Raw genomic sequence first — 57,671 nt, 5'->3', positions numbered from 1 at the left:
TTTCCCGGCTGGACCACGCCCGGCGTCGTCTCGGCCGGGGGAGCGCAGGCCATGCTCAAGTCCGGCCTGGTGCTGCCCGGTCGGAGGGTCGTCGTGGCGGGCAGCGGCCCGCTGCTGCTGGCGGTCGCCTCGTCGCTGGCCGCGGCCGGGGCGCGGGTGCCGGCCGTCGTGGAGGCCTCCGGCTATCTGCGGTACGCCCGTCGTCCCCGGGCCCTCGCCACCAACCCGCACAAGGCCGTCGAGGCGCTGGTCCACGGCACGGCGCTGCTGCGGCACCGGGTGCCGGTGCGGGCGCGCAGCGCGGTCACCGCGGTGCACGGCACCGACCGGGTGGAGGCCGTCACCGTCACCCGCCTCGACCGCGACTGGCGCCCCGTCCGGGGGACGGGGCGGCGGATCGCGTGCGACGCGCTGGCCGTCGGGCACGGCCTCGTCCCGCAGATCGACCTCGCCACGACGCTCGGCTGCGCGACCCGCGCCCTGCCCGACGGCACCAGGGCCCTCGCTCTGGACGGCTCCCAGGAGACGTCGGTGCGCGGTCTGTGGGCCGCGGGCGAGACCGGGGGAGTGGGCGGTGCCCAACTGGCCCGCGCGGAAGGGGAGCTGGCCGGGATCGCCGCTGCCGCCCGCGTCCTCGGCCGCCCCGTGCCCGAGGCCCGGGCGCGCGAGCTGCGCCGCCGCAGGGACCGGATGCGGGCCTTCGCCGACGCGATGGCCGCCGCCCACGCGCCCGGTCCCGGCTGGGCGCGCTGGCTGACCGACGACACCGACGTGTGCCGCTGCGAGGAGGTCACCGCCGGGCGCGTCCGCGAGGCCGTCGAGGACCTCGGCGCGCGGGACGTCCGCACCGTCAAGCTGCTCACCCGGGCCGGGATGGGCTGGTGCCAGGGCCGGATGTGCGGCCCGGCGGTGGCCTGCCTGGCGTCCGGGGGCGCCCCCACCGAACTCCCAGCGGAGCGCCGCCCCTTCGCCGTCCCCGTACGCCTGTCCGCACTGGCCGCGCTCGACGGCTCCGGTGCGGGGCACCACGCGGACGCGCCGAACGGGGAGGGCACGGTTTCCGCGGCCGGGGACGACGCGGCTTCGGTGTCAGGGGACGGGACCACACCCGCTGCCGGGCGTGCCACCGCGCCTGTCGCTGGGCGTGGCGCCGCTTCTGCCGCCGGGGGTGGCGCCGCTCGCAGTGGCCGAGGCGTCATCGCCTCCGCCGCCGAGAGCGCCACCGCTCCCGCTGCCGAGGGAGAGGCCTCCGTCGCTGCCGAGGGCCCCACCGCCCCGGCCACCGAGGGCGACACCGGCCCCACCCCCACCTCCGGAACCTGACCACCAACCCGCGCGCCCGGGACCTCACCACCAACCCGTGCCCGCGCCCGGAACACGCCCCGCACCTCCTCGACTTCACCACCGACCCGCGCGCCCGGGACCTGGTCACGCCCCGTCCGGGGACCTGACCCCCAAACCCGCGCGCCCGCGACCGCATCGCCCCGTCCGACAGAAAGGCACCATCCGCATGACCACCTCCGGCCCGACCACCTCCGGTTCGACCAGCGCCTGGAACAGTGCGCACCCCTGGCGCGGCATCATGGTCGCCACCGCGCTGCCCCTGCGCGACGACCTGTCCGTGGACCACGACGCCTACGCCGAGCACGTGCGCTGGCTGATCGACAACGGCTGCGACGGCGTCGTACCGAACGGCTCGCTCGGCGAGTACCAGACCCTGACCGACGAGGAGCGCGCCCGCGTGGTGCGCACCGCCGTCGAGGCCGCGGGCGACGGGGCCCGGGTCATGCCCGGCGTGTCCGCGTACGGCAGCGCCGAGGCGCGCCGCTGGACGGAGCACGCGGCCGCGGAGGGCTGCGGCTCGGTGCTGCTGCTGCCGCCGAACGCCTACCGGGCCGACGAGGCCACCGTGCGTGCCCACTACGCCGAGGTCGCCCGCGCGGGGGTGCCGGTCGTCGCGTACAACAACCCCCTCGACACGAAGGTCGACCTCACCCCGGCCCTCCTCGCCCAGCTGCACCAGGACGGCAGCGTCGTCGCGGTGAAGGAGTTCAGCGGTGACGTCCGCAGGGCGTACGAGATCGCTGAACTCGCCCCGGAGCTCGACCTGTTGATCGGCGCCGACGACGTCCTGCTCGAACTGGCCGTCGCCGGAGCCGTCGGCTGGATCGCCGGGTACCCCAACGCCTTCCCCGCCGCCTGCGCCACGCTCTACCGCGCCGCCGTCACCGGCGACCTGGCCACGGCCGTGCCGCTCTACAAGTCCCTGCACTCGCTGCTGCGCTGGGACTCCAAGACGGAGTTCGTGCAGGCCATCAAGGTCTCCATGGACATCGTGGGACGGCGGGGCGGCCCCACCCGGCCGCCGCGCTCCCCGCTCGCCACGCAGGCCGAGGCGGCGGTCCGCGCCGCCACCGAGAAGGCCGTCGCCGACGGCCACCGCTGATCCGCCCGCCCCCATCCCTCTGACATCGCCCGACATCCCCGACTTCCGCTGACCGAAAGGAAGCCCGTGCGTACCCGCCATGTCTTCCACGCCGTCGACTCGCACACCGAGGGCATGCCCACCCGCGTGATCACCGGTGGCGTCGGCGTCATCCCCGGCGCCACCATGGCCGAGCGGCGGCTGCACTTCATCGAGCACATGGACCACCTGCGGACGCTCCTGATGTACGAGCCGCGCGGTCACGGTGCCATGAGCGGCGCCATCCTGCAGCCGCCCACCCGTCCCGACGCCGACGTCGGCGTCCTGTACATCGAGGTCTCCGGCCTGCTCCCGATGTGCGGGCACGGCACGATCGGGGTCGCCACGGTCCTGGTCGAGACGGGCATGGTGCCGGTGACCGAACCCGTCACCACCGTGCGGCTCGACACCCCGGCGGGGCTCGTGGCCGTCGACGTACAGGTGGAGGACGGCGCGGCGAAGTCGGTGACGTTCACCAACGTGCCCGCGTTCTCGGTCGCCCTGGACCGCAAGGTCCACGTGCCGGGCCACGGCCAGGTGACGTACGACCTCGCCTTCGGCGGCAACTTCTACGCCTTCGTGGAGCTCGACGCGCTCGGCCTGCCGTTCGACCGGGCCCGCAAGGAGGACATCCTCGCGGCTGGGCTCGCCGTCATGGACGCCATCAACGCCTCGCCGGAGCGGCCCGTGCACCCCGAGCGGCCGGACGTCGCCGGGCTCAAGCACGTGTATCTGGCCGCGCCCGGCTCCGACGCCCGCCACTCGCGGCACGCCATGGCCATCCACCCCGGCTGGTTCGACCGCTCCCCGTGCGGCACCGGCACCTCGGCCCGCATGGCCCAGCTGCACGCGCGCGGCCAGCTGCCACTGGGCCGCGACTTCGTCAACGAGTCCTTCATCGGCACCCGCTTCACGGGCCGCCTCACGGAGAGGACGACGGTCGGCGGCCTGCCCGCCGTCGTCCCCACCATCACCGGACGCGCCTGGCTCACCGGCACCGCCCAGTACTTCCTCGACCCCGACGACCCCTTCCCCGGAGGGTTCCTGCTGTGACCGCCCCCACGTCCCTCATCACCTCCCGCAACCCGGCCGACCCCGCCGACGTGGTCGTCGAGGCCCCGGCGCCCGGCGCCTTCGCGGTGGCCGACACCGTGGAGCGCGCCCGCGTCGCACAGGCGGGGTGGCTGCTCGCCGGGGCGGCCGCCCGCTCCGCCGCGCTCACCGCGGTCGCCGACGCGGTCGACGCCGCCGCGCCGGAGCTGGCCGCGCTCGCCGTGCGCGAGGTGGGCAAGCCCGTCGCCGAAGCCCGCGCCGAGGTCGCCCGCACCACCGCGATCTGGCGGTACTACGCCCAGGCCGCGTACGAACCCGTCGGCGCCGTCCACGAGCCCGCCACCGGCCCGGGACTGCTCCTGACCCGCCGCCGCCCGCACGGCGTCGCCGGGCTCATCACGCCCTGGAACTTCCCCTTCGCCATCCCCAGCTGGAAGGCCGCTCCGGCCCTCGCGGCGGGCAACGCGGTCGTCCTCAAGCCGGCCCCCGAGGCCACCGCCTGCGCGCAGCGGCTCGCCGAGCTCGTCCAACAGGCCCTGCCCGCCGGGGTGTTCACCGCGCTGCCCGGCGGGGCTTCGGAGGGCAACGCCCTCGTCTCCTCCGCCGACGTCGTGTCCTTCACCGGCTCGACCGTCGTGGGCCAGGCCGTCGTTGCGCGGGCCACGGCCCGCGGCGTGCCGGTGCAGGCCGAGATGGGCGGCCTGAACGCGGCGATCGTCCTGCCGGACGCCGACATCGAGCGGGCCGCGGCCCACATCGCCGCCGCCGTCGCCGGGTACGCGGGCCAGAAGTGCACCGCCACCAGCCGCGTCATCGCCGTCGGCGCGGCCCTCGACCCGCTGCGCGAGGCGCTCTCCGAGGCCCTGCGGGCGCTGCCGGTCGGCGACCCGGCCGAACCGGCCACCGTGACCGGGCCGCTCATCACCGAGCGCGCCCGCGACCGGGTCGGCGAGGCCTGGCACGGCCTGAGCGCCCTGGCCGGCGCCACCGTGCCCGACAGGACCGGCTGGTACGCGGCCCCCACCCTGGTGGAGAAGGTCCCCGCCGGGCACCGGCTGCTGCGCGAGGAGGTCTTCGGGCCCGTCGCCGCCCTGCTGCCCGCCCAGGACCTGGCCCACGCCGTGCGGATCACCAATTCCGTGCCGTACGGCCTGGTCACCTCGGTCCACACCGCCGACCTGGACACGGCCCTGTACGGGCTCGACCAGCTCGACACCGGCATGATCCGCGTCAACGCGCCGTCCACCGGGGTCGACTTCCACCTGCCGTTCGGCGGCGCGAAGGCCTCCAGCCACGGACCGCGCGAACAGGGCAGGGCCGCCCTCGACTTCTACACGTCGAGCCGGACGTACACCCTGTCACCGGCGAAAACAACGTGACATTGTACGGTGGTGGTCCGTACCAGCCGAAGGGATCACGACCGCATGGGGCATCTGAAGCACCGCGACCTCAACGCCACCCGGGAGCGGCTGCGCGACCAGGTGAGCAACGCCCTGCGGGCGGCCCTGATCTCCGGCGAGCTGCGCCCGGGCGCGGTGTACTCCGCGCCCACGCTCGCCGAGGACTTCGGCATCTCGGCGACGCCCGTGCGCGAGGCGATGCTCGACCTGGCCCGCGAAGGCCTGGTCGAGCCCGTCCGGAACAAGGGCTTCCGGGTCACCGAGTTCAGCGAGCGCGACCTCGACCAGTACACCGAGATCCGCGCCCTCATCGAGATCCCCACGGTCGGCCGCGTCACCCGCGGCGCGTCCCGTGCGGACCTGGAGGCGCTGCGCCCGGTCGCCGATGAGATCGTGCGGGCGGCCCGCGAGCACGACCTCATCGGCTACCTGGAGGCCGACCGGAAGTTCCATCTGTCGCTCCTTGCGCTCTGTGGCAACGACCGTCTCGTGGAGACCGTCGGTGACCTGCGCAAGCGCTCGCGCCTGTACGGGCTCACCGCCCTGGACGAGCGCGGCGAGCTCATCGGGTCGGCCGAGGAGCACGTGGAGCTCCTCGACCTGATGCTCGCGGGCGACGCGCAGGGCGCGGAGGACTGCATGGCCAAGCACCTCGGCCACGTCCGCTCCCTGTGGGCCAGCGACGACGCGTCGGCGGCCGGATAGCGCCCGTGCCCCGGTGAGGGCTCACTCGGCAGGGGACGGGCGCCGCGCACACGCTGACGCGCCCCTCCCCGTTCTTTTGCGTTCCCCTGCGTTCCCCTGCCGAGAAAGGGACCCATGAACCCGGCGTACGCCACCACCGACCACCACTTCACCGTCCCCCTCGACCACGCCCGGCCCGAAGGCCCCACCCTCCAGGTCTTCGCGCGCGAGGTCGTGGACCCGGCCCGCGCCGGGGACCGACTGCCCTGGCTGCTCTACCTCCAGGGCGGACCCGGCGGCAAGTCGCCGCGCCCCTCGGCCGGTTCGCCCGCCTGGCTGCCCCACGCGCTGAAGACCCACCGCGTGCTGCTCCTCGACCAGCGCGGCACCGGCCGCTCGACCCCGGTCACCGCCCGCGCCGCCGCCCGCTTCCCGTCCGCCGCCCGCCTGGCCGCGTACCTGTCCCACTTCCGCGCCGACGCCATCGTGGCCGACGCGGAGCTGATACGCCGTCAACTGTGCGGCGCGGAACCCTGGGAGACCCTCGGCCAGAGCTACGGCGGCTTCCTCACCCTCACCTATCTCTCCCGGGCCCCCGAAGGCCTGCGGTCCTGCTACGTCACCGGCGGCCTGCCCGGACTCACGGCGACCGCCGACGACGTGTACGCCCGCACCTACCCCCGCGTACGGGACCGGGTCCTCGACCTCTACGCCCGCTATCCGGAGGACGCCGCGCGCCTCCGCAAGATCGCCGACGTCCTGGACGCCGGCGACGTCCGGCTTCCCGGCGGCGACCGCCTCACCACCCGCCGCCTGCGCACACTCGGCCTCGCCCTCGGCATGGGCGACGGCTTCGAGCGCGTCCACTGGCTGCTCGACGAATCCCTCGACGCCGACGGCGCGTTGACGGACACCTTCCTGCACCAGGTGGAGACCCTGACCGGCTTCACCGACAACCCGCTGTTCGCCGTGATGCAAGAGACGCTGTACGGGCAGGGGAGCGGGCCCACGAGCTGGGCGGCCTCCCGGGCCCTCGCCGACCACCCCGAGTTCGCCGCGTCGGCGGACCCCCTCCTCCTCACCGGAGAGATGATCTACCCCTGGATGTTCCGCGACATCAAGGGCCTGCGCCCCTTCGCCGACGCCGCGGACCTCCTGGCCGAGCGCGGCGACTGGCCCCCGCTGTACGACCTCGACCGCCTGGCCGCCAACCAGGTGCCCCTCGCCGCGGTCGTGTACCACGACGACATGTACGTCGACGCGGACCTCTCCCTGCGCACGGCCCGCGCAGTCGGCGCCACACGGGTCTGGGTCACCAACGAGTGGGAGCACGACGGCGTGAGCGCGTCGGGCGAGCGCGTCCTCGGGCGCCTGATGGACCTGGCCGCGGGCCGCGCGTAACCACCCCCCCACCGCCCCTTCCCCTCCTCCGACGGGAGTGCCATGCCCGCCCTGCCACGCCGCCCGCGCGCCTGCGCCGCCCTGCTCGCCGTCGTCGCGAGCCTCACCGCTCCCACCGCGGCGAACGCGACCCCTTCCCCCGCACCCGCCGCCGCGTGCGCGCTGCCCGGCGGGACGGGCTGGACCGACGAGGGTCACGACACCGACCGCACGCAGTTCCAGCCCTCGCGGGGAACCCGCCGGGTCCTGACCCTGTTCGTCGACTTCCCCGACGCCGAGGCGACCGGCTCCACACGCGAGTACGCCGCCCAACTCGCCCCCGCCGCCCGCTGGTTGCGCACCGCCAGCTACGGCCGCACGCGCCTCGCGCTCACCTCCCTCCACCGCTGGATCCGCATGCCCGCGAAGTCGACGACGTACGGATTCGAGCGGGGCCTGACCTTCGAGGCGCACGAGAAGTACGTGCGCGACGCGATCGCGGCCGCCGACCCGCACGTCGACCTCTCCCGCTACGACATGGTCTACGCCGTCCCCACCAGGACCGCGTCCGCGATCACCTTCTCGCCGACCTACCTCTACGACCGGACCACACCCGGCGTGACCGCCGACGGCACCCGCCTCAAATGGGCCGTCACCTTCGGCCAGGACCTGTGGCGCTGGGGGCCCGGGGTCGCCGCGCACGAGACCGGCCACACCTTCGGCCTGCCCGACCTGTACTCCTTCACCGGCGCCACCCACCGCCACGTCGGCGGCTGGGACGTGATGGGCAACATCGCGGGCCCCGCACCGCAGTACCTCGGCTGGCACTCCTGGAAGCTCGGCTGGACCGGCGACTCCCAGGTCGCCTGCCTCCCCGCCCCCGGCAGCCGCACGGCACGGCTCACACCGGTGGAACGCCCCGGCGGCACCAAGATCGCCGTGCTGCGCACGGGCGGGACGACGGCGTACGTCGCCGAGTCCCGCCGCGCCCGGGGCAACGACCGCGACGCCTGCTCCACCGGCGTCCTCATCTATCAGGTCGACTCCGCGACACCGACGGGCGAGGGCCCGGTGCGGGTGCTGAACAGCAGCCCGAACGCGGAACCACGCCCGGGCTGCACCCGGCTCGACATGGCGGCGTACGCACCCGGCCAGACCTTCACGGACCCGGAGAACGGCGCCCGGATCGAGGTGCTCGCGGGCGGCGGAGCGGGGGACGTGGTGCGCCTCACCATGACGTGACGACCTCGCCGTGCGCGGAGGTGTTCGCCTGTCGTGACGAGGCGGAAGAGGACGGCGCGGACGACGTACTGGAAGAAGTCGGGGCCGCTCTCGGATGCGACCGTGCGGAGCAGGCCGGTGTCGGCGCGGTGCCACAGGAGGGCGTCGCCGACCACGATCGCGTCGGCGAAGGGTGCCGGGCGCCGGTAGGGCGAGAAGTCGATCACCGCGGGCGGCAGGCCGGGGGCGAAGGCGGCGCGGTCGCCGAGGGCCCATGCGTCGGTGCGGTGGTCCAGGAAGTCCGGACGCGGTACGTGGGCAAGGGCGCGGTGGAAGGCGCGTCCGGTCGCGATGATCTCGCGCCAGCGCGGGGCCGTGGCGTGTTCCGGCTCGGTGCCGGGGGCGAAGCGCGCTGCGCTCCAACCCGCGTGGGTCCAGGAGCCGTTGAGGGGGTGCAAGGGGCGGGCGATCCGGAAGCCGTCCTCCGGGACCGACGCCATGACGTCGGAGAGCCACGCGGTGAACGCGTCGTCAGGGCCGGTGGGCTTGAGGACCGCCGCGCCCACGCGCACGCTGTTCCCCTCCCCGCCGGGGAGGGGAACCGGGCTGCCCGTGAGGCCGAAGGCGGCGCGTATCTCGGATCCAGGGACGGTCATCGACGCCCTTGCTGCCGGGGTCGCGGATCGAGGCCACGGTAGCGAGGCGGAGCCGGTCAGCGGGTCAGTGGGTGCGACGGCATCCCTGCGGCGTCGTCGATCTCCGTGTGGGCCTTCTGCAAGAGCTGTGACGCGAGGTCCATCAGGGCCCGGGCGCCCGCGATCTCCTCGCCGACCCGCAGCTGCTCCGGGTCGGAGGGGTGGCGCATGGCGTAACCGCGCGCCTTCATCTCGCTGCCGTCACCGAGCCTGACCAGGGCTGCCGCACTGGTGCGGTCGCCATGTTCGGAGAACTCCAGCTCCACGTGCCATCCGACGAGAGTGGTCATGTCGGATCACCTCCAGCGGGCCGCTTTCTTCCAGGGTCTCTCTTCGCCGCCCCGGGTGCCACAGGAGCCGCCGTGTCACACCAGGGCCTCGCGGTCGGCGGGGTCGTCGTCGTGGTCGGCGAGGCGCCAGTGCAGGTCGCGGATGGCGGGCTCCAGGGAGAGCCGGGCCACGAGCTGTTCGAGCTGGGCGCCGGGCGCGCCGTCGAGGGTGACGGCGGCTTCCAGGATGCTGGCGTCGTCGGTGCGGCGGATGCGTACTCCGGCGAGCTGAGGGGCGGTGTCGCTGAGCATCTGGATGAGCAGGGCGCGGATGTGGGCTTCTTCGGTGCGGTCGCAGCGGACGTGCACGGTGGCCTGGGTGGTGGTGTCGGTGTTGGCCTGCGGGGCGCGGTCGATGAGGCGGCTCGCGGGGCGGAGCACGAGGTGGACGGCGACGATGGCCGCCGCGCCGAGGACGGCGAGTGCGAGGCGGCCGGAGGCGGCCAGGACTCCGGCGGCGGCCGAACACCACAGTGTGGCGGCCGTGTTGAGGCCGCGTACGGACGCGCCTTCGCGCAGGATGACGCCGCCGCCGAGGAAGCCGATGCCGGAGACGACGTACGAGGCGACCCGGGTCGGGCTCGACGGGTCGCCGACGGCCTCGCTGTAGAGGACGAAGAGCGTGGCGCCGGCGGCGACGAGCGCGTTGGTGCGCAGGCCCGCCATGCGGGCGCGCCACTGGCGTTCCATGCCGATGAGGGCGCCGCAGCCGATGCCGGTGGCCAGGCGGACGGTGAAGTCGACGGTGGTCAGGGCGCTCATGGCGGCACCTCCTCGGAGTACAGGGAACCGGGGCCGGGCACCTGGCCATATTTGCACATCGACGCAACAACGGGCAAAGAGATCCCTCGGGGGCGCGAGGCATCCCCCGAAAGCGAGGGAAAGGGTTCGGCCAAGTCGGATTCGGCCACCTGTTCGCCGCGGAGGGGGTCGGGGGCGTACGCGGTGGCGCCGGCGAAGGGCACCGGCGGGCGTTTACTCCGGGAGTCGCGGAGCGGGAGCCGATTCTGTCGGGAGCGTGCGCCCGCGCACGCTGTGTGATTGTGCGCCCCCGTGCGCCCCCCTGTGGAGTCCGGTCTGGACCATTTTCCGGGTGGGTCGCGCAGGCATGTCCAGTCGCTCTCCGTCGACCGTGTGACCGCGAGGGGTCCAAGTGTGCACGACAACTGTTCGAGTTCGATCGGCTGTCGGCGCGTGTTTGCCCGTTCGCAGCCGGGGTTCTGGTTTCGTCGCTGGTGGGAAGCGCTTCCGCCCGCCAGCCCGCAGGCGGAACGCGCCGTTTCCGGCGGCCGGGAGTTTGAGCGTGTGGCGGCGGGGCACACGCGGGGAGCGCTGATCCGGTCGGGGTTGCCGTGGTGGTCAGAAGGCCCGCCTAAGCTACTCGCCGGTTACTGCGTGCGGCACCAGAAGCACCCTCCGTTCAACTTAAGGGGGTTGCTATCGGGTGACCCACCGTGAAGACTGTGGCCGAGTTCGACCGGGACGGGGGGTGTTCTCAGTGCACATGGTGCAAAGCGTCGGACAGTGTCCGCCGGACGCGCGTACCGTCTCATTCCGTCCCTGGGCGTCCGGTCTTCGTGGGTCCACCACCTGTCCGTAAGTGCATTGAGGAAGTCACGCGCACTGGCTGCGCGGAACGTTTCACTGGGGGATGTGAGATGTCGGCTTGGTTCGCACAGCAGGTGCCACGCTTCGTTCAGGGACGGGCGAAGGACCGAAGCGCCGTGCGGCAGACGTGTTGACCCGCCCCGCGCGGCCGCGGTGACGGGCGGATGCCCGGAGACCGGCCAAGAGGCAGGTGGGAGTGTCCCCAGTCCCCGGAACCGCCACCTGCTCTGACCCCGTGACGCGCGGGTCCGACCGGCCTGCCCGCTCGCTGAGGCCGGCTCGGCGCAGGCAGGGGTGCACGTCGGCGTGCCGCCGCTCCTCGCCCGCCCGGGCGCGACCCTGCCCGGGGCCGCCCGGGGCCGATCTTCCGATGCTCCGCACACGACCGTGCGCCGACGGCCGCACACCCATGGCTCCGCCGCGCCCGCATGCCCCGTTCAAGGGAGGAACGTGACCAGCAAACCACCGACCCAGGACCACTTACTGTTCGAGACGCTCACCGACCGGTGGCGGTCCCTGCGCGAGGCCGGGCCCGTCGCGTACGACGAAACGATGGGCGTCTGGCGGGTCGTGGACCACGAGGGCGTCGCCGCGGTGCTCGCCGACCCCGCGACGTACTCCTCGGACATGACCCCGATCGCCCCCAGCCAGGAGGACTTCGAGGCCTTCCGGCAGGGCAACTTCGTCGGGATGGACCCGCCCGAGCACCGCAAGTTCCGCACGCTGGTGAGCCAGGCCTTCACGCCCCGGGTCGTGCAGGGCCTCGAACCGCGCATCGAGGCCGTCTGCGGCCGCCTCCTCGACGCCGTCGCCGAGCACGACCGCATCGACATGGTGGACGCGCTCGCCTACCCGCTGCCCATCATCGTGATCGCCGAACTGCTCGGCATCCCGGCCGAGGACCACCCGCTGTTCCAGGAGTGGGCGGCCATCCTCTTCGGCGGCGACCAGCTCGGCGAGACGGCCGACATGGCCGACCTGGAGAAGGCCCTCGAAGCCATCGCCCCCACCGTGCGCGAGATGAACGGCTACGTCCTCGACCACATCCGCGGCCGCCGCGCCGACCCCGGCGACGACCTCATCAGCAAGCTCATCGCCGCCGAGGTCGACGGCGTCCGCCTGGAGGACCAGGAGATGGTCGGGTTCGTGGCCCTCCTCCTCGTCGCCGGCCACATCACCACCACGGCGCTCCTCGGCAACGCCCTGGTGGCCTTCGACCGCAACCCGGGGACGCTCACCACGCTGCGCGCCGACCCCGGGCGCCTGCCGGACGCCATCGAGGAAGTGCTGCGCTGGCTGCCGCCGTTCCCCGAGCTGGGCCGCCGCGTCGCCAAACCCGTCGTGCTCGGCGGCCACGAACTGCCGCCCGACACCCTCGTGATGGCCCACCTGGGCGCCGCCAACCGCGACCCCGCCCGCTTCGCCGCACCCGACACCCTCGACGTGACCCGCAGCCCCAACCCCCACCTGACGTTCGGGCAGGGCATCCACTTCTGCTTCGGCGCGCCCCTGGCACGCCTGGAGGCGCGCATCGCCCTGCGCATGCTCCTCGACCGCTTCCGCGACCTCGGCGTCTCGTCGTACGAAGACGTCACCTACCAGAACCCTGCCGTCCTCGTCGGCGTGCGGCACCTGCCGGTCGACGTCGTCAGGACCTAGGACGCGCGCCACCGCGTCACGACCGTGCCCATCCCCGTGCGGCCGACGCGTCACCTTCCATGAACCACCGTTCAACAGGAGTCACCTCGTCATGCCGTACCTCACCGTCGCGCCGCTCGCCGAGCGACAGCCGTCCGCGATACGCCAGGCGTTACAGGACCGCCTGGACGCACTCGCCCGCACCCACCGGGTACCCGGCGCCCACCTCGTCGTGGACACCGGGACGGCGGTCGTCAGCGCCCACACCGGCACGGCCGACGCCGCCACCCGCGCCCCGTTCACCGCGGACACGGCCGTGCCCCTCGGCTCCGTCACCAAGGTCTACACGGCGGCCGCCGTGATGCTCCTGGCCGACGACGAGGACCTCGACCCGGACGACTCCGTCGCCTCGTTCCTGCCCGAGCTACGCGCGTTACCCGAGGTGACGATCCGTCATCTGCTCAGCCACACCGCGGGCCTCCCCACGGGCCCCGACTCGGACACCGCCGCGGGCACGCCCGTGTCCCGCTACCTCTCGGGGGTCTGCACCGCGGGGGACGCCCTGTTCCCGCCCGGAGCCGGCTTCTCGTACTCCAACGCGGGCTACGTCGCCGCCGGGCGGCTCGTCGAAGCGGTGACGGGCATGACGTGGCGCGAGGCCATCGGGGCGCTGCTCCTGGAGCCCCTCGGCACCACACCCGCGTTCCTCGACGACACCACGCCCACCCGCCCGGCCGCCGTCGGCCACGCCCTGAACACCGTGACGGGACAGCTGCGCCCGGCCCGGCAGAACCTCGCCCCCGTCGAAGCCCCGGCCGGCGCCCTGCTCGCCGGCGCCCTGGACCTGGCCGAGCTCGGCAGAGCCCTGGTCGGCCGCTCCACCGTCCTGCCGCCCTCCGCCGCCGCCCTCATGCGCAGCCCCCAACAAGGGGCCGAGTCACGGGGGTTGGCCGACGCCTGGGGCCTTGGCCTCGCGCTGTTCGAGGAGGACGGCCGGTGGTGGTGCGGCCACGACGGCAACGCCCAGGGCACCTCCTGCCACCTGCGCGCCGAGCCCGAGAGCGGCGTCGTCGTCGCCTTCACGGGCAACGCAGGCGCCGCCACCGCCCTCTGGCGGGACCTCGCCGACGACCTCGCCCGGATCACGGGCCTGCGGGTACCGACCGCTCCGGCACCCGCCCGTCACGGCGACCCCGCCGCCCTGCCCGAATGCGCGGGGACCTACCACAACGGCACGACCGAGTACCGGATCACGCTCGACGGGGACGGCTCCCCGGCGCTGTCCATCGACGGCGACCTGCCGCTGCCCCTCGTCTGCCACGCGGACCTGACCTGCGACCTCGTCGACCCCGTCACCGGCCGACGGGAGCCCGGCGGGCGCTTCCACCGCGACCCCGCCACCGGCGTCATCGACCGCGTGCAGATATCCGGACGCACCGCCCGCCGCACCGTCTGATCCCCGCCCGGTCCGCGGCGGGTGCCCCGCCCGCCGCGGCGCACCCCCACGCCCGCGCACCGTGCCCCGCCCTGAAGGACATCCCCCATGACGGACCCGCATCACCAGCCCGCCACCGCCTCCCCCCGGCCCGGGGCCGACGACCCCGCCACGGCCACCGGAAGCGAGGGAGCCCTCGCGGCGCCGCACCCGCCGCTCGGCGAGCTGTTCGCCGCATGGGTGGCCCGCACGCCCGACGCCCCCGCCCTGACCGACGGCAGGCGGACCTGGTCCTTCCGGGAACTGGCGGCGCGGGCCGAGCGGTGCGCCGCCGACCTCGTACGGCGCGGAGCGGGACCCGACCGGACGGTGGCCCTGGTCCTGCCCCGGTCGATGGAACTCGTCGCGGCGGAGCTCGCGGTGGCGTGCGCGGGCGCCGCGTTCCTGCCCGTGGACCCCGACTACCCCGCCGAGCGGCGCGCCCTGATGCTGGCCGACGCCGCACCGGCTGTCGTCCTCGACGACCTGAGCCAGGTCCGCGCCGTCCTGGACGACGACGCGTACGACACCGCCGCCGCGGCCACGCCCGGCCAGGTCGGCGCCGACCACGCCGCGTACGTCATCTACACCTCCGGATCCACCGGCACGCCCAAGGGCGTGACCGTCACCCACCGCGGCATCGGCGGATTCGCCGCGGCCGCGGCCGAGCGGTACGCGGTGGGCCCCGGCGACCGCGTGCTCCAGTACTCCTCACCGAGCTTCGACGCCTCCGTCCTCGAGCTGTGCTCCTCCCTGCTGTCCGGCGCCACCCTCGTCGTGCCGCCCGACGGGCCCTGGCTCGGCGACGAACTCGCCGCCGTCCTCGACGAGCACCGCATCAGCCACACCCTCATCCCGCCCGCCGCCCTCGCCACCCTGCCGCCGCCCGGCACCAACGGCCCCGGGCGCCATCTGCGCACCCTGATCGTGGGCGCCGAGGCCTGCCCGCCGGCCCTCGTCGACCGCTGGGCCCCCGGCCGCCGAATGATCAACTCCTACGGGCCCACCGAGGCCACCGTCGTCGCCTCCTGGACCGGACCGCTGGCCGCAGGAAGCGGCACGCCCACCATCGGCGCGCCCCTGCCCGGTACCCGGACGCACCTCCTCGACGGCGCGCTGCGGCCGGTGCCGCCCGGTGCCGCCGGTGAACTGTACGTGGGCGGCGACGGGGTGGCCCGCGGCTACCACGGGCGCCCGGGCCTGACCGCCACGCGCTTCGTCGCCGACCCCTTCGGCGCGCCCGGCGCCCGCCTCTACCGCACCGGCGACCGGGCCCGCTGGACCGCCGACGGCGAGCTGGAGTTCCTCGGCCGCGCCGACCGCCAGCTCAAGGTGCGGGGCTTCCGCATCGAACCCGGCGAGGTCGAGGCGGCGCTCCTCGCCTGCGCCGGAGTCCGCGAGGCCGTGGTCGTGGCACGCGAGGACGAGCCGGGACGTCGGCGGCTCGTCGGGTACGTCACGCCCACAGGGGAGGCCCTCGACCCCGGCGAGCTGCGCGCGAGCCTCGCCGCCGCGCTGCCCGCACACATGGTGCCCTCCGCCGTGGCCGTCCTGGCCGAACTGCCGCTCACCGCCCACCACAAGGTCGACCTCCAGGCCCTGCCCGCCCCCACGCGCACGGCCACCGCGGGCGGCACCCTGCCGAGCACCCCCGAGGAACGGGCCCTGGCCGCCATCTGGGGGGACGTGCTCGGCGTCGCCGACGTCGCGGCGGACGACGACTTCCTCGACCTGGGCGGCGACTCGATCCTCGCCGCCCGCGCCCTGTCCCGGATCCGCGACGACCTCGGCGTCCGCCTCTCCGTACGGGACCTGTTCACCGCCAGGACCGTCGCCGCGCTCGCCCCGCTGCTCGCCGACCCGGCCGCCGCCGCGCCGACGGACCCGATACCGCCCGCCCCGCGCGAGCAGTCGCTGCCGCTGTCGAGCGCGCAGCGGCGGCTGTGGTTCCTCGACGACCTCACCGACGGCGGCACCGAGTACAACACCGGCCTGGCGCTGCGGCTGCGCGGCGCACCGGACACCGCGGCGCTGCGCCGCGCCCTGGACCGGCTCGCCGCCCGCCACGACTCCCTGCGCACCACGTTCGCCACCGTCGACGGACAGGGCGTCCAGCGCGTCGGCCGCCACGCCGAACTGCCGCTGCGCACGGCCGACGTGACCCACCTGCCCGCCGACCGGCGCGCCGAAGCCGCCGAGCAACTGCTCACCGAAGAACTGGGCCGCCCCTTCGACCTGGCGGCGGGACCGCTCACCCGGGCCCTGCTCGTCCGCCGCGCCGCCGACGACCACCTGCTGCTCCTGGCCCAGCACCACATCGTCACCGACGGCTGGTCCGTGGGCGTCCTCACCCGCGACCTGGTCGCCCTGTACCGCGCGGAGGCGACGGACACGGCGGACGGGCTGCCCGCGCCCGGCGTGCAGTACCCGGACTTCGCCGTGTGGGAGCGCAAGCAGCGCGACCTCGGCGGTGACGCCGGCGACCTCGCGTACTGGAAGCGGCACCTGACGGACCTGCAGCAGCTGGAGCTGCCCACTGACCGCCCCCGGCCCGTGGTGCGCACCACCGCGGGCGCGGCCCACCGGCACCGGCTCCCCGCGGATCTCGTCGCGCGCCTGAAGCACCTGGCCGCGGGCCGCGGCGCGACCGTGTTCACGCTGTTCGCCGGGGCGGCCGCCGTGCTGTTCTCGCGGTACTCCGGACAGCGGGACGTCGCGTTCGGCACCGTCACCAACGGGCGTGGCCGCAGCGACCTGGAGGACGTGACCGGCTTCTTCGCCAACACCGTGGTGCTGCGCGGCGAGGTGGACGACACCGACACCGTCGACCGGTTCGTGGAGCGCATGCGCACGACCGTCCTGGACGCCTTCGCCCACGACGGGGTGCCCTTCGACCGGGTCGTCGAGGAACTCGCCCCGCCCCGTGACCCCAGCCGCACGCCGCTGGTGCAGGTGCTCGTGGTCCAGCAGACCGCTCCGGCCCACCCGCCGCAGGCCGGCGGGGTGCGCGTCGAGGAGCATCCGCTGCCGCGCCCGGCCGCCCGCTTCGACCTGGTCCTGGAGTTCGCGCCGCGCACGGACGACGGCTGCGAGCTGACCGTCGAGTACAACACCGACCTGTTCGAGGCGGACACCGTCGCCCGGATGAGCCGCCATCTGCACCGCCTCCTGGAGGGCATGGCGGAAGGGCCGCACCGGACCCTCGCCGAGCTGCCCCTGCTCCTGGAGGACGAGCGGCGCACCCTCATCGAGGGCTGGAACCCGCCCGTGCGCGCCGGGCACGGGACGGCCGACAGCACGCTGCCCGCGCTGTTCGAGGCCCAGGTGTCCCGCACCCCCGACCGGATCGCCGTGGCCTGCGGCACCACGCGCCTCGACTACGCGGAAGTGAACCGGCGCGCCAACCGGCTCGCCAGGCTCCTCGTCGCCCGGGGCGCGGGCCCCGAGACGCTGGTGGCCCTGTGCCTGCCGCGCTCCGCCGACCTGATTCCGGCCGTGTGGGGCGTCCTGAAGTCCGGCGCGGGCTATCTGCCCGTGGACCCCGGCTACCCCGCCGAGCGCATCCGCTTCATGCTCGGCGACGCCGCCCCCGCGCTCGTCGTGGCCGCCCGCGCGACCGCCGACGCGCTGCCCGCGGACTGCGCGCCGCTGATCCTGGAGGACTGCCTGGCCGACGGCGCGAGCCTGCCCGATGGCGCGAGCTTGGCCGACGGCGCGAGCCTGCCCGGGGACGTGGACCTGACGGCGGCGGACCTGGCCGGGCCGCTCCTGCCCGACCACCCCGCGTACGTCATCTACACCTCGGGGTCGACCGGCCGTCCGAAGGGCGTCGTGGTCGCCCACCGCAGCGTGGCGGCGCTCGCCACGTGGGTGGAGGCGCGGTTCGGGCCCGAGCGGCTCGCCCATGTGATCGCCTCGACCTCGCTCAACTTCGACGTGTCGGTGTTCGAGCTGATCTGCCCGCTGCTCGCGGGCGGCAGCGTCGAGGTGGTCGCGGACCTCGCGGCCCTCGCCGAGGCGCCCGACCTGCGCAGCGCCGGGCTCGTCAGCGGCGTGCCGTCCGTGATCGCCCGGCTGCTCACCGAGGGCGGTGCGGCCGTCACCTCGGACACGTTCGTCCTCGCCGGGGAGGCGCTGCCCGCGCAGACCGTACGTGACCTGCGGCGGGCCGTGCCGTTCTGCGAGGTGGCCAACATCTACGGCCCGACCGAGGCCACGGTCTACGCCACCGCCTGGTTCGCCGACGACACCGAACCCGACCAGGCCCCGCCGATCGGCAGGCCCGTGGCGCGCACCCGCGCCTACGTCCTGGACCGACTCCTCCGCCCGCAGCCCCCGGGAGTGACGGGCGAGCTGTACCTCGGCGGCGGCGGGCTCGCGCGCGGCTATCTGCGCCGCCCCGGACTGACCGCCTCCCGCTTCGTCGCCGACCCCTTCGGCGCGCCCGGCGACCGCATGTACTGCACCGGGGACCTGGTGCGCTGGACGCCGTCCGGCGAACTGGAGTACCTGGGCCGCACCGACCAGCAGGTCAAGGTGCGCGGCTTCCGCATCGAACTCGGCGAGGTGGAGGAGGCGCTGCTGCGCTGCGAGGGCGTGGCACAGGCGGCCGCCACCGCCCGGGACAGCGAAGGGCACCGGCGCCTGGTCGGCTATGTCGTCCCCGCCCCGGGCGCGCGGGTCGACCCCGAAGCGGTGCGCCGGGAGCTCGGCAGGACCCTGCCCGACTACCTGGTCCCCGCCACCGTCGTCGAGCTCGCCGCGCTGCCCCTGAACCCCAACGGCAAGCTGGACCGCGACCGGCTCCCCGAGCCCGGGCCCACCGGGCGCGCCGCCCGCCACGTGGCGCCGCGCACGCCCACCGAGCGGACCCTCGCCGGGATTTGGGCGGACGTCCTGCGCGTGGAGCGGGTCGGAGCGGACGACAACTTCTTCGCGCTCGGCGGGGACTCGATCCTCAGCATCCAAGTGGTCGCCCAGGCCCGGCAGGCCGGACTGACGGTGACCTCCCGCGACGTCTACCGGCACCAGACGGTCGCGGGACTCGCCCGCTGCGCGGATGCCGCGGGCGGTCAGAGGACGGCTGCCCCGGCCCGGGTGGCGGCGACCGGTCCGGCGCCGCTGACGCCCATTCAGCGGTGGCTGTTCGACAGCGCCGCCGAGCGCGCCGGGCACTTCGCCCAGACTCTCTCGGCGGAGCTGTCCGACGCGGTGGACGCGACGGCACTGGAGGACGCCCTCAACGACCTCGTCGCGCACCACGACGCGCTGCGCTCGCGCTTCGTGACCAACGGTGCCGGGGCCGATGCCGATGCCGTCGACGCCGGTGCGCCGGGCGCCCGTTGGCACATCGACGACCGGACCCCACGCCTGCGCCTGGCCCACCACACCGGGCCCGACACCGACGCGCCGCACCTGGGCCCCTTCGACCTGCGGCACGGCCCGCTGCTGCGCGCCGTGCTGCACGACCGGGGCGCGGGCCACCGGCCCGTCCTGCACCTGGCCGTCCACCACCTCGTGGTCGACGGGGTCTCCTGGCGCGTCCTGCTCGACGACCTCGACCGGGCCTACCGCGCCCGCCGCGCGGGCTCCGACGGAGCGGCGGCGCTGCCCGCCAAGTCCTCGCCGCTGCGCCACTGGGCGCAGCGCCTGACCGCGCACGCGGCCGAGGGCGGCTTCGACGACGAGACGGCGTACTGGACACGGGCCCTCGCGGGTGCCGCGGCGGCCGTGCCGACCGACCAGGAGGCGGGTCTGGCGACCGGCGAGGCGGGCGCCAACACATACGCATCGGCCCGCTCCGTGACCGTACGCCTCACCGCCGAGGACACCGCCGTCCTGCTGCGCACGCTGCCCGACGCCTACCGCACCCGCGTCAACGACGTGCTCCTGAGCGCCCTCGGCCGGGTGCTGTGCGCGTGGACCGGGCACGAGCGGGTCCTGGTGGACGTCGAGGGGCACGGCCGCGAGGAGCTGTTCGCCGACGTCGACACCAGCCGGACCGTCGGCTGGTTCACCACCCGCCACCCCGTCGCGCTCGCCGTCCCGCCGGACGCCGACTGGGACGCCGTCCTCAAGCAGGTCAAGGAGCAGCTGCGCGCGGTGCCCCGGCACGGCATCGGGTACGACGCGCTGCGCCGTCCGGCCCGGCCCGGGACGCCGCCCGCGGCGCCCGCCGCGCAGGTCAGCTTCAACTACCTGGGCCGGTTCGGGCTCCCGGACGCGCCGGACGGCCTGTACGCCGGTCCGCACCGGCCCCTCGAACTCGACGCCGACCCGCTGGCCGCCCGCCCCCACCCCCTGGAGGTCGTGGGGCAACTGGACGGCGACGTACTGGAGTTCACCTGGTTCTACTCCGACGCGCTGCACCGGGAGGCGACCGTCGCCGATCTGGCCGCGCGGTACGCGGACGCGCTCGCCGGCATCGCCCGGCACGCGGCCCGGCCCGGCACCGGCGGCCGCACCCCGTCGGACTTCCCGCTGGCCGAGCTCGACCAGGCGGCCGTGGACCGCATCGTGGGGGACGAGCCCGGAGCGGTCGAGGACGTCCACGCGCTCACGCCCACGCAGGCCGGCATGCTCTTCCACGGCCTGTCGCAGGACGACCGGAGCGTGTACTTCCAGCAGGTGTCCTTCGTCCTGGACGGCGTGCCCGATCCCGCCGTACTGGCCGCGGCCTGGCAGACGGTGACGGACCGCACCCCGGTGCTCCGGTCCTGCGCGGTGTGGCAGGACGTGCCCGAACCGCTTCTGGTGGTGCGCCGCCAGGTGACCGTCCCGGTCGCGCACCTGGACTGGCGCGACGCGGCCGACGACGAGCGGGAGGACCGGCTGCGGGACCTGCTCGACGAGGACCGCGAGCGCGGCGTCGACCTGGCGCGCGCCCCGCTCCAGCGCCTGGCGCTCGTGCGGCTCTCGGACAGCGCCGTGCGCGTGGTGTGGTCCTTCCACCACCTGATCCTGGACGGCTGGAGCCTGTTCCAGGTCCTCTCCGACGTGTTCGCCTGCCACGCGCGGTCGTACGGCGCCGACGACCAGGGTGATCCGCTGCCCGTGCGGCGACCGTTCCGCGACTACGTGGCCTGGCTGCGCGAGCGCGACGGGGACCGGGCCGAAAGGCACTGGCGCGACCGCCTCGCCGGACTGAGCGAGACCACCGCGCTGCCCTACGACCGCGAGCCGCGCGAGACCCACCGCGCGGAGTCCACCCGGGCGGTCCGCGCCACGGTGCCGCAGGCCACGACCCGGGCCCTGGAGGACCTCGCCAGGACGGCCGGACTGACCCTGAACACCCTGGTGCAGGGCGCCTGGGCGCTGCTCCTGAGCCGTCAGACGGGCCGGAGCGAGGTCGTCTTCGGCACCACCGTCTCCGGCAGGCCCCCCGAGCTGCCCGGCGCCGAGGCCATGACCGGCCTGTTCATCACGACCCTGCCCACCCGGACCGCCGTGCCGCGCGACGGCACCGTCCTCGACTGGCTGCGCGGCCTCCAGCACGACCAGAGCGAGGACCGCCGCTTCGACCACGTGTCGCTCACGCGGATGAAGGGCCTCACCGAACTCCCCGAGCGCGCCGCCCTGTTCGACAGCATCGTCGTGTTCGAGAACTATCCCGTCGACGACGACATCGCCGCCGCGCACGGGCTGCGCCTCAGCGGCCTCGACGGCATCGAGACCACCAACTACCCGCTGAGCCTGGTGGCGTACCCGGGCGCGGAACTGGGGCTTCGCCTCGGCTACGACCCCGACCTGTTCGACGCCGGCACGGCCGCCCGGATGGCCGAGTACCTCACCGTGCTCCTCGACGGCATCGCCGCCGGGCCGCAGCGCCCGCCCGCGCGGCTGCCCCTGCTCACGCCCGCCCGCCGCCGCCAGGTGGTCGACGAGTGGAACGACACCGGCGCCGCCACCCCGGAGGCGACGGCGACGGTCGCGGACCTGTGGGCCGCGCAGGTGCGGCGCACGCCCGACGCCATCGCCCTGGAGGCCGGTGACGAGCGGATCGGCTACCGGGAACTGGACGTCCGGGCCGCGGCACTCGCCGCCCGGCTCACCGCCCGCGGCGTCACGGCGGAGGTGCCGGTCGGCGTCCTGATGGACCGTTCCGTCGCCCTGGTCGTCACCCAGCTCGCCCTGGCCCGCACCGGCGGCGTCTACGTCCCGCTCGACGGCCGCGCACCGAACGAACGGCTGCGGCGCACGCTCACCGAGGCGGGCGCGGAGCTGCTCCTGACCGACGCGGCCTGGGAGGAGACGGCGCGGGATGCGCTGCCCGGGGGGAATGTGCTGCGGCTGGACCAGGTGCTGGACGGGACCGTGCTGGGCGGGATCGCGTCGGAGGGCGCCGCATCGGATCGCCCCGCCGTCCCCGCCGTCCCCGCCGCCCCCGCCGTTCACCCCGACTCCGTCCAGTACGTGATGTTCACCTCCGGCTCCACCGGCACCCCCAAGGGCGTCGCCGTACGCCACCGGGACGTCGCCGCCCTCGCGTTCGACCGTGCCTTCGCCGGACACGACCGCGTCCTCGTGCACTCCCCGCACGCCTTCGACGCGTCCACCTACGAGCTGTGGGTGCCGCTGCTGCGGGGCGGTACGGCCGTCCTGGCCCCGCCCGGGGACCTCGACGCCGCCGTCGTCCGGCGCGCGATCGGCGAGCAGGGCGTGCGGTGCCTGTGGCTCACCGCGGGCCTGTTCCGCCTCCTCGCCCAGGAGGACCCCGGCTGCCTGTGCGGCGCGCGGGAGGTGTGGACCGGGGGCGAGGCCGTGCCGGGCGCCGTGGTGCGGCGCGTCGTCGACGCCTGCCCCGACCTCGTCGTCGTCGACGGCTACGGCCCCACCGAGACCACCACCTTCGCGACCCGGCGCGCCTTCCGCGCCGGTGACCCGCTGCCCCCGGTCCTGCCCATCGGCCGCCCGCTGGACAACACCCGGGTGTACGTCCTCGACGACGCCCTCCAGCCCCAACCTCCGGGCGTGCCGGGGGAGTTGTACATCGCCGGAGCCGGTCTCGCCCGGGGCTACGCCGGGCAGCCGGGGGCGACCGCCGGGCGTTACGTGGCCGACCCGTTCGGCCCGCCCGGCGGCCGGATGTACCGCACCGGCGACGTCGTGCGCTGGAGCGGCGACGGCGAACTGCACTTCGTGGGGCGCGCGGACGACCAGATCAAGATCCGCGGGTTCCGCGTGGAGCCCGCCGAGATCGAGGCCCGCCTCACCGCGCACGAGGGGGTCGCCGAGGCCGTCGTGTCGGTGTGCGAGCACGCCGGACGCAAGCGTCTGGCCGCCCACATCGTCCCCGCACCGACGGCGACCGCCACAGGGACATCACCGACAGGGACCGCACCGACTGGCACCGCCCCGACGGCGACCGCCCCGACCGCGGCCGAGCTGCGCGCCCACGTGGCCGCCGAACTGCCCGACTACATGGTGCCCGCCGCGTTCGTCACGCTGCCGGAGCTGCCCCTCACGGCCAACGGCAAGGTGGACCGCGGCAGGCTGCCCGCGCCGGACTGGTCGACGGCGGCCGACACCGCGTACCGCCCGCCGCGCACCGAGGCCGAGCGCGTCCTCAGCGAGATCTGGGCGGAGCTGCTCGGCGTGGACCGGGTCGGCGCCGACGACAACTTCTTCACGCTGGGCGGCGATTCGATCGTCAGCATCCAGGTCGTCTCCCGCGCCCGCGCCGCCGGGCTCGGGCTCACGCCGCGCGACCTCTTCCGCCATCCCACGGTCGCCGGGCTCGCCGCCGCCACCGGCACGGCCGCGCCCGTCGCCGGGACCGGGCCGGTGACCGGCGACGTCCCGCTCACCCCGGTCCAGCACTGGTTCCTCGACCCTGGACCGCACCGCCCCGACGTCTTCGACCAGTGCCTGCTCGTCGAGACGGACGCGGACGTCGACGCGGACGCCCTGCGCCGCGCCCTCGCGGCCCTGTGGGCCCACCACGACGCCCTGCGCGCCCAGTTCGTCCGGGGCGACGACGGGTCCTGGCGCCAGCACTGCCCTGGACCCGACGAGACGGCACCGGACCTCCTTCAGGTGTGCGACCTCAGCGGCCTGGACAGCGCGGCCGCCGAAGCCGCCGAGGCCCGCGTCACCGCCGAGGCGCACGCCGCGTTCCGCCTCGCCACCGGACCGCTGCTCACCGCCCGCCTGTTCACCGGCGCGCGCCCGCGCCTGCTCCTCGCCGTCCACCACCTGGTCGTCGACGGCGTCTCCTGGCGCATCCTCCTGGAGGACCTGGACACCGCCTACGGGCAGGCGCGGGCCGGTGAACCGGTGCGGCTGCCGGAGCGCACCACGTCCGTCCAGGAGTGGGCACGGCGCCTGCGCGCCCACACCGCGTCCGGCGCCTTCGCCGGCCGGCGTACCCACTGGGAGGACGTGGCCCGGCACTGCGCCGCGCCGCTGCCCGTGGACACCGAGGCCGGTCCTGGCGGCACCACCATGGCCGACGTGCGCGCGGTCACCGTACGCCTGGACCGGCAGCGCACCGACGACTTGCTGCGCAAGGCGCCCGCCGCCTACCGCACGCGCGTCGACGACGTGCTCCTCACCGCCCTCGGCAGGGCCGTCGCCGACTGGACCGGACGGCGCACCGTCGCCGTCGACCTGGAGGGGCACGGCCGCGAGGACCAGCTCTTCGACGACATCGACCTGTCCCGCACGGTCGGCTGGTTCACCAGCCTGTACCCGGTGGCCCTGGACGTGCCGGACGCGGCCCTGGGGACCGCCCTGAAGTCCGTCAAGGAACAGCTGCGGGCGGTGCCGGACCGGGGCCTGAGCCATGGCGCCCTGGCGTATCTCGCCGGGGACGACGGGCTCGCCGACGCGCCGACGCCCGGCATCAGCTTCAACTACCTGGGCCGGTTCGACTGGTCGGCCGACGGCGGCGGGGCGCTGGTGCGCGGCGTGCCCGGCGGCCTCGACGGCGCCGACGCGCCCGACGCGGTGCGCCCGCACCTGCTCGACGTGGTCGCCCGCGTCGAGGGCGGCGAGCTGGAGATCGCCTGGCACTACAGCCGGGCGCTGCACCACGAGCAGACCGTCACGGACCTCGCCGACGGCATGCTGCGGGCCCTCACCGACCTCGTCGCCCACTGCTGCCACCCGGACGCCGGGGGCCGGACGCCCTCGGACTTCCCGCTGGCCCGCGTCGACCAGGCGGCCCTCGACCGGGTCGTGGGCGACGGCCGGGAGGTCGCGGACCTGTACCCGCTGACGCCGATGCAGGCGGGCATGCTGTTCCACAGCCTCATGGACCCCGACGCCCGGACGTACGTCAACCAGGTCCAGCTGGTGCTGCGCGGCGTCACGGACGCGCACGCCCTGGCCGAGGCCTGGCAGCGGACGGCGGCCGCCAACGCCGCGCTGCGCACCCGCCTGGTGTGGCAGGAGACCGCCGAACCGCTCCAGGCCGTGCAGCACCGGGCCACCGTGCCGATCACGCACCACGACTGGACGGGATGGTCCGCCGACCGGTGCGCCCGGGAGACCGACCGGCTGCTCGACGAGGACCGGCGGGCCGGCATCGACCTGGGCGCGGCACCGCTGATGCGCCTCGCCCTGATCCGCCTGTCGCCGGACCGGGTGCGGATGGTGTGGACGTTCCACCACACCCTGCTCGACGGGTGGAGCGCCGCCCAGGTCTTCGACGAGGTGTGCGAGCGGTACGCGGCGCTGACCGCGGGACGCCGCCCGGAGGCCGTCGACCGCGCGCCGTTCCGCGACTACCTGGACTGGCTGTCCCGGCAGGACGTCGCGCGGGCGCAGCAGTACTGGCGCGACGCGCTCGCCGGTTTCTCGGCCCCCACCGAGCTCCCCAGGGACCGGCGGGCCGCCGAGGCGCACGACGCGTCCTCCGCGGGCTCCGTCCGCGCGGAGCTGGCCGCCGACGTGTCGGCGCGGCTTCGGGAGACGGCACAGCGGTCGGGCCTGACCGTCAACACCGTGGTGCAGGGCGCCTGGGCACTGCTGCTCTCGCGGTACGGCGGCGGGGACGACGTCGTGTTCGGCACCACCGTCTCCGGTCGCCCCGCCGAGCTGCCCGGAGTGACCTCGATGGTCGGGGTGTTCATCAACACCCTGCCCACCCGCGTGCGCGTCGACCGGCGCCGCGGGCTCCTCGCCTGGCTGCGGGAGGTGCAGGCCGCGCAGTCGGAGTCCCGTAGACACGACTTCGTCTCGCTCGCGCAGATCCAGACCTGGAGCGAGGTGCCCGGCGGGACCAACCTCTTCGACAGCATCGTGGTCTTCGAGAACTACCCGTTCGACACGGGTGCCCTGGCCCGGCACGGCCTCGCCGTCGAGCAGGAGCGCGACGTCCAGCCGACCAACTACCCGCTCAACGTGGTGGTCGTCCCTGGGGACGCCCTGTCCGTCGTCCTGGACTACGACCCCGCCTGCTTCGAGGAGTCGACGGCCCGCTCCCTGTCGGCGCAGCTGCTGCACACGTTGCGCGTCCTGGCCGACGCGACGGACGGGACGCGCCTGGACGCGGTGGACGTCCTGCCGCCGGGGGAGCGGGAGCGGCTGCTGCACGGGCCCGCACGCCCCGAACTCGCCCCGGTCGCCCCGGAGGTGCTGCCCGCGCTGGTCGAGGCGGCGGTGGACCGCACGCCCGCGGCGAGGGCCCTGGTCGCGCCGGGGCTGGACCTGTCCTTCGCGGAGGTGGAGGCCCGTGCGAACCGCGTTGCGCATCAGCTGATCGCCCAAGGCGTGGGCCCGGGTGACCTGGTGGCGCTGGTGCTGCCGCGCTCGGCGGACATGGTCCTCGCGCAGCTCGGTGTAGCCAAGGCGGGGGCGGCGTTCGTGCCGGTGGACCCGGGGTATCCGGCGGAGCGGGTGGCGCTGATGCTGCGGGATGCGGCGCCTGCGGTGACGCTTGACGCCGAGGGGGTCGCTGAGCTGCTGGCGGCGCAGGGTTCGCTGGAGCGGCGGCCGACGGATGCGGATCGGCTTCGGCCGCTGCGTCTGGATGATCCGGCGTATGTGATCTACACGTCGGGCTCGACCGGTACGCCTAAGGGTGTGGTGGTGACGCATCGGGGTGTGGCGGGTTTTGCCGCCGCCGAGACTGCGCATTATCAAGTGGCGCCGGGGGATCGGGTGTTGGCCTTTGCGACGCCGAGTTTCGATGCGTCGGTGCTTGAGTTGTGCATGTCCCTGCCGCAGGGTGCGAGCCTGGTCGTTCCCGCGCCCGGCCCCTTGCTCGGGGCGGAGCTGGCGGATGTGCTCCGGACACAGCGCATCACCCATACGTTGCTTCCTCCGGCCGCGCTGGCGACCCTGCCGCCGGACACTCCTGGCACGCTGCCGGACCTGAAGACCCTCACCGTCGGTGCCGATGCGTGCGGTCCGGAGTTGGTGGCTCGTTGGGCGCCGCACCACCGCCTGGTCAACTCCTATGGGCCCACCGAAGCGACGGTGGTGGCTACGTGGTCGGGGCCGCTGGCGGCGGACGGTTCCGCGCCGCCGATCGGGCGGCGGTTGCCCGGCACTCGCGTGTACGTCCTCGACGAGTGGCTGCGGCCGGTGCCCGATGGTGTGGCGGGGGAGTTGTGGCTGAGTGGTCCGTCGTTGGCCCGGGGTTACCTGAATCGTCCGGCGTTGACCGCGTCCCGGTTCACCGCTGATCCGTTCGGCTCGCCGGGCTCACGCATGTACCGCACCGGTGACCTGGTCCGGCGCGACGCCCACGGGGAGCTGCACTACCTCGGCCGCACCGACCACCAGGTGAAGGTGCGGGGCTTCCGCATCGAACTGGGCGAGCTGGAGGCGGCCCTGGCCGGGCACCCGGACGTGGCCGCGGCCGCCGCCCGCGTGGTGGAGCGCGACGGCCACCGCCGCCTCGTGGCGTACGCCGTGCCGCGCGACACCGGCACCCCGGACCCCGCCGCACTGCGCGACTTCCTCGCCCGCACCCTCCCCGACCACCTGGTCCCCGCGGTCGTCGTACCGCTGGAGCGCCTTCCGCTCGGACCCAGCGGCAAGCTCGACCGGCAGGCGCTGCCCGAACCGGTGTGGTCCGCCCCGGCCGACGGGGGCGGCAGCCCGCCGCGCACCGAGACCGAGAAGACGCTCGCCGCGATCTGGTCCGAGGTCCTCGGCGTACCCGACGTGGGCGCCCAGGACAACTACTTCGCCCTCGGCGGGGACTCCATCCTCGGCATCCAGATCGTCGCCGCGGCCCGCAGAGCCGGGTTCGCCCTGACGCCGCGGCACCTGTTCCGCCACCAGACGATCGCCGAACTCGCCGCCGCGGCGGAGGACCTGCCCGCCGCCGTGACCGCCGCCGAACAAGGTGCTGTGATCGGCGAGGCCCCGCTCACGCCGGTACAGCACTGGCTGTTCGACACGCTCACCGGCGATCCGGCACGCCTCACCCAGGCGGTCTCCTACCGGCTGGCCGCCGACACCGACGAGAGCGTGCTGCGCGCCGCACTCGCCGCGGTCCAGGACCACCACGACGCGCTGCGCCTGCGCTTCCCGCCGGACGACGACGGGGCACGCCGCCAGCACGGCACCGCGCCGGGCGCGGCCGTCGAGGTGGAGGTGCACGACCTGCCGGGCGAGGTGCCGGACCAACTCGTCGACGACCTGTGCGCGGGCTTCGACCTCGCCACCGGACCCCTGCTCAAGGCCGCGCTGTGCCGCTCCGCCGGTGAGCCGCGGCCGGTCCTGGTGCTCGCCGCGCACCACTTGGTGGTGGACGCGGTGTCCTGGCGCCTGATCCTGGCGGACCTCGACACCGCCTACCGGGCGCTGCGCGCCGGAAACCCGCCGGACCTCGGGCCGAAGACGACCTCCTTCCAGGCCTGGGCCCGCAGGCTCGCCGCGCACACCGGCGCCGGAGGCTTCGACGCCGAGCTCGACCACTGGCGCAACGTGCCCACCGACCAGGTCCTGCCGACCGACCTGCCCGGTGCGAACACCGCCGACAGCGAGGAGTCGGTGACGGTGAGCCTCGACAGCGAGGAGACCCGGCAGCTCCTCCAGGACGTGCCGGACGTCTACCGCACCCGCGTCAACGACGTCCTGCTGTGCGCCGTGGGCCGGGTCCTGGCCCGCTGGACGGGACGGGACCGCGTGACCGTGACCCTGGAGGGCCACGGCCGCGAGGAGCTCTTCGACGACGTCGACCTCTCCCGCACCGTCGGCTGGTTCACCAGCGTGTTCCCCGTCGCGCTCGACGTACCCCGCGACGCGGACACCGGCACGGCGCTGAAGTCCGTCAAGGAGAGCCTGCGCGCCGTGCCGCACGGCGGCCTGGGCTACGGCGCCCTGCGCCACCTGCACCCCACCGCGGGCGCGGACCTGCCCGCGCTGCCGCAGATCTCCTTCAACTATCTGGGCCAGCAGGACCACCTGGGCCAGCAGGACGGGAACGCCGTCGGCGGCCTCCTGCACGCCCCGTACGGGGACCTGGCGGGCGGCATGGACACCGCGGCGGACCGCCCGCACCTCCTCGACGTCATCGGGCGCGTCACGGACAAGCGCCTGGAGTTCACCTGGTCGTACTCGCGCGAGGTGCACCGGCGCGACACCGTCGCCAAGCTCGCCGCCGAGACCGCCGACGAACTGCGGGCCATCGCCCGGCACTGCGCCGAACCTGGAGCGGGCGGCCGCACCCCGTCGGACTTCCCCCTGGCCCCGCTGGACCAGGCCGCCGTCGACCGCGTGGTGGGCAGCGGACGCGACGTGGTCGACGTCTACCCGCTCACCCCCACCCAGGCCGGCATGGTCGTCCACGGCATGGACGAGCCCGGCGAGGGCCTGTACGTCGAGCAGATCACGTTCGTCATGGACGGCGTGCCCGACACCCGCCCCCTGGCCGCCGCCTGGCAGCACGTCGTCGACCGCACCCCCGTGCTGCGCACCGCCGTCGTCCTGGACGGGGTGCCCGTACCGCTCCAGGCCGTGCGCCGCGCCGTCACCGTGCCCGTCACCGAGTACGACTGGAGCGACCGCACGCCCGCCGCGCGCGACGCGGACCTGGAGCGGCTGCTCGCCGAGGACAAGGCCCGCGGCATCGACCTGGACGTCGTCCCGCTGCTGCGCGTCGCCCTGATCCGCCTCGCCCCGGACGAGGTGCGGGTGGTGTGGACCTTCCACCACGCCCTCCTCGACGGGTGGAGCGTCTTCCTCGTCCTGGGGGACGTCGTGGCCTGCCACGCCGCGCTCGCCCGCGGCGACGAGCCGCGGCTGCCGGAGCGCAGGCCGTTCGCGGACTACGCGGCCTGGCTCGCGGCCCGCGACACCACGCGGGCCGAGGAGCACTGGACGAGCACGCTCGCCGACCTGACCGCCCCCACCGCGCTGCCCTACGACCGCAGACCCGCCCAGGGCGCCCCGGCCCGCTCCGGGAGCTGGCTGGACGCGTACCTGACGGAGGCCGAGACCGACCGGCTGCAGGACTTCGCCCGGCGGCACCGGCTGACCCTCAACACCGTGGTGCAGGGGGCCTGGGCGCTGCTGCTCTCGCGGTGGAGCGGCGAGCGGGACGTGTGCTTCGGCACGACCGTGTCCGGGCGGCCCGCGGACATGCCGGGCGCCGACACCATCACCGGCCTGTTCATCACCACGCTGCCCGCCCGGGTCACCGTGGACGGCGGCGCCCCGTGCGACGTGTGGCTGCGCGAGACGCAGACCGCGCGGGCCGAGGACCGCCGCTTCGACCACGTACCGCTCACCGACCTGCACGCCGTGAGCGGACTGCCCGCCGGGACGTCCCTGTTCGACAGCCTGCTGGTCTTCGAGAACTACCCCGTCGGCGACACCACTGCGGGCGAGCACGGCGTCCAGGTGCGCGACCTCGACGCCCGTGAGGCCACCAACTACCCGCTGACCGTGGTGATCCTGCCGGGCGACCGCCTGGGTGTCGTCCTCGGCTACGACCCCCGCTACTTCGACGAGTCGACCGCCCGCTCCCTCTCCGCCCAGCTCTTCCACACCCTGCGCACCCTGACCGGTGCGCCGGACGGAACCCGCCTGGACGCGGTGGACACCCTGCCGCCCGAGGAGCGGGAGCGGCTGCTGCGGGGGCCCGCGCGCCCTGAACTCGCCCCGGTCGTCCCGGAGGTGTTGCCCGCGCTGGTCGAGGCGGCGGTGGACCGTACGCCCGCGGCGACGGCCCTGGTCGCGCCGGGGCTGCTGCTGTCCTTCGCGGAGGTGGAGGCCCGTGCGAACCGCGTTGCGCATCAGCTGATCGCCCAAGGGGTGGGCCCGGGTGACCTGGTGGCGTTGGTGCTGCCGCGTTCGGCGGACATGGTCCTCGCGCAGCTCGCCGTGGCGAAGGCGGGCGCCGCCTTCCTGTCCGTCGACCCGGGGTATCCGGCGGAGCGGGTCGCGTTCATGCTGCGGGACGCGGCGCCCGCGGCCACGGTCGACGCCGAGCGGGTCGCTGAGCTGTTGGCGGCGCAGGGTGTGCCGGAGCGGCGGCCGACGGATGCGGATCGGCTCCGGCCGCTGCGTCTGGATGATCCGGCGTATGTGATCTATACGTCGGGTTCCACCGGCACGCCCAAGGGTGTGGTGGTCACTCACCGGGGCGTGGCGGGTTTCGCTGCCGCCGAAGCCGCGCACTATCAAGTGGCGCCGGGGGACCGAGTGTTGGCCTTTGCCACGCCGAGTTTCGATGCGTCGGTGCTTGAGTTGTGCATGTCTCTGCCGCAGGGCGCGAGCCTGGTCGTTCCCGTGTCCGGACCGCTGTTGGGTGCGGAGCTGGCGGAGGTGCTGCGCGGTGAGCGCATTACGCACACGTTGCTTCCTCCGGCCGCGCTGGCCACCCTGCCGCCGGACACCCCTGGCACACTGCCGGACCTGAAGACCCTCACCGTCGGTGCCGATGCGTGCGGTCCGGAATTGGTGGCCCGTTGGGCGCCGCACCACCGCCTGGTCAACTCCTACGGCCCGACCGAGGCCACCGTCGTCGCCACCTGGTCGGGGCCGCTGGCAGCGGACGGTTCCGCGCCGCCGATCGGGCGGCGGCTTCCCGGCACCGGCGTGTACGTCCTGGACGAGCGGTTGCGGCCCGTACCCGATGGTGTGGCGGGGGAGTTGTGGCTGAGCGGTCCGTCGTTGGCCCGGGGTTACCTGAATCGTCCTGCGCTGACCGCGTCCCGGTTCACCGCCGATCCGTTCGGCCCGCCGGGCTCACGCATGTACCGCACCGGTGACCTGGTCCGCCGCGACGCCCGCGGCGAACTGCACTACCTCGGCCGCACCGACCACCAGCTCAAGCTGCACGGCCACCGCATCGAAGCGGGCGAGGTCGAAGCGGTGCTCGCCCGCCACCCGGACGTCCTCGACGCCGTGGTGAGCGTCCGCGAGGACGAGCCGGGCCTGCCGCGCCTGGTCGCCCACGTGCTCGCCGCACCCGGCGCGGCACCACCCGGCGCCGCGGAGCTACGGGCCCTGGCCGCGCGCGACCTGCCCGGACCCATGGTCCCCTCGGCCTACGTCGTCCTCGACCGCTTCCCGCTCACCGAGAACGGCAAGACCGACCGGTCCGCGCTGCCCGCGCCGGTGGCAGGACAGGAGGAGACGGCCGGGCACGTCGCGCCGCGCACCCCCACCGAGGAGGTCATGGCCGACCTGTGGGAGGAGGTCCTCCACACGCCCGTCGGCGTGGAGGACGACTACCTCGCGGCCGGCGGCGACTCCCTGCGCGCCCTGCTCATCGCCTCACGGGCCAACGACGCCTTCGGCGTGGCCCTCACGCCCCGGGACGTGCTCGTCCACCGCACGGTCGCCGCCCTGGCGGACCTGGTGGAGGAACAGGTGCTGAGCGAACTCGAGGCCGCCGTACGCGGCGACAGCGACCACGACGAACGGTAAGGACCGCCACGATCATGACGTCTTCGAACGAGAAGAGAGACCGCGCAGCGGCCCTTCCGAAGGACCTCCAGGAGGCGCTGCGCCGCCGCCTCGCGGGGCGCGCCGCAGGATCGGCCTCCGGCGCGGCAGGACGCCCCGGGGCCGCGGGCGCGCCCGCCCGCCCGGGCATCCCGCGCGCGGACCGGACAGGACCGCTGCCGCTGTCGTTCGCCCAGCAGCGGCTGTGGTTCCTCGACCGGCTCCGGCCCGGCGACGCCCGCTACAACAGCGCGGTCGCGCTGCGGCTCACCGGAGCACTGGACCACGACGTCCTCTCCCGCGCCCTCGACGCCGTCGTGGCGCGCCACGAGGCGCTGCGCACCACGTTCGACGAGGCCGACGGACGGCCCGTACAGATCGTGCACCCGGCCGCACACGTGCCGCTCCCGGTACGGGACGTGCCGCGGGACTCCGAGGGACCGGCCGCCCTGGACGAGGCCCTCCTCGCCGAGTACGAGCGCCCCTTCGACCTGCGCACCGGCCCGCTGCTGCGCGCCCTCCTACTGCGGGAGCCCGCGGACGGCGGCACCGCGCACGTGCTGCTCGTGACCGCCCATCACATCGTCACCGACGGCTGGTCGATGGGCGTCGTCCTGGACGAGCTGTGCGCCGCCTACGAGGCCCTGGCCCGGGGCGCGGCACCGGAGCCGCCGCCCGTGGCGACGCAGTACCCGGACTTCGCAGTGTGGCAGCGGGAGCAGCTGTCCGGGGCCCGCCTGGAGCGGGACCTGGGCTACTGGACGCGGCAGCTGTCCGGTGCCGTGGCGCCACGGCTTCCGCTGGACCGGCCGCGCGGCGACGAGGAGGCCGGGGCGGGCGCCGTGCACACCTTCAGCGTGCCCGCGGCCACCACGGCCCGGCTGCGCGCCCTCGCCACCGAGCGGCACACCACGCTGTTCGCGTCCCTGGTCGCCGTCTGCCAGGCGCTCCTCGCCCGCTGGTCCGGGCAGGACGACATCACGATCGGCTCCCTGACCCCCGGGCGCTCCCGCACCGAGCTGGAACGCGCCGTCGGCTTCTACGTCAACACCATCGTGCTGCGCACGCCCGTCGCGGCCGACGCGTCCTTCCGCGACCTGCTCGGCGCCGCCGCCGACACCGTCAACGACGCCTTCGCGCACGGCGACACGCCGTTCGAGCGCCTGGTGGAGGCCGTGGGCGCGACCCGCGAGGCGGGCCGCAACCCGCTGTTCGACGTGATGGTCCTGCTGCACCCGGACCCGCCCGCCGCGTCCGCCCTCGGGGACGTGGCCGTCTCCCCGGCGACCGTGCCCCGGCGGGCCGCCACCTTCGACCTGAGCGTGGAGTTCGTCCCCGACGGCGAGGGCCTCACCGGCCTCCTGGAGTACCGCACCGACCTGTTCGACGCGGCCACGGCCGAGCGGATGGCCGACCAGCTCCTGCGGCTCCTCGACGCCACCGCCACCGAACCGGACCGCCCCCTGGGCACGCTGCCCCTGCTCTCCCCGGCCGACGCCCGGCGCATGACCGAGGAGTGGAACGCGACCGCGCTCCCGGTCCCCGCCACCACCTGCCCCGACCTGTTCGCCCGACAGGCGGCCCGCACCCCGGGCGCCCTCGCCCTGGTCGCCGGGGACGAGCGCCTCGACTACGCCACGCTCGACGCCCGCGCCAACCGCCTCGCCCACCACCTGGTCGCCCGCGGCGCCGGGCCCGAGAACCTGGTGGCGCTGCGGCTGCCGCGCACCGCCGACGCGATCGTGGCGACGCTCGCCGTGTGGAAGTCCGGCGCCGCCTACCTGCCGCTGGACCCCGCACTGCCCGAGGAGCGCGTGCGGTTCCTGCTCGACGACGCCCGGCCGGCCTTCGTCCTCGACGAGGAAGCGCTGCGGGCCGTGCCCGACACCGGCCCCGCCCCGACCTACCCGCTCGCACCGCTGGACCCGGACACCACCGCGTACGTCCTCTACACCTCCGGCTCCACCGGCCGCCCCAAGGGCGTCGCCGTCGCGCACCGCTCCCTGGCCAACCTCCTCGCCGGGCACCGCGCGGGCTTCGTCGCCGACGCGGGCGGCGGCCCGCTGCGGGTGGCGCTGACCGCGTCGTTCTCCTTCGACACCTCACTGGAGGGCGTGCTGTTGATGGCCGACGGCCATCCGCTGCACCTGGTCGACGAGACGACCCGCCTCGACGCCGCCGCCCTGGTCGCGTACGTCGTCGAGCACCGCGTCGACTTCCTCGACCTCACCCCGTCCTACCTGCGGCAGCTGCTGCCCGCCGGGCTGCTCACCGACCCCCGCCACCGTCCGCGCGTGCTGATGCTCGGCGGCGAGGCCATCGGCCCCGGCCTGTGGCGCGAGCTCGCGGCCCACCGGGACGTGGCCGCGTACAACTTCTACGGCCCCACCGAGTGCACGGTCGACGCGCTGGCCTGCCGGATCGTGGGCGAAGACCGTCCGCTGGTGGGCCGGCCGCTGCCCAACGTGCGGGCGTACGTCCTCGACCAGCGGCTCCAGCCCGTTCCGCCCGGTGTCGGAGGCGAGCTGTATCTGGCGGGAGCGCAGGTGGCGCGCGGCTATGCGGGCCGCCCCGGACTGACGGCGGCCCGCTTCCCCGCCGATCCCTTCGGGACGCCGGGGGAGCGGATGTACCGCACCGGGGACCTGGCCCGCTGGACGGCCGACGGGCGCGTCGACTACCTCGGGCGCGCCGACGACCAGGTGAAGGTGCGCGGCCACCGCATCGAGCCCGGCGAGGTCGAGGCGGCGCTGCTCGACCTGCCGGACGTCGCCGGGGCCGCGGTCGTCGCGGTGCCCGACGCGCACGGACATCTGCGCCTCGCCGCCTACCTCGTCGTGGCGGCGGGCGCGGCGCGGCCCGCCGCCTCCGAGGTCCGGGCCGCCTGCCGCCGTGTGCTGCCCGACCACATGGTGCCGTCGTCGTTCACCGTGCTCGACGCGCTGCCGCTGACCACCAGCGGCAAGCTGGACCGCCGCGCCCTGCCCGCCCCGGACCTCGACACCGCCCCGCGCGAGCGGGAGTTCACCGCCCCGCGCACCCCCGACGAGGAGACCCTCGCCGGCATCTGGGCCGAGGTCCTCGGCATCACCCGCGTCGGCGTCACCGACAACTTCTTCGAGCTCGGCGGCGACTCCATCCTCAGCATCCAGGCCGTCTCCCGGGCCCGCGCGGCCGGGCTCCGCCTGACCTCGCAGGACGTCTTCCGCCACCAGACCGTCGCCGACCTGGCGGCCGCCGCGGCGCAGCGCACCGCCGCCGTGCCCGCGCCCCTCCGACCGGGCGCCGAGGGGCCCGCCCCGCTGACCCCCGTACAGGACTGGTTCTTCACCACCCACGGCCCCCTGCGGCACTTCAGCATGTCGCTGCTGCTCGACCTGGCGCACGACGTGGACGAGCGGGCCCTGGAACAGGCCCTTGAGGCGCTGGTCGCCCACCATGCGGCGCTGCGCACCCGGTTCGTGCGCACCGGCGACACCTGGCGGCAGCACCCCGGCGAAGGCCCGGCCACCGGGTTCCTCACCCGCCACCACCTGCCCGGCGCCGACAGTGCTGCCGACACCGCTGCCGCCAGGGAGAACGCGGCCGACGCCGCCCGCGCCACCCTCGACCCCGCCACCGGCGCCCTGCTGCGCGCGGCGCTGCTGCTGCCCCCGGGGGCCGAGCGCCCCCAACTGTTCCTGACCGCCCACCACCTGGCCGTGGACAGCGTCTCCTGGCGCATCCTCCTCGCCGACCTGGAGCAGGCCTACCGACAGGCGGCCGCGGGCACGCCGGTCCAACTGGAGCCCGCCACCACGCCGTTCACCGACTGGGCCACCCACCTCACCGACCGCGTGCGCGCCGGTGACCTGGACGACGACCTGCCGTACTGGACCGCCGAGGCCGCCCAGGAGCGCACCCCGCTGCCCGTGGACCGCCCCGGCACGCCGCTCGCCGGATCGGTGCGCACCGTCCGCACCCGGGTGGACCGCGCCACCACCGACGCGCTGCTGCGCCGCGTGCCCGGCGTGTACCGCACCCAGGTCAACGACGTGCTGCTCAGCGCCCTGGCCCGGGTGCTCGCCGACTGGGCGGGAGCCGAGCGCGTCACCGTGGCCCTGGAGGGACACGGCCGCGAGGACGTCGGCGGCCCCCTCGACCTGGCCCGCACGGTGGGCTGGTTCACCACCCAGTACCCCGTCACCCTCGCCCCGGCAGGACCGGTCGGCGCGCCGGACTGGGGCGCCACGCTCAAGGCGGTGAAGGAGTGCCTGCGGGCCGTGCCGCGGCGCGGCCTGAGCCACGAGGCGCTCGCCCGCCTCGGCTCGCCCGCCCCGGCCGCCCGCACCCTGCGGGACGTGCCGCTGCCGCAGGTGTCCTTCAACTACCACGGGCAGTGGGACACGTCGGGCGCCGGTGCCTTCACCCCGGCCGCCGACGTGCCGGGCCGGGACATCGCGGCCGACGAGCCCCTCGACCACCTCCTCGACGTCGCGGCCGTGGTGGCCGACGGCGAGCTGGAGATCACCTGGCACTACAGCCAGGACGTGCACGACACGGCCACCGTCGAAGGCCTGGCCGACGGCATGACCGCCGCCCTCGCCGCGATCGCCGAGCACTGCGCCCGCCCGGACGCCGGCGGCCGCACCCCCTCCGACTTCCCGCTGGCCCGCCTCGACCAGGCCGGCGTGGACCGCCTCGTCGGCGACGGCCGGGGCGTCGAGGACCTGCTTCCGCTGACGCCGCTTCAGGAGGGCATGCTCTTCCACCGGCTCGTCGGCGGCGCGGACGACGTGTACGTGGACCAGGCCGCGCTGCTCCTCGAAGGCGTGGCGGACCCGCACGCCTTCGCCCGGGCCTGGCAGGAGGTGGCCGACCGCACCCCCGCCCTGCGGACGTCGGTGGTGTGGGAGGACGTCCCCGTGCCGCTCCAGGTCGTGCACCGCGAGGTGTGCGTGCCGGTCACGCACGTGGACTGGCGAGCCGCCGAAGAAGGGGGCGCAGGGGCCGAGGAGGAGCGCGCCGCACGGTTCGACCGGCTCCGCGCCGACGACCTGGCGCGCGGCATCGACCTCACGGTGGCGCCGCTGATGCGGATCACCCTGGTCCGCCTCCCCGACGCGCGCCTGCACCTGCTGTGGACCTCCCACCACCTGATCCTGGACGGCTGGAGCCTCGCCCAGGTGCTCACCGAAGTCGCCGAGCGGTACGCGGCGCTCGTCACCGGCGGCGAGGCCAAGCCGCTCGTGCGCCGCCCCTTCGGCGACTACGTGCGCTGGCTCGCCGACCAGGACGGCGCGGCGGCCGGGGAGCACTGGCGCCAGGTCCTCGCGGGCTTCGCCACGCCGACGCCGCTGCCCGTGGACCGCCCCCTGCGCGAAGCGCACCAGGCCCGGTCCGGGGGCGTCCACACGACCGGGCTCTCCGACACGGAGTCCGCGCGCCTCATCCGCACCGCCCGGGAGGCCGGGCTCACCGTCAGCACCGTGGTCCAGGGCGCCTGGGCGCTGCTGCTGGCCCGGCACAGCGCCGAGCGGGACGTCCTGTTCGGCACCACTGTGTCCGGTCGCCCCGACGAACTGCCCGGCGTGGAGTCCATGGTGGGCATGTTCATCAACACCCTCCCCACCCGCGTCCACGTCGACAGTGCCCGCCCGGCGGTCGCCTGGCTGCGCGAACTCCAGGAGGCACAGGCCGAGTCGCGGCGCTTCGCCGCGGTCTCCCTGGCCGAGCTGACCGCGCTCAGCGACGTGCCGTCCGGCACGCCGCTGTTCCACAGCATCGTCGCCTTCGAGAACTACCCGTTCGACGAGGCCCGCTCGGCCGCCTCCGGTGTCCGGCTTGTCGGCGTCACCTCGCGGGACGCCACCAACTACCCGCTCGTGCTCCGCGCCTACCAGGGCGAACGGATCGGCTTCGACCTGGCCTACGACCCGGACCTGTTCGACGCCGACAGCGCGCGGGCGCTCGCCGACCGCCTGTGCCTGCTGCTCACCCAGCTCGCCGACCACCCCGACCGGCCGCTGCGCGCCCTCGCGTCGACGACCGCCGAGGAACGGCGCCGGATCCTGACCGACTTCAACGGCACCGAGCACGGCCGCCCGGACGCCACCCTGGTGGACCTGTTCGAGGCCCAGGCCGCCCGCACCCCGCACGCCACCGCGGTGACCTGCGGGGACGACCGCCTCGACTACGCCGCGCTCGACGCCGCCGCCGGGCGCCTCGCCCACCGCCTCGCCGAGGCCGGCGCCGGACCCGAGCGGTTCGTGGCGCTCGCGCTGCCCCGCTCCACCGACCTGGTGGTGGCCGTCCTCGCCGTCCTGAAGTCCGGCGCCGCCTACCTGCCCGTCGACCCCAAGCTGCCCGCCGAACGCGTCGCCCACCTGCTGCGCGACGCCGCCCCGGTGACGCTGGTGACCACCACGCGGGCGGGCGTGGACGCCGACGGCACGGGCGTGCCCGTCCTGTTCCTCGACGACCCGGCCGTACGCGACGACCTCGACCGACGCCCGGCCTCGGGCCCGGCCCGCCGACCGCTGCCCGAAAGCCCGGCCTACGCCATCTACACCTCCGGCTCCACCGGCCACCCCAAGGGCGTGGTCGTGCCGCACGCCAACGTCGTCCGCCTCTTCTCCCGGACCCGGCACTGGTTCGGCTTCGACGAGCACGACGTGTGGACGCTGTTCCACTCCTACGCCTTCGACTTCTCCGTGTGGGAGCTGTGGGGCCCGCTGCTGCACGGCGGCCGCCTCGTCGTCGTCCCCGACGACACCGCCCGCTCTCCCGAGGACTTCCTGCGCCTGCTCGCCGACGAACAGGTCACCGTCCTCAACCAGACCCCGTCCGCCTTCTACCCGCTGGCCCGCGCCGACGCCGAACACCCCGGCGTCGGCGACCGCCTGGCCCTGCGCACCGTGATCTTCGGCGGCGAGGCGCTGGACGTCGACCGCCTCGCCGACTGGTACGCGCGCCACGGCGACACCGCGCCGCGCCTGGTCAACATGTACGGCATCACCGAGACCACGGTGCACGTCACATACGCCCCGCTTGACCGCGCCACGGCCCGCACCGGCGCCGCGAGCCCCATCGGCACGGGCATACCCGACCTGCGCGTCCACGTCCTCGACGACGACCTGGCGCCCGTACCGCCCGGCGCGATCGGGGAGATGTACGTGGCGGGCGAGGGCCTGGCCCGCGGCTACCTGGGCCGGCCCGACCTGACCGCGAGCCGCTTCGTGGCCGACCCGTTCGGGGCGCCGGGGGCGCGGATGTACCGCACCGGCGACCGCGCCCGCCGGCGGGCCGACGGCACCCTCGCGTACCTGGGCCGCGCCGACCAGCAGGTGAAGATCCGCGGCTACCGCATCGAGCCCGGCGAGATCGAGGCCGCCCTGCACGGCCACCCGGGCGTGGGCGCGGCCACGGTGGGCGTGTACGAGGACGCCGCCGGCACCCGCCGCCTGGTCGCCCACGTCGTCGGCTCCGGCGAGGACGCGGCGCCGTCCGCCGCCGACCTCCGCGCGCATCTGGAGCGGCTGCTTCCCGCGCACATGGTGCCCGCCGCCTACGTCCCGCTGACGGCCCTGCCCCTGACCGTCAACGGCAAGCTCGACCGGCGCGCCCTGCCCGCACCCGGCCCCGACGGCTTCGCCACGAGCACCGGCCGCACCGCGCCGCGCACCCCCGCCGAGCGCGCGGTCGCCGCCGCCTGGACGGACGTCCTCGACACGGACGACGTGGGCGCCGACGACGACTTCTTCGCCCTCGGCGGCGACTCCATCCTCGCCGTCCGCGTCACCTCCCGGCTGCGCGCGGCCTTCGGCGCGGACGTCTCGCCCCGGCTGCTCTTCACCCACTCGACGGTGTCCGCCCTGGCCGCCGCCCTCGGCGACCCGGCCGACGACGGGAGCGCACCGGCCGACGCCATCCCGGCGGCGGACCCGGACGCGCCGCTGCCGCTGTCGTACGCCCAGCAGCGCCTGTGGTTCCTCGACCGCTTCGAGCCGGGCAGCACCGAGTACACGACCCTGTCCGTGCTGCGGCTCCGCGGCCGCCTCGACCGGACCGCCCTGCGCACCGCCCTGGACGGCCTGGTCGCCCGGCACGAGGCCCTGCGCACCACGTTCGCCGAACAGGACGGCCACGCCCGGCAGCTCGTGCACCCGCCGCACCCCGTGGACCTGCCGGTGACCGAACTCAGCGGCACCGCCGAGCTCGACGCCCTCCTCGAACGCGAGGCCGCCACCCCCTTCGACCTCGCCACCGGGCCCCTGCTGCGCGCCCGGCTCGCGTGCCTGGCCGACGACGAGCACGTGCTCGTCCTGGCCGTCCACCACATCGCCACCGACGGCTGGTCGGGCGGCGTCATCGGCCGTGACCTGGCCGAGCTGTACGCGGCGGCCCTGGAGGACCGTCGCCCCGCGCTGCCCGAACTGCCCGTCCGGTACGCCGACTACGCCGCCTGGCAGCGCGCCCGCACCGACCGCGCCGACGAGCAACTCGCCTACTGGCGCGCCACCCTGGACGGCCTGGCTCCGCTGGAGCTGCCCACCGACCGGCCGCGCCCCGCCGTCCGCACCCGCGACGGCGCCCTGGTCACCTTCGACCTGCCCGCCGGGATGACCGAGCGGCTGCGCGCGACGGGCCGCGACACCGACGCCACCCTCTACATGACGCTGCTGACCGCCTGCCAGGTGCTGCTCTCCCGCTGGGCGGGCCAGGAGGACGTCGCCGTCGGCACCGTCACCGCGGGCCGGGAGCGGGCCGAACTCCACGACGTGGTCGGCATGTTCGTCAACACACTGGTGCTGCGCGGCCGCATCCGCCCGGACCGGTCGTTCCGTGCGCTGCTCGCCGAGGCGCGCACCACCGTCCTGGAGGCGTTCGCCCATCAGGACGTGCCGTTCGAGCAGCTCGTGGACGACCTGGAACCCGAGCGCGACACGAGCCGCACCCCCCTGTTCCAGGTCATGGTGGCCCTGCACAACCTGGGCGCCGACGTGCCCCACCTGCCGGGCCTGGACGCCGAGCCCGTCACCCCGCCGGTGCGGCACGCCACCTTCGACCTCGCCTTCGACTTCGCGGAGCGCGACGGCGGCCTCACCGGCTACCTGGAGTACAACACCGGCCTGTTCGACGCAGGCACCGCCGAACGCCTGGCCGCACGGCTGCGGTTGCTCCTCGAAGCGGTCGCCGATGACCCGGACCTGGCGGCGGGCGCGCTGCCGCTGATGACGGCCGCCGAGCGCCACCAGGTCCTCGAAGCGTGGCAGGGCGACCGGCTGCCCGCGGCGGACACCACCTTCCCCGCCCTGTTCGAGGCGCAGGCCGCGCGCACCCCGGGCGCCACCGCCCTGGTGGCCCGCGACGCCACGCTCGACTTCGCCGCCCTCAACGACCGCGCCAACCGCCTCGCCCACCACCTCGTCACGCTGGGCGCGGGACCGGAGCGGACCGTCGCCGTCCGCCTGCCGCGCACCTCGGACCTCCTGGTCGCCGTGTTCGCCGTCCTGAAGGCGGGCGCCACCCTGCTCTGCCTCGACCCGGAACTCCCCGAGGAACGCGTCGCTTTCCTCCTCGACGACGCCGCGCCGCGCACGCTCCTGACCGCCGACGCCCTGCGCGAGGTGCCCTGGGACCGGCTGCCCGCCCACGACCCCACCGACGCGGACCGGCTCGCACCGCTGCGCCCGCAGCACACCGCGTACGTCATCTACACCTCCGGCTCCACCGGCCGCCCCAAGGGCGTCGCCGTCGAACACCGCCAGCTGGTCAGCCTCTGCCACGACCACCAAGACGGGCTCGTCGCGCCGCACACCGCCGACGGACGGCGGCTGAAGGCCGCGCTCAGCGCCTCGTTCTCCTTCGACACCTCCTGGGAAGGGCCGCTGCTGCTCGCCCTCGGCCAAGAGGTCCACCTCGTCGACGAGGACGTGCGCCTGGACCCGGAGGCCTTCTGCGCCCAGGTCGCCGACAGCGCCCTTGACCTGGTCAACGTCACCCCGTCCTTCCTGCGCGAACTCACCGCCGCCGGACTCCTCGCCCCCGGCTGCCACCACCCGCGCGTGCTCCTCGTGGGCGGTGAGCCGGTCGGCACCGACACCTGGCGCGACCTGTGCGCCGCACAGGACATCGGCGTCACCGCGTACAACGTGTACGGGCCCACCGAGTGCACCGTCGACGCCGTCTACGGCCGCGCCGCCGACCGGCCCGAGCACCCGGTCATCGGCCGCCCCGGCCGGGGCCTGCGCGCCTATGTCCTCGACGGCGCGCTGCGGCCGGTGCCGCCCGGCACACCGGGCGAGCTGTACCTGGCGGGCGCCCAGGTGGCCCGCGGCTATCTGAACCGCCCGGACCTGACCGCCGACCGCTTCCTCGCCGATCCCTTCGGGGCGCCGGGGCAGCGGATGTACCGCACCGGCGACCGCGCGCGCTGGGACGCCCACGGCCTCCTGGAGTTCCTGGGCCGGGCCGACGAACAGATCAAGATCCGCGGCTTCCGCATCGAACCCGGCGAGGTGGAGGCCGCCCTGGTGGCCCACCCGGACGTCACCGAGGCCGTGGTGACCGCCCGCGAACACGCCGGGCGCGCCCTGCTCGTGGCCTACCTGGTGCCCGCGGGGGACACCGCCCCGTCACACGACGACCTGCGGGTACGCCTGCGCGGGACGCTCCCCGACCACATGGTGCCCCAGGCCTTCGTCCCGCTGGCCCGCATCCCGCGCACCAGCAGTGGCAAGACCGACCGGCGCGCCCTGCCCGCCCCGCCCGCGCAGCCCGACAGCGCCACGCCGTACGTGGCCCCGCGCCCCGGCACCGAGGAGTGCCTGGCCGCCATCTGGACGCAGGTCCTCGGCGTCGAACGGGTGGGCGCGCGGGACGACTTCTTCGCGCTCGGCGGCGACTCCATCCTCAGCATCCAGATCGTCTCCCGCGCCCGGCAGGCCGGACTCGCCCTGACCACCAAGGACGTCTTCCGCCACCGGACGGTCGCCGAACTCGCCCTGTGCGCCACCGAGGCGACGCCCCGCCCGGCCGCCACGGGCGCCGCCCCGCCCGCCGACGCGCCGCTCACCCCCATCCAGCGCTGGTACCTCGACGGCCGCGGCGCCGGTGACGCCCTGCGGTTCACCATGACCCAGCGCCTGGAACTGGCCCCCGGCACCGACCTGCCCGCCCTGCGCCAGGCGGTCGACACCCTCGTACGCCACCACGCGGCCCTGCGCACCCGGTTCCGCCACACCGACGACGGCTGGCGCCAGGAGCTCCTGCCGGAGGCGCCCGACGGGATCCACACCCACCACGACGTGACCGGCCTGGACGGCGCGGACCTCGAAGCGGAGGTGCAGCGCGCGGCGGACGCGGCCCAGGCCTCGCTCGACCCCACCGAGGGCCGGGTCGTGCGGGTCCTTGTCTTCGACCGCGGACCCGACCGGCCCGCCCAACTCCTCGTCACCGTCCACCACTTGGTCGTGGACGGCGTGTCCTGGCGCATCCTGCTCGCCGACCTGGAGACCGCCCACGCGGCCGCCGCGGCCGGGCGGACCCCCGAACTGCCCCCGGTGGGCACCGCGTACGGCCACTGGGCGGCGCGCCTCGAAGAGCACACCCGCTCCGGCGCCCTGGACGCCGACCTGGAGTACTGGACGCGTACCACCGCCCCGGCCGACCTGCCCGCGGGCCGGTCAGGGCCCAACACCCACGGCGGCGCGGCCACCGTCACCGTCACGCTGGAGCCCGACGCCACCGACGCGCTGCTGCGCCACGTCCCCGACGTCTACCGCACGCAGGTCAACGACGTGCTGCTCAGCGCCCTCGGCCGCACCCTGGCCCGCTGGTGCGGGCACGACCGCGTCCTCATCGGGGTGGAGGGGCACGGCCGCGAGGACCTCTTCGACGGCCCGGGCGGCTCAGGCCGCACAGGTGGTACAGGCGGCGCGGACGACATCGACCTGTCGCGGACCGTCGGCTGGTTCACCGCCGAGTACCCGCTCGCCCTGACCGTCGACCCGCACGCGCCCTGGCGCGACACGCTGCGCTCGGTCAAGGAGCAGCTGCGCGCGGTCCCGCTGCACGGCCTGAGCCATGGCGCGCTGCGCCATCTGCTGCCCGGAAGCCCGCTCGCCGACGCCCCGGCGCCGCAGGTCGGATTCAACTACCACGGGCAGTGGGACGCGGGCGTCGGCACCGCCGAAGGCCTCTACCGCGCCGCCCTGCCCCCGGCGGGCCGCGACACCGACCCCGACGAGGCGCGGCCCTACCTCCTCGACATCACCGGCGCCGTCCACGACGGCCGCCTCGAACTCGGCTTCACCTACCCGACCGCCGTCTACGACGCGGCCACCGTGCGCGGCCTGGCCGAGGAGACCAGCGCGGCGCTCCACGACATCGTGGCGCACTGCGCCCGCCCGGACGCGGGCGGCCGCACCCCGTCCGACTTCCCGCTCGCCGGCCTCGGCCAGGAGCACCTGGACCGGCTCGTGGGCGACGGCCGCCACGTCGCGGACGTCCTGCCGCTGACGCCCCTGCAGTCCGGCATGCTCTTCCACGGCCTGGTCGACACCGCGGGCGCCTACTTCGACCGCACGGCGGTCCGGCTCTCCGGCGTCGCCGACCCGCGGGCGCTCGCCACGGCCTGGCAGCAGGTCGCCGACCGCACCCCGGCCCTGCGCACCAGCGTCCACTGGCAGGGCCTGCCGCACCCGGTGCAGCTCGTGCACCACCGCGCGCAGGTGCCCGTCACCCACCTGGACTGGCGCGACCTGACGCCCGCTCAGTACGCCGCGGCGACCGAGCAGTTGCTGGCCGACGACCGCGCGGCGGGCATGGAGCTGACCACGGCCCCGCTGACCCGCGTCACCGTGGCCGCCCTGCCCGGCGACGAAGTGCTGCTGCTGTGGTCGTCGCACCACCTCATCCTGGACGGCTGGAGCAGCGGGCAGCTGCTCACCGAGGTGTGCGAGCGCTACGCCGCGCTCACCGGCGGAGCAGCGCTCACCGGCGGACCGGATGCCGCCGCGCCGGTGCGCCGCCCCTTCGCGGACTTCCTGCGCTGGCTCGCCGAGCAGGACGAGGACGCCGCCGAGCGGTACTGGGCCGACACCCTCGCCGGCTTCACCGCGCGCACCCCGCTGCCCTACGACCACACCCCCGCCGAGGCGCACCGCGCCCGCTCCGACGCGGCCGTCGAGCACGAGCTGACCGAGCCCGTCTCACGGCGCCTGCGGGAGACGGCCGCCCGCAGCGGACTGACCGTCAACACCGTGGTGCAGGCCGCCTGGGCGCTGCTGCTCGGCCGCTACAGCGGGCGCCGCGACGTGGTGTTCGGCACGACGGTCTCCGGCCGCCCCGCCGAGCTGCCCGGCGTGGACTCCATGGTCGGCATGTTCATCAACACCGTGCCCACCCGCGTACGCCTGCCCGAGGGCGGGGTGCTGCCCTGGCTGCGCTCCCTCCAGGAGGAGCAGAGCGACGCCCGGCGCTTCGACTTCCTCGCGCTGCCCCGCGTCCAGGCGCTCAGCGACGTCCCGGCGGGCGAGGCGCTCTTCGACAGCATGGTGGTGTTCGAGAACTATCCCGTCGACGAGTCGGCCACGGCCCGGACCGGCGTAGGGGTGGAGGAGGTGCGCGCCGACGACGCCACGACCTTCCCGCTGTGCCTGCGCGCCCACCTGAGCGACCGGCTCGGCTTCGACCTCGCCTACGACGCCCGCCTCTTCGACCGCGCCACGGTCGAACGCGCCGCGGCCCGCCTCGCCGCCCTGCTCACCCGGTTCGCCGACGGCTTCGACGGCACGGCCGACGACCTGGACCTGCTCACCGCCGAGGACCGCGCCCTGCTCGGACAGTGGCACTCCACCGCCCGCCAGGCACCGCCGCGCACCCCCGTCGACCTGTTCGCCGAGCAGGCCCGCCGCACCCCGGACGCGCCCGCCCTGCGCGACGGCGACCGGCAGGTCACCTACGGTCAACTCGCCGACTGGTCGGACCGCGTGGCGTCCTCGCTGGTCACCGGCGGACTTGCCGTCGAGGACCGGGTGGCGCTGCTCATGGACCGCTCCGTGGAACTCGTGGTGGCCCAGCTCGCGGTGCTCAAGGCGGGCGGCGCCTACGTGCCGCTCGACGCCCGCGCGCCAAAGGAGCGGCGCCGCGTCCTGCTCGACCAGGCGGGCGCCACGGCACGGCTCACCGCCGGGGACGTCGCCGCCGCGCGCACCGCGCCCGACGGGGGCCCTGCGGGCCCGCCCGCGGAGCCCGACCGGCTCGCTTACGTGATGTTCACCTCCGGGTCCACCGGACTGCCCAAGGCCGTGGGCGCCCGCCACCGCGACGTGGCGTCGCTCGCCACCGACAGCCGCTTCGCGGACGGTGCCTGCGCACGCGTGCTGCTGCACTCGCCGGTCGCGTTCGACGCCGCCACGTTCGAGGTGTGGGCGCCGCTGCTGACCGGCGGCTGCGTGGTCGTGGCGCCGGGCGGCGAGACGGTGGACGCGCCGCTGCTGCGCCGCCTCGCCGGTGGGGACGCATCCCTGAGGGACGCCGAACGCACCGGTGACGGCGGCGGGTTGACCGCCCTGTGGGTCACCGCCGGTCTGTTCCGCCTCCTGGCCCAGGACGCCCCGGACTGCTTCGCCGGGCTGCGTCAGGTGTGGACCGGCGGTGACGTCGTCCCCGCCGCGGCCGTGCGCCGGGTCCTCGCCGCCTGCCCCGGCCTGACCGTGGTGGACGGCTACGGCCCCACCGAGACCACCACCTTCGCGACGTCGTTCGCCCTCACCGACGCGGCGACGGTGCCCGACACCGTGCCGATCGGCCGCCCCCTCGACGACATGCGCGTCCACGTCCTCGACGCCCGCCTGAGGCAGGTCCCGCCGGGCTGCGCGGGCGAGCTGTTCCTGGCGGGCGAGGGCGTGGCCCGCGGCTATCTGGGCCGCCCGGGCGAGACCGCGGCCCGCTTCCTCGCCGACCCCTACGGCCCGCCCGGCACCCGCATGTACCGCACCGGCGACCTGGCGCGCCGCAACCCCGACGGCACGGTCGTCTTCCTCGGCCGCGCCGACGACCAGGTGAAGATCCGCGGGTTCCGGGTCGAGCCCGGCGAGGCGGAGGCCGCCCTCGCGGCCCACCCCGGCGTCACCGACGTCACGGTCCTCGCCCGCCAGGACAGGACCGGCGCCCGCCGCCTGGTCGCCTACCTCGTCGGCCCGGCGGGCGACGACCCGGAGCAGCTGCGCGACCACGCCCGCCGCACGCTGCCCGACTACCTCGTCCCGTCCGCGTTCGTCCCGCTCGCCGCCCTCCCGCTCAGCGCCAACGGCAAGGTGGACCGGGCGGCGCTCCCGGCACCGGACGCGGACACCGGCGCGGACCGCGGCCCGCGCGTCGCACCCCGCACCGAGGCCGAGCGCCGCACCGCCGACGTCTTCGCGGACGTCCTCGGCACGGACCGGCCCGGGGTCGACGACGACTTCTTCGCCCTCGGCGGCGACTCGATCCTCTCCATCCGCCTGGCCTCCCGCCTGGCCGAGGAGTTCGGCACGCAGCTGTCACCGCGCGAGGTGTTCACCCACCCGACCCCCGCCGCGCTCGCCGCCCTGCTCGCCGACCACCGGAGCGCCGAAGGACCGGCCATCACCCGGATCGCCCGCGACACGGCGGCCCCCATGTCGTACGCCCAGCAACGCCTGTGGTTCTTGGAGGAGTTCGCGCCCGGCAGCAGCGAGTACGTCACCGCGCTCGCCCTGCGCCTGCGCGGCCGCCTCGACACCGGCGCCCTCGCCACCGCCCTGTGCGACCTGGTGGCCCGGCACGAGTCGCTGCGCACCACCTTCGACTCGATCGACGGCCACGGCGTGCAGCGCGTCCACGCGCCGCAGGAGGTGCCGCTGCCGCTGCACGACCTGTCCCACCTGGGCGAGCAGGACCGCACGGAACAGCTGGACGCACTCCTGACGGCCGAGCGCACCCGCCCGTTCGACCTGCGCCGCGGCCCCCTCCTGCACACCGGCCTCGTCCGCCTCGCCGACGACGAGCACGTCCTGACCCTGACCCTGCACCACATCATCACCGACGGCTGGTCCACCGCCGTGCTCACCGGCGACCTGGCCCACCTCTACCGGACCGCCCTCGGCACGGCCACCGGGAACCTGCCGCCCCTGGACGTGAGTTACGCCGACTTCGCCCACTGGCAGCGCACCACGTCCGGCGCCGACGACCAGCTCGCCTACTGGAAGGAGCACCTGGCCGGCACCACGCCGCTCGACCTGCCCACCGACCGGCCACGCCCCGCGGTGCGCACCCACAGCGGCGCGACCGCCCGCCTGGTCCTGCCGCCCCGGACCGCGCGCCGCCTCGCCCAGGTCGGCAGGGACCAGGGCACCACCCTGTTCACGACGCTCGTCGCCGCCGCGCAGACCTACCTCGCCCGGCTGTCCGGCAGCCGTGACATCGCCGTCGGCACCGTCACGTCGGGCCGCGACCGGGCCGAGGTCCAGCACCTGATCGGGTTCTTCGTCAACACCCTCGTCCTGCGCTCCCGCGTCGAGAGCGACCGGCCCTTCCCCGAGTTCCTCGCCGAGGTGCGCCGGACGGTCCTGGCCGCGTTCGCGCACCAGGACGTGCCGTTCGAGCAGGTCGTGGACGAGGTGCAGCCGGTGCGCGACACCAGCCGCACCCCGCTCTTCCAGGTCATGGTGGTCCTGCAGAACACGCCGTCCGCCGACCTCGACCTGCCGGGCCTCGACGTCTTCGACGTGGAGTCGGAGCTCCAGGACGCGGCGTTCGACCTCACCCTGGAGTTCGCCGAGACGGACTCCGGCGCGCTGCACGGCGTCCTCACGTACAACACCGACCTGTTCGACGCGGCGACCGCCGACCGGATGGCCGACCAGCTCGGCACGCTCCTGACGGCCGTCGCCGACGATCCGCACCGCACCCTGGGCGCGCTGCCCCTGGCCTCGGGCGAGGAGCTGAAGACCCAGCTGGACCGGGGCCGCGGCACGGCCCTGCCGGTGCCCGCGGCGACGCTGCCGGAGCTGTTCGAGCGGCAGGTGGCCCGCACACCCGACGCGGTCGCGCTGGCGCACGGGGACGCGCAGCTGACGTACGCGGACGTGGACCGCGCCGCCAACCGGCTCGCCCACCGCCTCATCGCCCGCGGGGTCGGACCCGAGCGGATCGTGGCCCTGGCCCTGCCGCGCGCCGCCGAGACGGTGGTGGCGCAGCTCGCCGTCACCAAGGCCGGCGGCGCCTTCCTGCCCGTCGACCCGGACTACCCCGAGCAGCGCAGGGAGTTCATGATCCGCGACGCGGGCGCCCTGCTGGTCCTCGACGACCCGGCGGACGTGTGGGCAGGCCAGGGGCCGGACACCGCGCCCACCGACGCCGACCGCACCGCCGCACTCACCTGCGCCCACCCGGCGTACGTCATCTACACCTCCGGGTCCACCGGCACGCCCAAGGGCGTCGTGGTGCCCCACCGGGGCCTCGCGGGCTTCGCCGCGGCCGCCGCCGAGCAGTACGCCGTGGGCCCCGGCGACCGGGTGCTCCAGTTCGCCTCGCCCAGCTTCGACGCCTCCGTCCTGGAACTGTGCTCCTCCCTGCTCAGCGGGGCGGCCCTCGTCGCGGGCGAGGAAGGGCCGCTGGTCGGCGAGCGTCTCGCCCACGTGCTCGCCGAGCGCCGCATCAGCCATACGCTGATCCCGCCGGGCGTCCTCGCCACGGTGCCGCCCGGGACCGCAGGCACCCTGCCGAGCCTGCGGACCCTGATCGTCGGCGCCGAGGCCTGCCCGCCCGACCTCGTCGAGCGGTGGGCCACCGGCCGCCGGATGATCAACTCGTACGGGCCCACGGAAGCCACCGTCGTCGCCACCTGGACCGGCCCCCTGAGCCCCGGAGCCGGCGCCCCGCCCATCGGCCTCCCGGCCGGCGCCACCCGCGTGTACGTCCTCGACGCGGCCCTGCGGCCCGTCCCGCCCGGCGTGACCGGCGAGTTGTACGTGTCGGGCCCCGGTCTCGCGCGGGGCTACCTCAACCGGCCGGGCCTGACCGCCGCCCGCTTCCTCGCCGACCCGTTCGGCGCGCCGGGGGAGCGCATGTACCGCACCGGCGACCTGGTGCGCTGGGGCACCGACGGCGCCCTGCGCTTCGCGGGCCGCGCCGACGAGCAGCTCAAGCTGCGCGGCTTCCGGATCGAACCGGGCGAGATCGAGAGCGCGCTGCGCCGCGCCGCAACGGTGCGCGACGCCGTCGTCGTCGTACGCGCAGAGGGACGGGCCGAGGGGCAGGCCGGGGGACAGCAGGCCCGAGCCCACGACCGCCTCGTGGCCTACGTCGTCCCCACCGACGGCGCGGCCGACGGCCTCGACCCCGCCGAACTGCGCGAACACCTCGGCGGACTGCTCCCGCCGCACATGGTCCCGACCGTGTTCGTCCCCCTGGAGCGGCTGCCGCTGACCCCCAACGGCAAGACCGACCGGCGCGCCCTGCCCGACCCCGGGCCCGCGCACACCGCCACCGGGCCGTACGTCCCGCCGCGCACCGACACCGAACGCCGCATCGCCCGCATCTGGTCCGACGTCCTCGGCGTGGACGACGTCGGCGCGCACGACAACTTCTTCCTGCTCGGCGGCGACTCCATCCTCAGCATGCAGGTGGTGTCGCGGCTGCGGCGCGACGGCCTGCACCTGGCCACCCGCGACCTGTTCACGCACCAGACCGTGGCCGAGCTCGCCGGTGTCGTGAGCACCGCCCCGCACGCCACCGACGACGAAGGCCCGGTGACCGGCGACGTGCCGCTCACCCCCATCCAGGAGTGGTTCCTGACCACCCCGCGCACCAGCCACCACCACTTCAACCAGTCGGCGCTGCTCGAACTCGGCACCGCGCCCGACCCGGCGGCCCTGCGCCGCGCGCTCGGCGCCCTCCTGGAGCACCACGACGCCCTGCGCATGCGCTTCACCCACGACGCCGACGGCTGGCACCAGTTCAACCCGCCGCCGGCCGACGGGGACGTCGACGAGCTGCTCGTCCAGTGCGACCTGACAGGGCGGTCGCCCGAAGCCGCCGACGCCGCCATGGAGAAGGCCGCCGACGACCTGCACACCGGATTCGACCTCGGCCGCGGCCCGCTGCTGCGGGCGGCCCTGTTCACCGGTGACGCGGACCGCCCGGTCTACCTCCTCCTGGTCGCCCACCACCTGGTCATCGACGCCGTGTCCTGGCGGATCCTCTCCGACGACCTGCACGCCGCCTACCAGCAGGCCCTGGACGGCGCACCCGTCGCCCTGGGGGAGCGCACCACCTCCTTCCGGGACTGGTCCCTGCGGCTCGCCGCACACGTCGCCGAGGGCGGCCTCGACCACGAACTGCCGTACTGGGAACAGGCGGTGACCGCCGAGCAGCTCCCGGCCACCGGCGAGCCCGCAGCGGACGAGGGAGAGACCCTCGCCCTCACCGTGGACCTGGGTGAGGAGGACACGACGGCCCTGCTGCGCTCGGCCCCGACGGCCTACCGCACCCGCGTCAACGACGTCCTGCTCGCCGCGCTCGCCCTGGCCCTGGCCCGCTGGACGGGCCACGACCGGGTCCGCCTCGACCTCGAAGGCCACGGCCGCGAGGACGTGCTCGACGACGTCGACCTCTCCCGCACCGTCGGCTGGTTCACCACCGTCCACCCGGTCGCCCTCGACGTCCCCGACCCCGACGACCTCGGGCCCGCCCGCGACTGGCGGACCCTGGTGAAGTCGGTGCGCCGCCAGCTGCGCGCCGTGCCCGGCAACGGAATCGGCTTCGGGGCCCTGCGCACCTACGGCCCGCCCGAGGTCCGCGAGCGGCTCGGCGCGGCGGCGCACGGGCAGGTGGTGTTCAACTACCTCGGCCAGTGGGACGCCCGTCCCGCCGCCGACGGCAGCGGCCTGGTGCGTACCGAGCACGGCTCCTTCGGCCAGGACCACGACCCCCGCGACAGCGGCTCACACCCGATCGAGGTCGTGGGCGCGGTCCAGGACGGGCGCCTCGCCTTCACCTGGCACCACCGCCCGGGCCGCCACGACACGGCCACCGTGCGCCGCGTCGCCGAGGAGTTCGCCGAGGCCCTGCGCCACATCGCCCATCACGCCCGGCAGTCCGGGCGGACCCGCAACCGCCCCTGACGAGGACACCGCGCTATGCAAGGAGTACGCCCATGACACCTGCTCTCCGCACCGAACGGCTCGCGTTCACGCCCTACCGCCCCGAGGACGAGGACGCCTTCGTCGCCCTCCTGCGCAACGAGGAGGTGTGCCGTTGGATGGGCCAGGAACGCGTGCCCGAGGCCGACATCCGCACCCTGTTCCGCGCCGTCCTGACCGACGTCTATCCGAAGAACCTCTTCGACGTGTGGGGCCTGTGGCACGAGGGCACCTACGTCGGCCACGCGGAGATCAAGAAGACCGGCAACGTCGACGGCCACGAAGTCATCACCGCGCTGATCCCGGAGTACTGGGGGCGTGGCTTCGGCGCCGAGATCGTCGTCGGCCTGCTGCGCCACGCCGCCGACCATCTGGGCCTGAAGGAGGTCTACGGCATGGTCGGCGCCGGGAACACGGCGAGTCTGACGCTCGCCGCCCGGCTCGGCTTCCGGCACGTGCGCGACGTGGTCGGCGACGACGGCACGGTGACGAAGATGTTCGTGGCCTCCACCATCAGCGAGGCCTGACCCGACGACGGTCTACTCCAGCCACGCCCCGTCGCGCATGATGACGCGTCCGCGCAGCTCCGGCTCACCGCGCCAGGAGCGCACGACCGTCGGCGACACCCGCAGGTAGAGATAGGGGTTGTCCTCGGTACGAGGGTCCCAGCCGAACTTGTCGGCGAAGGCGTCCGCCGCGCTCCGGGGGACGGCCCGAGCCGGGAAGTGCTCCGCTTCCCCCTGGATCAGCACCACATCGGAGGTGTCCGCAAGGGCCAGGCGCACCCGCGGTTCCGCACGGACGTTCCGCGCGGTCGCGGACGTCGCGGCGGTGCACATCCAGACCGCCCGGCCGTCCCACAGGAACCAGAGGGGCACCTGGTGCGGTCCGTGGTCAGGGTGGGCCGTCGAGAGCCATATGTCCCGCTCGGTGCCGAGGCGTTCAAGGGTGTCGCGCCGACGCGCCTGTGTGTCGCGGCGAGCGGTGTTCGTGGTCTGCATGTGCGCCGACGCTAACCGGCGCCCCCTGCGTACGCATGGGGCGCCGGTCGTACAGCGGTCCTCCGCCGGTCCTACTCCTGGGGACCGATCAGACGAGGTCGAACCGGTCCAGGTTCATGACCTTGTCCCACGCCGCGACGAAGTCGGTCACGAACTTCTTCTTCGCGTCGTCGCTCGCGTACACCTCGGCGACCGCCCGCAGCTCGGAGTTCGAGCCGAAGACCAGGTCGGCACGGGTGCCGGTCCACTTGACCGCGCCGGAGGCGTCGCGGGCCTCGAAGGTGTCCTGCGCCTCGGACGTCGACTTCCACGTCGTGCCCAGGTCGAGCAGGTTGACGAAGAAGTCGTTGGTGAGCGTGCCGGGGTTGTCGGTGAGCACGCCGTGCTTCGACCCGCCGTGGTTGGCGCCCAGGACGCGCAGGCCGCCGACGAGGACGGTCAGCTCCGGCGCGCTCAGGGTCAGCAGGTTGGCCTTGTCGAGCAGCAGGTACTCGGCCGGGAGGCGGTTGCCCTTGCCGACGTAGTTGCGGAACCCGTCGGAGCTCGGCTCGAGCGCGGCGAACGACTCGACGTCCGTCTGGTCCTGCGCGGCGTCGACCCGGCCCGGCGTGAACGGCACCTCGATGTCGACGCCGCCGTCCTTGGCCGCCTTCTCGACGGCCGCGCTGCCCGCGAGCACGATCAGGTCGGCGAGCGAGACCTGCTTGCCGCCGGACTGCGCGGAGTTGAAGGACTCCTGGATGCCCTCCAGCATGCGCAGGACCGTCGCGAGCTCGTCCGGGTTGTTGACCTCCCAGCCGCGCTGCGGCTCCAGGCGGATGCGGGCGCCGTTGGCGCCGCCGCGCTTGTCGCTGCCGCGGAAGGAGGAGGCCGCCGCCCACGCGGCGGACACGAGCTGCGCGGTCGTGAGGTCCGACGCGAGGACCTGCTCCTTGAGGGAAGCGATGTCCGCGGCGTCGATGAGCTCGCCCGTGCGCTCCGGCAGCGGGTCCTGCCACAGGAGCGTCTCGGACGGGACCTCGGGGCCGAGGTAGCGCACGATCGGGCCCATGTCGCGGTGGGTCAGCTTGTACCAGGCGCGGGCGAAGGCGTCCGCGAACTCGTCGGGGTTCTCGTAGAAGCGCCGCGAGATCTGCTCGTAGACCGGGTCGAAGCGCAGCGACAGGTCGGTGGTGAGCATGGTCGGCAGGCGCTTCTTCGACGGGTCGTGCGCGTCGGGGATGATCGCCTCGGCGTTCTTCGCCACCCACTGGTGGGCGCCGGCCGGGCTCTGGGTGAGCTCGTACTCGTACTCGAAGAGGTTCGTGAAGAACCCGTTGCCCCACTGGGTCGGCGTGGTGGTCCAGGTGACCTCGAGGCCGCTGGTGATGGCGTCGGCGCCCGCGCCGGTGCCGTGCGTGCTCCGCCAGCCGAGGCCGAGCTGCTCCATCGGGGCGGCCTCGGGGTCCGGGCCGACGGCGTCCGCCGGGCCCGCGCCGTGGGTCTTGCCGAAGGTGTGGCCACCGGCGATGAGGGCGACGGTCTCCTCGTCGTTCATCGCCATGCGGCGGAACGTCTCCCGGATGTCGCGGGCCGCGGCGATCGGGTCCGGGGTGCCGTTGGGGCCCTCCGGGTTGACGTAGATCAGGCCCATCTGGACGGCGCCGAGCGGGTTCTCCAGCTCGCGGTCGCCGGTGTAGCGCTCGTCGTCGAGCCAGGTGGTCTCGGGGCCCCAGTAGACGTCCTCCTCGGGCTCCCACACGTCCGCACGGCCACCGGCGAAGCCGAAGGTCTTGAAGCCCATCGTCTCCAGGGCCACGTTGCCCGTGAGGATCATGAGGTCGGCCCAGGAAATGCTCTGGCCGTACTTCTTCTTGACCGGCCACAGCAGACGGCGGGCCTTGTCCAGGCTCGCGTTGTCCGGCCAGCTGTTGAGCGGGGCGAAGCGCTGCTGTCCCGCGCCCGCGCCGCCGCGGCCGTCGCTGATCCGGTACGTACCGGCGCTGTGCCAGGCCATGCGGATCATGAGCGGGCCGTAGTGGCCGAAGTCGGCGGGCCACCAGTCCTGGGAGGTGGTGAGGACCTCGGCGATGTCGCGTTTCACCGCGGGCAGGTCGAGGGCCTTGAACGCCTCTGCGTAGTCGAACTCCTCACCGAGCGGGTTCGCCACGGCGGGGTTCTTGGCCAGGATCTTCAAGTTGAGCCGGTCCGGCCACCACTGGCGGTTTCCGCCGCCCTGAGTCGGGTGCGGGGCGCGTCCGTGCGCGACGGGGCAGCCTCCCTCACCGTCCGTCTTGGGGTCGGTGACGATTGCGTCAGGGTTCTCAGCCATGGGAATCCTTTCGGATCGAGCTAGGCGGATCGTGATGCTCATCGGGGGACGTGCGGGTGGTGGAGCACACGGAGCTCAGGCCCGGTGGACGGCCAGGGCCCCATGTCCAGTTCGGAGAGATATACGGCCTGCGCGATCGTGCACCTCGAAGGCGCTCGCCTCGACGCTCGCTTGGTCATCCTAGGGAACCGATCCTACGATGGACGGAGTCCAGGTCAAGAAGCTCACCTGATCCATATTCAATCGGATTCCGTACAGCTACCGTAAAGTCCGTGAACCGCCGACCTGAATAGGTGAACCCACTATGAGTGACCTGCTGGAGCGACTGCGAGGGCGGGGCTGGCGGGTGACCTCACAGCGGCGTGTCGTCGCTGAGGTCCTCGACGGCGACCACGTGCACCTCACGGCCGACGAGGTGCACGCACGCGCGGCCGAGCGCCTCCCGGAGATCTCCCGGGCGACCGTCTACAACACGCTGGGCGAGATGGTCTCCCTCGGAGAGGTCATGGAGGTCTCCACCGACGGCCGCGCCAAGCGCTACGACCCCAACGCGCACCACCCGCACCAGCACTTGGTCTGCTCCCGCTGCGGCGCCATCCGCGACGTCCACCCCACCGGCAACCCTCTGGCCGACCTCCCGCAGGAGCAGCGCTTCGGCTTCACGGTGTCGGCGGCCGAGGTGACGTACCGGGGGCTCTGCCCGGCCTGCTCGTAAGACGGTCGGCCGCCGCAGGCAGGCCCCGGGCGGGGCGTTCGGGCTCAGGCCGCGTCCTGCGCCGCCGCCTGCTCCTCGAGTGCCTCGATCAGCGTCGCGACCTGGGGAAGGTCGCCGCGGCCGCCGATCGTGGCGACGCCGATGTGCCGGGTCGGCGCCGGCGGCTCGACCGGCACCGTGCGCAGGCCCGGCACCGCCGGCGTCAGCGCGACGGACGGGATCAGTGAGACGCCCACGCCCGCGGCGACGAGCGAGCGGGCGAAGAAGTAGTCGGTCGTCGTGCCGCGCACCTCGGGGTCGAAGCCGGCGCGCTCGGCGTAACGCCGCAGATACGCCTCGGTCTTGAGGCAGCCGAGGACCCACGGCTCGGCCGCGAGTTCGGCGATGGCGAGCGTCTCGCGGCCGGCCAGCGGATGCCCCTCGGGCAGGACGACGTGCAGGGGGTCCGCCATCAGCGCGGTCCACCGCAGGGCGGAGCTCCGGCCCGGCCCGCCCGGCAGCGGGCCGTCGAAGTGATAGGCGAGCGCGAGGTCCACGGCGCCCTGGCGGACCAGGGGCAGGCTGTGCTCGGGCTCGCCCTCCCTGACGTGCAGCACGGTGTCGGGGTGCGCGGCCGTGAACCGGTCGAGGGCGCCGGGCAGCAGGACCCTGCCGCCGGTGGTGAACGTGGCGACGGTGAGCTGGCTGCGGCCCGTG

At 74.9% G+C, this 57,671-nt stretch carries 17 protein-coding genes and 1 pseudogene (2 of these 18 cut by a window edge); 13 read left to right on the top strand and 5 right to left on the bottom strand.

What is annotated here, in order from left to right; genetic code table 11:
- From ACFWZ5_RS02090 to ACFWZ5_RS02060, 7 genes and pseudogenes are all read left to right on the top strand, one after another.
- Positions 1-1,008, top strand: a pseudogene (locus tag ACFWZ5_RS02090) (FAD-dependent oxidoreductase) (its annotated part extends 429 nt beyond the left edge of the window); the annotation flags it as partial.
- A gap of 502 nt (positions 1,009-1,510) precedes the next feature.
- Positions 1,511-2,446, top strand: a complete 936-nt coding sequence (locus tag ACFWZ5_RS02085; RefSeq protein WP_384795597.1) for a dihydrodipicolinate synthase family protein — start codon at positions 1,511-1,513, stop codon at positions 2,444-2,446.
- Positions 2,447-2,512: 66 nt separating this feature from the next.
- Positions 2,513-3,517 carry a proline racemase family protein gene (locus ACFWZ5_RS02080; protein ID WP_384795595.1) on the top strand — a complete coding sequence of 335 codons (1,005 nt, stop codon included), beginning with the start codon at positions 2,513-2,515 and terminating at the stop codon, positions 3,515-3,517.
- Positions 3,514-4,896: an aldehyde dehydrogenase family protein gene (locus ACFWZ5_RS02075; protein WP_384795593.1), complete on the top strand. Its 1,383-nt coding sequence runs from the start codon at positions 3,514-3,516 to the stop codon at positions 4,894-4,896. Before ACFWZ5_RS02080 ends, ACFWZ5_RS02075 begins: the two co-directional genes overlap by 4 nt.
- Positions 4,897-4,941: 45 nt before the next feature.
- Positions 4,942-5,622 (top strand): GntR family transcriptional regulator, encoded by a 681-nt coding sequence (locus ACFWZ5_RS02070; RefSeq protein WP_384795591.1) that lies wholly within the window; start codon positions 4,942-4,944, stop codon positions 5,620-5,622.
- Between the two features lie 114 nt (positions 5,623-5,736).
- On the top strand, positions 5,737-7,002 hold the full coding sequence (locus tag ACFWZ5_RS02065; protein WP_384795589.1) for an alpha/beta fold hydrolase: 1,266 nt from the start codon (positions 5,737-5,739) through the stop codon (positions 7,000-7,002).
- 42 nt (positions 7,003-7,044) lie between these two features.
- Positions 7,045-8,223, top strand: a complete 1,179-nt coding sequence (locus ACFWZ5_RS02060; RefSeq protein WP_384795587.1) for a M6 family metalloprotease domain-containing protein — start codon at positions 7,045-7,047, stop codon at positions 8,221-8,223.
- 691 nt (positions 8,224-8,914) lie between these two features.
- Here ACFWZ5_RS02060 and ACFWZ5_RS02055 read toward each other — a convergent pair.
- Together ACFWZ5_RS02055 and ACFWZ5_RS02050 are read right to left on the bottom strand one after the other, a co-directional pair.
- On the bottom strand, positions 8,915-9,187 hold the full coding sequence (locus ACFWZ5_RS02055) for a DUF1876 domain-containing protein (RefSeq protein WP_384795585.1): 273 nt from the start codon (positions 9,185-9,187) through the stop codon (positions 8,915-8,917).
- Between the two features lie 75 nt (positions 9,188-9,262).
- Entirely contained in the window at positions 9,263-9,988 is a 726-nt protein-coding gene (locus ACFWZ5_RS02050) for an MgtC/SapB family protein (protein ID WP_384795583.1), read from the bottom strand.
- Between the two features lie 1,296 nt (positions 9,989-11,284).
- Between ACFWZ5_RS02050 and ACFWZ5_RS02045 the strand changes: the two genes are divergently transcribed.
- From ACFWZ5_RS02045 to ACFWZ5_RS02025, 5 genes are all read left to right on the top strand, one after another.
- The gene (locus ACFWZ5_RS02045) at positions 11,285-12,493 is read left to right on the top strand and encodes a cytochrome P450 (protein ID WP_384795581.1); all 1,209 of its coding nucleotides are present in this window, start codon (positions 11,285-11,287) and stop codon (positions 12,491-12,493) included.
- Between the two features lie 91 nt (positions 12,494-12,584).
- Positions 12,585-13,928 (top strand): serine hydrolase domain-containing protein, encoded by a 1,344-nt coding sequence (locus ACFWZ5_RS02040; RefSeq protein WP_384795579.1) that lies wholly within the window; start codon positions 12,585-12,587, stop codon positions 13,926-13,928.
- Between the two features lie 87 nt (positions 13,929-14,015).
- A complete protein-coding gene (locus ACFWZ5_RS02035; protein WP_384890086.1) occupies positions 14,016-32,780 on the top strand; it encodes a non-ribosomal peptide synthase/polyketide synthase in 18,765 nt (6,254 codons plus the stop codon).
- Between the two features lie 14 nt (positions 32,781-32,794).
- Positions 32,795-52,930, top strand: a complete 20,136-nt coding sequence (locus tag ACFWZ5_RS02030) for a non-ribosomal peptide synthase/polyketide synthase (RefSeq protein ID WP_384787039.1) — start codon at positions 32,795-32,797, stop codon at positions 52,928-52,930.
- Positions 52,931-52,962: 32 nt separating this feature from the next.
- The gene (locus ACFWZ5_RS02025) at positions 52,963-53,475 is read left to right on the top strand and encodes a GNAT family N-acetyltransferase (protein ID WP_384787042.1); all 513 of its coding nucleotides are present in this window, start codon (positions 52,963-52,965) and stop codon (positions 53,473-53,475) included.
- Between the two features lie 12 nt (positions 53,476-53,487).
- On the opposite strand, the gene ACFWZ5_RS02020 is transcribed toward ACFWZ5_RS02025, so the two are convergent.
- Both ACFWZ5_RS02020 and katG read right to left on the bottom strand, forming a co-directional pair.
- Positions 53,488-53,949: a pyridoxamine 5'-phosphate oxidase family protein gene (locus ACFWZ5_RS02020; RefSeq protein WP_384787045.1), complete on the bottom strand. Its 462-nt coding sequence runs from the start codon at positions 53,947-53,949 to the stop codon at positions 53,488-53,490.
- 88 nt (positions 53,950-54,037) lie between these two features.
- On the bottom strand, positions 54,038-56,260 hold the full coding sequence (gene katG / locus ACFWZ5_RS02015) for a catalase/peroxidase HPI (RefSeq protein WP_384787048.1): 2,223 nt from the start codon (positions 56,258-56,260) through the stop codon (positions 54,038-54,040).
- 304 nt (positions 56,261-56,564) lie between these two features.
- Here katG and ACFWZ5_RS02010 point away from each other — a divergent pair, with 304 nt between their 5' ends.
- On the top strand, positions 56,565-56,975 hold the full coding sequence (locus ACFWZ5_RS02010) for a Fur family transcriptional regulator (protein WP_384787051.1): 411 nt from the start codon (positions 56,565-56,567) through the stop codon (positions 56,973-56,975).
- 44 nt (positions 56,976-57,019) lie between these two features.
- Here the strand turns inward: ACFWZ5_RS02010 and ACFWZ5_RS02005 are convergent, their stop codons facing one another.
- Positions 57,020-57,671, bottom strand: partial view of a LysR family transcriptional regulator gene (locus tag ACFWZ5_RS02005; protein WP_384787054.1) — the 3' portion only. The gene runs 260 nt beyond the window's last position; only the last 652 of its 912 coding nucleotides appear in the window; the start codon falls outside the window, past its right edge — the gene reads right to left on this strand; it ends in the stop codon at positions 57,020-57,022.

This window comes from Streptomyces sp. NPDC059003 (genome assembly GCF_042740445.1).
Lineage (GTDB): Bacteria > Actinomycetota > Actinomycetes > Streptomycetales > Streptomycetaceae > Streptomyces.
Note: the sequence above shows the minus strand (reverse complement) of the source record. Positions and strands in the feature narration are given on the sequence as shown.

What these genes read in the sequence shown, in the direction of transcription:
- ACFWZ5_RS02085 (WP_384795597.1), top strand. Translation starts at nt 1,511, where the DNA reads ATGACCACCTCCGGCCCGACCACCTCCGGTTCGACCAGCGCCTGGAAC.
- ACFWZ5_RS02070 (WP_384795591.1), top strand. Translation starts at nt 4,942, where the DNA reads ATGGGGCATCTGAAGCACCGCGACCTCAACGCCACCCGGGAGCGGCTG.
- ACFWZ5_RS02065 (WP_384795589.1), top strand. Translation starts at nt 5,737, where the DNA reads ATGAACCCGGCGTACGCCACCACCGACCACCACTTCACCGTCCCCCTC.
- ACFWZ5_RS02060 (WP_384795587.1), top strand. Translation starts at nt 7,045, where the DNA reads ATGCCCGCCCTGCCACGCCGCCCGCGCGCCTGCGCCGCCCTGCTCGCC.
- ACFWZ5_RS02055 (WP_384795585.1), bottom strand. Translation starts at nt 9,187, where the DNA reads ATGACCACTCTCGTCGGATGGCACGTGGAGCTGGAGTTCTCCGAACAT.
- ACFWZ5_RS02050 (WP_384795583.1), bottom strand. Translation starts at nt 9,988, where the DNA reads ATGAGCGCCCTGACCACCGTCGACTTCACCGTCCGCCTGGCCACCGGC.
- ACFWZ5_RS02040 (WP_384795579.1), top strand. Translation starts at nt 12,585, where the DNA reads ATGCCGTACCTCACCGTCGCGCCGCTCGCCGAGCGACAGCCGTCCGCG.
- ACFWZ5_RS02035 (WP_384890086.1), top strand. Translation starts at nt 14,016, where the DNA reads ATGACGGACCCGCATCACCAGCCCGCCACCGCCTCCCCCCGGCCCGGG.
- ACFWZ5_RS02030 (WP_384787039.1), top strand. Translation starts at nt 32,795, where the DNA reads ATGACGTCTTCGAACGAGAAGAGAGACCGCGCAGCGGCCCTTCCGAAG.
- ACFWZ5_RS02025 (WP_384787042.1), top strand. Translation starts at nt 52,963, where the DNA reads ATGACACCTGCTCTCCGCACCGAACGGCTCGCGTTCACGCCCTACCGC.
- ACFWZ5_RS02020 (WP_384787045.1), bottom strand. Translation starts at nt 53,949, where the DNA reads ATGCAGACCACGAACACCGCTCGCCGCGACACACAGGCGCGTCGGCGC.
- katG (WP_384787048.1), bottom strand. Translation starts at nt 56,260, where the DNA reads ATGGCTGAGAACCCTGACGCAATCGTCACCGACCCCAAGACGGACGGT.
- ACFWZ5_RS02010 (WP_384787051.1), top strand. Translation starts at nt 56,565, where the DNA reads ATGAGTGACCTGCTGGAGCGACTGCGAGGGCGGGGCTGGCGGGTGACC.